The following is a 45089-nucleotide window of genomic DNA, read 5'->3' on the forward strand; positions in this document are numbered from 1 at the left end:
TTGTAATCTTGATTAGCTTGTTGTGGTTTGTTCAAGGATATAATAATCAGGAATTCCCCTTTGTGTAGTTTGCATCCTGAAATGTAACACAGCTCTCCATTAAGAGATACGATTTTATCATAATGTTTATACTGACCTACTTTCAAGTCATTAAACAACCAGAATGCTTTTGTTTGTTTGTTCTTATGAGGCAAATAGACCATAAAATTATTACGGATACGGATATGGTATCGAATTTGATTATGGTTCAAAAAACCTATCCACTTCTCTCCTACAAACTCTCTATCGGCAACTAAGGAATCAATACACTCTTTTCCAAACAATTTGATAAACCGTTCTATTAGCGCTATACGTTCCTGACTATTGGAGTTTCCTCTTTTGTCAAGCATGGTAAAGAGCAGAGGAAAAGCAACAGCTTTATAAACAATACCTAACATAAATATATTAATATTGGTTTGCCCAAATTTCCAGTTGGTACGATCAATAGTTAATTTCACTTTATCTTGTTTCGGCAATAAGTTAAAAACCAATTTAGCAATCAGATCAGCTTCTAAGCTATACTCAGCTATAAAACGTTGAATACGCCTTAAAGAGGAGCTAGCATTAGTAGTAGTATCAAAACCATTGACTAATTTATCGAAGGTTACAGATTGTACTTTGCATAAGCTAGTAATGAAAAGTGCTATTAGCTTTATCCGAGCAAGATTTATTTTTCCTTGAAAATGAGTATTAAGAACAGAAGTTAATTCACTGTTTTTAGTGACAGCATTGGTTTTCTCCATTAGGTAAATAGGTCGAATTATTCATCTAATATACTGAAAATCAATGCTTTATTCTAAAAAAACCATACTTATTTTATTGATAATCAGTTAATTATATTTTTGTTATGTACTTAGAAAAAATTCTTTTTATTTCAAAAAGCAAAGGTTTTCTGGATATATATAAAGAGATAAGTAATTTCTTTATGGCAGATTTTATTCTTTATAAGAAAATAGATGGATCAAAAACTATCATCTTTATCGTGATAAGTATGCCTTTGGTTTTTGTAGGTATCAACAAATGATTTAATTGTTTTATCAATGATGTATACAAAATATTCTCACGGTGTTTCAAAGTAATGTTTTATTTTATTTTTAAGGTTAACTTTTTTGTTGAAGAACTTCCTGTATTTATCAAACATTTTGCCCCGTTTTCTGGAAAAAAGCTTACAAGTACTATTTGTTTTCTAGAATTCATCCTGATTTATAGGAATTTATGATATGAGGTTTCAGTTTCAAATATACCTTTGAGACAAATTATTAACCTTTAAATATTATAAAAATGAAAAAATCAAAAACTGAATATCCAGAAAGTAAATTAAGCTTGAACAAGATACAGGTTTATAAAATTGAGCACTTAAAAACAATTAGAGGAGGTCTAGGAGATAATGATGAAAAAAGAAAGAGTTTTATGCCTACTTGTCCTGTATGTACGTGAGACTAAAACTGTTTTATGAATGACACTTTATTAAAAAATGAAATTATGATTTTGACCTTGATTTATTTCGGTATTGAGATTTATTAATCTTTTAGTAATTAATACTATTTATGGCTGCTGTCAAGTACTATTAATAAAAGGATTTATCAAATTCAATACAAACTAAGTAGCAAACTATTAATAAGTACTAAGACTAGATTATTCACTTTTATTATAACCCATCACGTAAAAAGTGACTATGTATATTCAGAAGTATCGAGACGAATCAAGGCTCTATTAAATATGTAAATATGAAGACAAAAAGAAAATCAAATAGTATTGAATCTATGCATTTAGATACAGATTTTTCAATCTACGAAATTAAAGATCCAGAGTTCTTAGCAGTAATTTCTGATGTGATACATTATCCAAATGATTTTAATATTTCTATAGGCGATTAATGATAACAATGCTGTGTAGTCATATAAAAATTGAAAAGTTATCATAGGTTTTTTAATCTATATAAAGATGAATTAATTAACAACTCGATCCGAAGGGTTATAAATTGATTTTAAAATTTCCATCTCATTTTTGATAGAAGTTCCTCAAACGAAATGAATTTAATTAGTAACATGCAAATTTTGTAATATGCCATATAAAATTTTACATTTTGATGATTGTCAGATGACAAAATTAGGATTTAAGCAAATAACAAGTGATTATTCCCATATAGAGTTAGCATCGAATTATAAGGGAAATAATAATGAATATATACTAAGCTCTTTAACGAATCATAATCCAGATATATTAGTTATTAATTTGGATACTATATCTAATGACATAGTATCCAATATTTTAACTCATGTAACATGTAGTTATAGAAAAATACGAACTGTATTAGTTTCTAATTCTATATCGAAACATGTTTTTGAATCTTTTTTTGCCCAAGGTGTTTTAGGGTTTTTATATTTAAATTCTAAAAAACAGGATATTATAGATTGTATAAAAAAAGTATGTAGACAGGAAACATATATAAGTAACGAATTCAGAGAAAAATTTAGAAAAGATCAGAATACGGATAATTTTATTAAAGATGGTTTTAAAATATTAACCCCAAAAGAACTTAAGGTTATAGAACTTATAATTCTAGGAAAAACTAGTAATGAAATTGCAAAAATACTGCATAACAGTAAAAGAACTATTGAGACACATAGACAACATATAGCTGAGAAATTTGATATTTTAGGTCAAGGCAGATTGACTTTGTTTTTAATAAAACGAAAGGCACTTATTATAGAGCTTCTTAATAACTATCGAGTAATAGAACAAAGTAATAAATAATTGTATTTAAACAGATAAGCTATCAGATCAAAAGTCAGAAGAAATTTTAATAATTCCCAATAACTCATAACTTTTATCAATGCACTCTTGGTCAACAAGCCTTTAAACGCAATATATACCTAGTTTTAACAAATTAATATACCTATAAAGGATTAAAAAATGTATACAATTTTCTTTTTCACTTTTCCAAAACCGACTACACTTTTATTTATTCATTATTTATCATTTTCATGATCTATATACTTATGAAGTTATATAATGTTCTGAGTTTACATATTACAGCTATGAATGTCTTGATAAGAGGCAACAAATTACTGAGAGTTTTATTAAAAAAAGAAAGTCAAATTATGGTGCCTGCAGACCTATCTCCAATTTTATTGAATAAGACAAAGAAAAATAATACTTTTCTTATTATTAGCAACCCTAGCTCTTCTAAAGGTATTAAGTTCCATCAGAAAATAAATAAATCATTAAAATCATTTTCTTGTAATGAGATTCAATTTCACCTCATTTTAACATGTAATACCGATCAAGAAGAATTATATTATTGTATAAAAACTATTATAGAATATCAAGAAAAAAGAAAGATAGAGGTATATGAAATGGTAGCTGATTTATTTAAAACAAAAGATTATTCTAAGTGGATTCAAAAATATAATTTAAATCCAAAACATCAATTCGATCAACAAGTAGAATTAATAGCAAATAATCATATACAGTTTGCAAAGGAGCATATTTCCTATATACCTTATATTCTTTTTAGAAAAAATAACTGATATAAAAGGTGTCCAAAAAAATAGTTCTCCCTATTTAAATTATTACAATTACCATATTTACAGTGCTCCACATTCGATTTCGGCATCTAATGTTTATTCACCACTGTGAAATATTGTATTAAAAAGTGTTCCCTACTACAAAACAATTGCAAAGATCAATAGTGACAATCCCCTTTGACAAAAATATACGTAGCTCACACCTAATTGGAACGTTCTATTTTAAGATTTTTAGTAGATGGGTGAAATCTTATATGATTTTTCATTTAGGGTATTAGGTTTTGAAATTAACTTAGTTAGTCAAGATTAACTAAAATAAACGTTTTTCATAATAAAAAAATGATATCAATTAATAATGTATGGAGCTAATAACAATTGAGTAAATAATACCAAATTTTACAATTCTAATGGTTTATGAATCAAAACGATTTTATTACTAAAATTAACCTTTATACAATTCAATCCTATTTGAAAATACTCAAAATAAGTATATACACTTAGAGTAAGATGTGATAGAAATTATTTCTTTGAATCAATTATTAACATAATTTTTTTTAAAATGAAAAATTCAAAATCACTTAGTTTCTACGCTTCTGAGCAAGAAAATGCAAACGTAGAATTCGCAACGGATCTAACAGCAGGAGCTTGTAGCTGTTCTTGTGGAGTAGCCCCAGAGGAGAAATCTCTTAGTTTCTACGCTTCTGAGCAAGAAAACTCAAACGTAGAATTCGCAACAGATCTAACAGCAGGAGCTTGTAGCTGTTCTTGTGGAGTAGCGCCAGAAGAGAAATCTCTTAGCTTCTATGCTTCTGAACAAGAAAACTCAAACGTAGAATTCGCAACAGACTTAACCGCCGGAGCTTGTAGCTGTTCTTGTGGAGTAGCGCCAGAAGGGAAATCTCTTTCGTTCTACGCTTCTGAACAAGAAAATTCAAACGTAGAATTCGCAACAGACTTAACCGCCGGAGCTTGTAGCTGTTCTTGTGGAGTAGCTCCAGAGGAGAAATCTCTTAGCTTCTATGCTTCTGAACAAGAAAATTCAAACGTAGAATTCGCAACAGACTTAACCGCCGGAGCTTGTAGCTGTTCTTGTGGAGTAGCTCCAGAGGAGAAATCTCTTAGCTTCTATGCTTCTGAACAAGAAAATTCAAACGTAGAATTCGCAACAGACTTAACCGCTGGAGCTTGTAGTTGTTCTTGTGGAGTAGCTCCAGAGGAGAAATCTCTTAGCTTCTATGCTTCTGAACAAGAAAATTCAAACGTAGAATTTGCAACAGACTTAACCGCTGGAGCTTGTAGTTGTTCTTGTGGAGTAGCGCCAGAAGGGAAATCTCTTTCGTTCTACGCTTCTGAGCAAGAAAACTCAAACGTAGAATTCGCAACAGACTTAACCGCTGGAGCTTGTAGCTGTTCTTGTGGAGTAGCTCCAGAGGAGAAATCTCTTAGCTTCTATGCTTCTGAACAAGAAAATTCAAACGTAGAATTCGCAACAGACTTAACCGCTGGAGCTTGTACATGTACGTGTAGTTCTAGTAGTGGAGCTAGTATCGAAAAGAAACCTCTTAGTTTTTATGTTTCTGAGCAAGAAAATTCGAACATAGAATTTGCAACAGACTTAACCGCTGGAGCTTGTAGCTGTTCTTGTGGAGTAGTGTAGCTCAGAGGAGAAACCTCTTAGCTTCTATATTTCTGAGCTAGAATCTTCAGATATATAATTTACAACAGATGTAACAGCAGAAGCTTGTACTTCTACTTGTGAAGCTAGTATAGAAGAGAATCAATCTTCTATAAAAACAAATTGTAATCAGTAAAAGTTGCGCTATCTGTCTATGAGAGGGCAGGTAACGCAACTCTACTAAAATCAATAGTAAGTTACTAAAAATAATTTAAATAAAAAAGGGACACTTATTATTTGTCTGAATTTAAAAATATGGATACACAAAATTTAATTTTACACCCTGATACAGATTGGGTTAAAATAGATGAAAATCGAATTCAACTTCGTCAACCAGATGGAACGCATATTACCTTTGATAAGCATGCTACTGATATATCAAATGCGTTAACAGCACTTCGTTCTACAGAAATGAATGATGTTTCAGTAGATGAAGATATCATGAAACAATTAAAAGAATTGTTAGATTCAAAAGGGTTATTAGTCCAAGAAGATTACTCTTCGGTTTCGCAATTTCAAAGATTGATGGATTTGCATGGAACATCTGCAGGAAAAATAGATTTAGAATCTATCCCTACTTCAATAACATTTTTAGGTGATGGAAAATTAGCCTCTTTAACTAAAGAATCACTTAAAAAGTCAAACATCAAGATTACTGATAATCAAGACAGTTCATCTCTGATTATCGCCATTAGTGATCAGGAGGATCATAAATTCTTACGCAAAGCAAATGCTACTGCAGTAAAAAAGAATCAACCAATACTATTCTTTCGTTGGGCTCAGCGAAAATTTGTAATAGGCCCCTTTGTAATACCAAAACAAACAGCCTGTCTAGAATGTGCCTATAAAAGAGAATTAGGATCTAGCCTTTTTCCAGATGAACTGAAAGCATATTCGACTGGGGATGCTAAAAATTCACCTAGTTATGAAGGAGGTCTTGTATTGGATAATATGGCATCTGCATTAATTACCAGACATATAATGACTATTCTAGATGGCAATTATGATTTAGCTGGTCCTTCAAATATCGTAAAAGTAGACCCAGTTTATCTAAACATTAAATACTCTCCTATACTACGCTTACCTCGTTGTGGAGTTTGCAATAATACGGAAGATAAACCTAAAAGAACTATTAGAGAGCAATTCTCTGCAAAGGCTTAAATTATTCTAAAAGAGCTTATTTAAGAAAAAACATCACATTATGGACAACAAATTATCTACATTATTGGATCGTACATTGGATCCTGACTATGGAATTATTAGATATATAAAGGAAATTCCTTTAATGCCAGAAGAACCGGATATTTTTATCACAATCGCAGAGTTTCAAGACCCTTTTATCGTATCACCAGGTGCAGAAAAAAGGCTATTTACAATGGAAAGACAATCTGCCGGAGCATCTTTAGATAGGATATCTTCTATTTGGTCGGCAATTGGAGAGGGAATAGAAAGGTTTGCGGGCGCAGTATATGATCCTGAAAGCATCGCTTGGGCAGCATCCAAAGATTTACATGAAGATGACTTTGTTGATCCAAATAGTTTTATTTCTTTTAGCAAAGAGCAATATGACAACCCTAATATTAGATATAAGCGTCATGACCCTAATGTAGCTATCGGCTGGACCGAAGCAGAAAGATTGACGGATCACAAGACGGTACATTTCCCTGCTTCATTAGCCTTTTTTGCGTATCAACATAGACATGAAAGTGAGTATTTATCAGATGCTTACAGTACAGGCTTAGCATGTGGTCCTACCAGAGAATGGGCAGCATGTTCTGGTTTATATGAAGCTATAGAAAGAGATGCTTATTCATTACATTGGGCAGCAGAACAATCTCCAAAAAAAATTGACCTACAGCAAGCAATCGATTGCGCAGATCCTGATTTAAAAAAAATGCTATTACAGATACAGAGTCAAGAAATTGAACTGTTCCTTTGTGATATAACCAATGATATCGATGTTCCGGTAATTTTGGTAATAGCCAAAATTCCCAACCATCCAGGAATAGCGCTTGGAGCATCTGCAAATTTATGTGTCAAAACTGCATTAAAAAAAGCAGTAGTAGAATGTTTTCATACCTTCAATTGGTGTTTGATAATGCAGCAAGAAGATAGAATACAGCAAGAAGTCAGAAAAATAAAAAAAGAAGAAATTGTAATGTTTACGGAACATGTAAGGTACTACACGCAAAATAAGAAACAAGAGCGATTTGCCGAGTTTTTCTGGAAAACTACTGAAAGATCTACTCTATTAGATGGTTTATCAGCAACATCACCTAGTGAAGCTCTAGACCACTCACAACAGTTAGAAATCCTTATCTCTAAATTAGATAAGTTTGGATACACCCCATATCTGATTGATATTACTCCAGACGATGTTGCTAGCTTAGGTTTATACGTTACCAAAGCAGTGGTACCAGGTCTTCAACCTATGTGGTGTGGTTATGGGAGAGTCCCTCTTGATAGAAGACGTTTTGAACAGTTTTTGAAATATAAGGGTAGAGATCAAAACATTCCTATAAATGAAGAAATTCATCCATTTCCATAAATTCTTTTTAAAGTAATTATTACTTCAAAGTTCAAAAAAATAATTTAAACATCCTTATTATTCATAGACGCTCATATTTTTTTCAAATAAATATCTGGCTAAATGATTAGTTGTTGTTGATGCATATTAGCAATCAGGGGAAATAATAATATATTCTAAAATAAAAAACATCTTATGGAATCTAAAACTATAAATGATTATTTGGATACTAATACATCATTAGAGAAGGCTTATAGAAAAGAAATGAAAAATATGGTAGAAATTTTTCATGAAAACACGAAGCAATCCGATGCTCTTAAACCAATGAAGGTTAAAGCAATAATAAAACATCTTTATGATGGACTTCAGTTACAGGCAGATTCATTAAATCATAAATATTATACTTTAAAATCATCATTAAAACTACCACCGGCAAATCCAATAAATAACTCCTTCCATGAGGTTTCAACTCATAGAAAATCATGCCGAAATTATAAACCAGGCTCGTTATCCGATCAAGAATTATCAGATTTACTAGCTAGTTTACGAGTTACCAGAAAAGTGAAATCTGCAATTAATGAAAAGGCAAAATTACACTTTCGAACGTATGCTTCTGCAGGAGGATTATATCCTGTAGAGATATATGTATTAAGACCTAATAAGGAGTATACAAACTGGCGAAGCTATAATTATTCTCCAAAAAAACATGAACTAGCATTGATATCTCCTACTATAGATCCAAAAGAATTATATAAGAGTGTTGATGCTAATGATTCTTTTCAAGATATAGGAGCAATTATTGTTCTTACAGGGATATTCGAGCGCAGTTTGCACAAATATGGCTCATTAGGGTATCGTTTTACACTTACAGAAGCTGGAGGGATACTACAACAACTTGGGCTAGCAGCGACAGGATTAGGCTTGGGTTCTATTATTTGGGGAGGAGCAAATGATGATAAGGTCAATCAGATGCTTCAAATAGACGGAGTAGATGAAACGATGTTGAATTGTTTTTTTGTAGGAAAAACAAGGTAGAAATATATATTTCTTTTAAATCTAATTCCTTAAGAGATATCTTATCAAAAGAGAAAAGTTTGAAAACTTAACATTCTTACTAAGGAAATTAGTACTTGAATAAATACCTCGTGTACCTGCATTGAGGAGCTTTATTAATAAAAAATTATAAAATGATGGAAACTTTAATAGAAAAAACACCAAGGCAATTATTTAAATCCCTTTTTGTGTTTGCAGCTCAAGAGTCATGGATAAAAGCAAGAGAGATTGCAGAAGAGCTAACTAATCGGGGAGCTCAAGGGTTATGGTTGAATCTGGCATTTGATTTGGCAGATGGTTTCAAAAAAATAACAAGATTATCAGACAAACTCTTTTTATTAGGGAATAATGTATTAATACCTGAAGAAATAACACTGATTGAAGAAGCACTTACTTGGGTACAAGATAAACTTCAATTACCTATACCGCTTTTGATCATTGATATTTGTCCAGATGGAACACCTCTTCATACAGTTACAGGAATCAATGGTCTTGGTTTTATTGCATCAAGTAAATCTGATATAAAAAACAAAGATCTTATGATTCATGAAATTACTCATTGTAATTTAATGTCTCGTTCTTTATTTTTAGATGAAGGGCTGGCAACTCTTTTTCAATACCAAGCACTTAATGATAAAGTACTTAAAGAAGTAAAATATTGGGATAGGCCAAGCTTATCAGCACTTGTGGAAATTGAATGGAGAAATGACCCTTATTTTTCAAGAGTGCTTCCTGCCAATAATTATAATTCAATAGATCATTCTAGTAATAGTGATTTAAGGGTACATTTTTTAGCAGCTTTTCTTATTGAAAAAATGATTCAAAAAACATCTTTAAATACCTTAGTACAGACTTTTAAAAAAATTAAACCAAAATTAAGAGAGGGTAGAGGGGCTAAGGTTTTTCAGGATATTTTTTCAATAGACTTATGGGCGCTGGATTTAGAAATCATAAAGAGCATGGAAGTTGCTATCAAACCACCTTCTAATGAAGCTACCTTAGAAGTAGCAACAAAAGCTCTTGCTGAAAATGATGAAGAGACTGCAAATCTATGGTTACCTATTGCAAGAATAAAAGCATATGAGAGTAATGATGATTTAATTGCCTTAATCAAAATATTAATTGTACTTGGTAATAGAAGAGAAAAGCCATCTGAAAGGGCACATTATAGAACTGAAGCATTAGCTGCTATGAATTGGCTCGAATCAAAAGAAACCAATGATCGGATATTAGATTTTTTCGATGCATATAAATATCTTTTTAAGATACGTAACGCTGGGCATGCTATCGAAATAGGTGCCTTATCGGCACAAGCTAGTAAAGTTTTTAAGGCATTACTTTTAAAAAACCCAGAAGACCCAGAAATTATTATCGCTAGCGCAAAAGCGCAAATACGAGCAAAGTATGATTTTATCTCCTTTTCAGATTGGAAAGAAATGCTCAAAAAGACAAAGTCTTATCCACAATTTAAGAAAGCTGTGGATATATTAAAAGCAGAACATTCAAGATTTGTAGAATAATTTTAATCCTAAAAAATCAGAAGAGATGGAAGATTTTAGCACCACTACTGTGGCTATCAACAAGGAGGAAACTAAATCATTATCAGGTAATGCTTATACAGATCCAGAAATTTTTAAGCGCGAACGTTATGGATTGTTCCGTTATTTACCAATAATGGCAACACCTGTTTGTTTGTTACCCAAAAAAGGAAACTATGTAGTTTCTGATATTGCATCAGAAAGTGTAATAGTAACAAGAAATGAAAAAGAAGAGATTCAAGCATTGGCGAATACCTGCCGTCATCGAGGGAAAAAGCTATTAGAGAATGATATCAGTCCTGTAAAACCCCAAAAAGGACTTAAATCCATTGTATGCCCCTATCATGCCTGGAAATATGATCTTGATGGTAAATTAGTAATAGCCCGTGGAGATCAGGCCAATGCATCATTTAAACACCTTTGTTTACGTAAATTACAGATACAAGAATCTGCCGGTTTAGTTTTTTATCATGCATATAATGAACAATATGAACAAGTAAAAAATTTAGAAAATATTTTAGGTACTCTTAAGCTAAATAAAGCTAAAATTAGTGTAAGAAAAACGTATCATGTAGCAGCAAATTGGAAACTCTGGACAGAAAACTTTTTAGAGTGTTGGCACTGTGCTCCCAATCATCCTGAATTAAGAGAAGTTAAAGGATTTATCGACCAATTTGAAGCAGGTAGAGAAGATTTATATGTAAATGATGCTATTAATTGGGGTATACAAGCTAAAAAGAAAGGATGGATACAACCTGTTGATGTTGATTTTCATGTGGATAGTAATTTGTTTCATTTTAACACAAATATGCCGTTAGGTGGAGACACATTGACTGCTAGTAAAGATGGTAAAAGAATGGGAGCCACATTAGGAAATGCTGATGGTCTAGAAGGAGGAGCCATATTTGGTTGTATAGGACCTTTCTTATTTTATATAGCTTATGTTGATTATGTAGTGCTTTTTACTATAAAACCAAAATCCGTAACAGAGACTGATGTTGAACTTATATGGATGACAGCTGAAGATTTTTATGCTTCAGAAGAAGAATTGACTTGGTTATGGGATACAACTATTCAGCAAGATATAAAGCTGGTAGAAGAAACCCAATCAGGTGTTTCTTCACTTCATTACATATCAGGGCCTTTTCAAGAGGATGAATATCGTACCAAAGGGTTTACTTCTTGGTGGAAACGATGGAATCAAAAGCAATAATATCATTTCTGACTTAAAATTACTCGAATAAAACACTGATGTTTTTGGTTTAGGCAAAAAAGAGCAAATTTCAGTAAGAAGTTTTTGATCAGAAATGATGCCATTAAAATTAGAAAATAAAATATTGTGAAGCTAAAGAAAAACAATAAGTACATAACCTCTATTTTATTTACTACGCTGTTGATTAATTCTTTTGATTTCGGAATCATTATTTAGATTAAGCCCCAACTCATTATGGATATAACCGGAGAAAGTCTATCAAGTACAGCAAATTGGACTGGACACCTAATGCTTGGATATGCCTCAACCAGATTTATATCTAGCCCTATGACAGCTTCATTATCTGATATTTATAAAAGAAGACCTTTATTATTAATTATGGATTTTGCTCAACACATAGAATTACTTTTTATTGCCTGGATATTTTCGGGAATTTTTGGAGCTACTTTTGCCACAACTAATCTTTGTATAGCAAATACTTCTCCCAAGGAAAAAAGAACTGTCAATTTTAGCATTATCAGTTCTGCATTCGGATTAGGTTTAATGATAGATCCTTCATTAGGAGGTTTTATTGGAGAGTATTTTGGCACAAGAGCTCCATTATTTTTTGCATCTGGAGTATCTGCAATTAATCTATTATTAGGATATATATTTTTAACGGAGACTATGGAATTCAAAATTCAAAGAAAAATATTCTGGAATAAATTAGCCCCTTTTGGGATATTAAAAAGAATAAGATTGTCTTCTATACCTATCCAATTTTTGTATGCTTTTTTCTTATTACAATTAGCATTTCATTCGCGTACAACGACTTGCACATACGATATGATAGTTAAATTTAACTGGAGTTTTTCTCGGATAGGTTGGTCATTAATGGAGGTGGGAAGAAAAAATGTACTTGTACAAGGAGAGGTAAATCGAATATTAATACCAAAAATTGGTGAACGTAAGTCTATTATATTAGAGACCTCTTTTTTTATCGGCAATTCTAGTAATTATTTCTATGATTCTTCTCTTTATAGTATTTAATAAAAAACTATCAACTATTTAGCATCTCAGGTTATTTTGAAAAGTAAAATGAATAAAGGTTTTAATCGTAGTGTAATCTTAAAAATAAAAATATGAATACTGAAAAACAAATAGTTAAAGTTACTTCTTTAAGAAATTTTGATGATATTGGTTTTGAAGCTGATTATTTTCAATCTAGTATAAAAGGAAATTATGGAATTATAATACTTGGCGGATCAGAAGGAGGAAAACCAACACATCTTGCAAATAAGATAGCTTCATTAGGATATTCTGTATTGTCATTAGCTTACTTCAATGAAGGAGAGAAAATAAATAAAGAGCTAGAAATGATCCCATTAGAGTATTTTGATGCTGCAAAAAACTGGTTCTTAAAAAGGGATGAAATAAAACAAGATGGATTACTGATTGTAGGCTGGTCTAAAGGAGCAGAACTTGCATTGGTGCTAGCGTCTTTAGACAATAGTTATAAAGGCGTTATTGGAATAGCCCCAAGTTCAGTCGTTTGGCCAGGAATTATTAGGGATTGGTCTAGACCCCCCTTGTCTAGTTGGAGTAAAGATGGAAAACCACTACCCGCTACACCATACAAGACGCAATCAAAACCTATGCAAAGAATTACTGATTTATATAAAGAATCTCTAATTGATATGACCCCTCCTATTAATCATACAATTGACTACAGCAAAATAAAAGTTCCTACACTTTTATTTAGTGGAAGTCTCGATATCATATGGCCAGCAGATATTATGGCAGAAGCTATATGTAAAGAAATAAATGAGATCAATAAGAAAAAATCATTGTGTACTCATTTCAACTACAAAAATGCCGGGCATTTATTAGATGAAAAGTATAATTTAGGAGGAACAAGAGAAAATAATAATAAGGCAAACAAAGACTCTCTCGATAAAATTAAACAATTTTTAAATTGTATAAACCAGAATTACTTGGAGATACAAAAACAAAAATTAACTAGTTAATACTAGCCTAAAAATATATTTTTTACATATAAACACCCCTACAAAAATCTTTATAAACAATAAAAAAAACAGAAAATGGATGATTTCAAAAAAAGGAAGTCGTAAAATTAAATGCTCTAGGTTTTGCCTCATACGATTTATAACTAAAAATTTCGCATATTCATCGTTTCTTTTTCCTTTCTACTTCGTTTAAAAAATAAACCGTAGCTATAGCTATGCTTGATTTTTTTGCCTTGCATAAAGAAAAAATAATTCAATGAATTTATACGAATTTTTTAATCACAAATCGTATCAATAGCATCGAAATTACCTGAAATATCTATTCATGCGCAAAAAGCAAATGGTTATCAGGGAAATTGGAACCCTTCCACAAAGATTAATTGGGATGCATTTTTAGAACAATTGACTAAAATTGCTAAAACTCAGCACAACCTACTCTGGAATCAAAAAAAATATATTGAACAGGCTCAAAAACTCTTACATCAATATAATTTTGAAGCATTTAAAAATGTTCGCGATGCTTTTGACAATTACAATGATGCCACTTCAGAAACTTCAGATTTCATAAACTTACATTATGAAATCGATTTTCAGATTTCACTTTTTCAATTAGAAAAAGGTGAATCCTTCTCCCACCACGATCACCCATCTATGAGTGGGATTACAAATGTTATATCAGGAGAGCTACAAATTAAAAATTATAACTTAGTAAGTCAGTTAAATAAATCTAGAAAAGTCATTTTACAAGGCGAGAAAAAAACTATCCGTAAATGTACAATTCAAGAAGTTAGTGATAAGATTTTAGCCCCGAATAGTTTTAGTAGCTTGACTACTACTAAAAGAAACATTCATTCTGTAATATCCAATGATTTTACTCAATTAGTTGATATTTTTACTCCAGCTTATAACTCTGCGACTAGACCTATTAATTATAATGTAGATGAAAGTGGTTTCTATCAAAACAAAAAAGGACTCTTTGTTGCCGAATATGAAGACTTTACTCTAATAGATTAAAAACATTTACTTTAAGTAGTTCATAAATGTGTCTCTTGTAATTTCTTTTGCTCCCAGGCTCGCCAGATGATCTGTATACACCTGACAATCTATTAACCGCACTTCTTTCTCTTTTAAAAAAGAGACCAGTTTGATAAAACCAAATTTAGAGGCATTACTTACTTTAGAAAACATACTTTCCCCACAAAATATTTTTTTATCCTCTAACCAAATACCATATAACCCTCCTACTAGTTGTGAATCTTGCCATACTTCTACAGAAATGGCATAACCCATTTTATGAAGTTCTATATAAGCTTTCTGCATATCTGGAGTTATCCAGGTACCTTGCTGATCACTTCGACTTATGGTAGCACAGCTTTTAATCACATTCTTAAAATTAGTATTAAATGTAATATCAAAAATATCTTTCTTAATTAGCTGACGCATACTTTTACTTATTTTGAGCTCATCAGGGAAAAGAACCATTCTTGGATCTGGACTAAACCACAAAACAGGCTGATTTTCATCATACCAAGGAAAAATCCCGCTATGATATGCAGCGAGCAATCTGGAAGTAGACAAATCTCCTCCTAATGCCAACAATCCATCTTCATTAGCAAAAGATACGGGAGGGAACTTTATGGAATTATTAAGAATATACAAGCTAAAAAACTAAATGTTTCTACAACGTTAAATATCAATTAGTTGTTTGAATTGATCAAAAAAATCGTAATATTTGTTGGAACCTTTTAAGATAAATTTTGTTCATCATTGCTTTTTTGAGTTTTATTAAAAGGTTAATCTAAAACCACAATATGAAAAGTCCGATACATGTGTATCGGACTTTTTGCTATTATATTATATTATGAGATGACTTAAAATGGTAAGTCATCGTGATCTTCTTCTTTAAGATCTGTAGCTGGTTCAAAAGCATCTGCAGGTGGCACTGGACTTGGCCCAGAAGGAGCTGCAGCCTGAAGGTTTTCTATTCTCCATCCCTGGATAGAATTAAAATATTTTGTCTCTCCTTGAGGGTTTACCCACTCGCGACCTCTTAAATTAATACTAATTTTCACATCCTGACCTACCTGAAAGCTGTTTAATAAATCACATTTATCTTGAACAAACTCTACCATTATGTGCTGCGGATACTGTTCTTCTGTGGTTACTACTATCTCACGTTTTCTAAAACCATTGTTCCCAAAAGTTTGTGTCTCACCGACCATCTTTACTTTACCTTGTACTTCCATCTTAATTTATTATTGTATTGCTGCTAAAATATACCACGCAGTATTTACATCATCCATTTCTAAATACTGTTGTGCAAATTTATGAATTTCTATTAGGTTAGCCCCCTGAATCTTACTCATAATATCACTATTGTTATTAACAAATGTTATGACAGCACTCTTTTCAGGGATTCCTTCTACATTCGCTAGTTTCGCTAGATCATTTCCTGTAAACACCTTACTATTCTTTATAACTTCTGGCAAAGCGTCAAAACCCATACCTATAGAAATCAAAGGCTTAGAAACTTCAAACATCCCTTTATTAGCTCTTGTATACCAGTTACCACCCATACGCGCAACCTGATCTATTTTATACGGATCAATGTTTCCATTTGCATCCAATACCTCTTTTTTGATATGCATCAAAAGTACTTCGCAAATAATAAGATTACCTGCTCCACCCTCTGTTCCCAAAGGAACTATTTCATTCACTTTGCACTCAAACTGTACTGGTGCTTCTCCTACTCTAAACGGTTTTATTTTTTCAGAATCCACCATAGTTAATCCAGATTTCTCAAACTCATTGATCCCTTTAGGGTATTCTGTACTTGACAATGACATTTGCTGTACTATGGTGTGATTTACAATATTAATCACCACTTCTCTGATTGCCATTGTATTCTCTAAGGTGTGCTTTGTTGTATTATCTCTTACCCTTCTGGCTGGAGAAAAGATAAGAATTGGTGGATTTGCACTAAACACATTAAAAAAACTAAAAGGTGAAAGGTTAGGAATTCCTTCGCTATCTATTGTGCTTGCAAAAGCTATAGGTCTGGGACCAATAGCACCAAGCATCATTCCATGTAATTCTTTTATGGAAACTTGTGTTGGATCAATACGAATCATAAATAAATTATGTATATAAACAAAGATAATTAAAGTTTTGATCTCAGACTTAATCTTATTTGGTGTCTTTTCTTAACTATTAATTAAACAATAAAATTATTTTAAAACGTTTATATTTAAGATTCGTTAACACTCCTTTTGTATGAATTTTTCTGACGAGCGTCATCTATCAAGTTATTTTATCATTTTTGCGGTTCTGGTTATCACAGGCCTCGTATTATGGAACACTTCTTTATTTCTTCAACGATTAAAAAAGGATGAAACTACCAAAATGCAGGTCTGGGCACAATCGTATAAAGCCTTAAATAGTATACAAGAAGACCACTATCTAGACCTATCCAATCTAATCAATCAAACCAACAGTACAATTCCTATTATTATAACCGATGGCGAAGGAAACCTATTGAGAGATGATAAAAATGAAATAATCCGAGATGGCAAAATAAAAAATTTACCTGATAATTTATCAGAAGAAGAACTTCTGGAGTACTTAGAGGAAATGAAATCAGAGAATCAACCCATCGTATTAGACTTAAAAACCAGTATTCAATATGTCTATTTTGGGAATTCATCTATTCTTAATAAACTACGATACTACCCAATTGCCATTGCCTTGATTCTTTTTCTTTTGATTGGTGTTATCTACTTCTTTTTTACTACATCTAAAGCTAGTGAACAGAATAAATTATGGGCTGGAATGGCAAAAGAAACTGCGCACCAGATAGGAACCCCATTATCTTCATTAGTAGGTTGGAATGAAATATTGAAAGGAGAACATGTAAATCCTGAGTACATTGTAGAAATAGAAAAAGACATTTCCAGATTAAAAGTAATAACAGAACGATTTTCTAAAATAGGATCCATTCCTAACTTAGAAGAAGTAGACATTGTAGCAGAGACAAGAGAAGCATATACTTATCTTCAATCCAGGAGTTCTAAGTTGATTAACTTTTCTCTAGACCTACCCGAAAAACCTATTTCAGTGGATCTAAACTCTCAGCTTTATAGCTGGACCATAGAAAACCTAGTTAAAAATGCGATTGATGCTATGCGTGGTAAAGGTGGTCTAAGTGTTTCTCTTACAGATGACACTAAACGAGTATTTATAAAAATTAAAGATACTGGAAAAGGAATCCCAAAAAGTAAATTTACCAAAATTTTTGACCCTGGATATACATCTAAAACTCGTGGCTGGGGACTTGGACTTTCTCTTGCCAAAAGAATTATTGAAGAGTATCATTCCGGAAAAATTAAAGTACTTAAATCCGATATGGGCAAAGGTACTATATTTCAGATTACACTACGTAAATCTGATGCCTCCTCATAACATAAGTAACCGTAAAACGTTATACATATTCTAAACTCAACAAAGTGAAAACCGAATATATCGTTCTAAAAGAAACAATTCTTAATAATAATTGTCCTGAGTGCTATGCTACAGAAAGTCTTCTACTTTCTTTTAAACAAGAGAAGGTATTTTCCAGACTCGTTATTAAAACGAAAAAGACAATTGTAGAACAAATGGATTGTAAACAGTGTGAAACTACCATTTTTCCGGGAAGATGGACTGATGATATCGAGCGGGTATATGAGTATCACAAAAAAACACTGCAACCTAAACCAAGTTCTACAAGATTTACAAATACTACTTATCTACTATTATTGTTGTTTTTCCTATTATGTCTTTCTCTATCTATATACCTATATCGCTCTGACTTTCTTTAGAAATCATATACTTTTATATACCATTTCAGGATTTAAAACCGCCCAGTATAATTTGCTTTTTATTTGAGCATTTCAGAACCTGAAATGGTATTACATATATTGCTTCATAATTTCTCTTAATGTATCAGAAATCAAAAAGGTTTTATCTTCGTTAAAATCAAAACAAACTGCTACATCCTGACCTTCTCCACAGAGAGTACCTGAATCATTGTATAATTTATGTGATAACCCAAAGCTAGAATTTTTAATAAATGCTACTTTGGTTTTGATCAAAACATTTCCTGGAAAAAACAAAGGATGTTTAAAATCACATTTAGTAGAGACCAACATAGGCCCTTTTTTCTTTTCAGAATATAAGTTTGATAATCCAGAAACCTCCCAAAACTGAACACGTGCACTCTGCATATATTTCATGAAATTTACATTATTCACATGCTGGTAGGTATCCATTTCACTCCAATCAATTCTGAGCCTTAAGGATAATTTAAAATCTGAAGAGTCCATTCTTATAAATTAGACTGAATTCTAGCCGCTATCGATTCAAATTCACCCGGAGACATAGATACTTTATGCTCAAATGTAATTTCTTTCATGTCATTTAATGGGATCAAGTGCACGTGAACATGAGGAACTTCTAGTCCTACAACAGCAATTCCTACTCGCTTACAGCTAATAGTTTTCTCAAGAGCCTTTGCAATTTTACGAGAAAATCGCATAAGTTCTATATACTCCGATTCCTTGAGATCGAATAACTTATCTTCTTCTTTTTTAGGAATACATAGTGTATGTCCTATCGCATTAGGATTAATATCCAAAAATGCATAGAAATTATCATCCTCAGCGATTTTATAAGAGGGTATCTCGCCTTTTATGATTTTAGTGAACAGGGTAGACATTCATTAAAATTTTTATTGGTTTATATATGTGAAATATAGGGTATTTATTGAGAATTAAAAACCATAAAAAAGCCTTTCTTTTAAAAATTAAAAAAAATTACATAACCTGTTTAATACTACTATTCTCTTGTGATTTCTACAACATCAAACTTCATAACCCCATTAGGCACCTGAATTTCTGCTACTTCTCCTATACTCTTACCTAAAAGACCTTTGCCTATAGGAGAGTCTACAGATATTTTTCCTGTTTTTAGATCCGCTTCACTCTGTGCTACCAACTTATACGTCATTTGCGCTCCATTCGTCTGATTTTTAATCTTTACAGTAGAATGTATCAAAGCCTTTGAAGTGTCTAATTGAGATTCATCAATTAGTCGTGCACTGGATAATGTTTCTTCTAGCTTAGAAATTCTCATTTCTAATAATCCTTGTGCTTCTTTTGCTGCGTCATACTCAGCATTTTCACTCAAATCTCCTTTATCACGGGCTTCTGCTATTGCCTGAGATGCCTTTGGTCTTTCTATATCTTTGAGATTACTCAACTCATCTCTTAATTTTTTTAGCCCTTCTGCACTGTAATAAGATACTTTGCTCATAACTTCATCGTTTATATAAATACAAAAAATCCCACGGGTATGGGACTTTAACTCTAAAACAAATATACTAAAAAAAAATGCCTAATCACATTTTTACTTAATTTGGCTTGCTAAAAATTTTGTCTAAATATATTTATATATTGTAATGCATAAAATATGAAAATGAAAAAGTTTATATACACCCTGCTTATTATAGTATTCTCACTCTCATGCAGTAGTGATGATACTAGAACAGATAATCCTTTCTTACCCAATGTCCAGGTTAATTTTCAGATTAACCTCAACCTGCCTCAATATACTGCCCTTAAGTTTCCTGGAGGTGTTTTTGTTGATCAAACGGACGGCAGAGGAATAAAAGGAGTTATTATATATAACGCTAATAATGAACAGTTTTTTGCTTATGAGTTAAGTGATCCTAATGTAGAAGCCAGTCGTTCTTGCTCTGCTCTAAAAGTAAATGGAACCAGAGCATCGTCTAACTGTGGAAATGACAATCAATATGAAATTTCATCATTTGGTCAACAAATAAGTGGCGAAGGGAATTTTCCGCTATTAGCATACAGAGCTGTCAAACAAGGAAATACCATATCCATCACTAATTAATATGAAGAAAATCCATTTTTAAGATTAAATAAATCCAGATCCTTTCTATATTCTGAAATAATCTCTATTGCTTTTTTGCTTCGCAGTCCAGATTGGCAACAAACAACAATTGGCTTCTTATTATTTAATTCTGAAGTTCTATGGATCAACATTTCTAAAGGAATGTGAGTTCCTCCTATATTAAAATCATTAAATTCTTTTAAAGATCTAACATCTAAAATGTGATAATTATCTTTGTTCTCTTTTAGATCTACTCCTGAGATTTCCTGTAATTTTATAGAGTGTACTCCACAGAAAAACTCATAATCTTCTTCGAGCTCATAGATCTCGATATCCTGATTTTTTTTGAAACTCAAGATTTGTTGTTGCAATGTCAATGCATCAAAATAAAGAAGTTTTCCTTTTAAGACTTCCCCAACACCTGTAATTATCTTTATCACTTCATTTGCTTGTAAGCTACCAATAATCCCTGGCAATACTCCCAAAACTCCAATATCAGAGCAATTAGGAACTGCTCCGGATTTGGGAGGCACAGGAAATAAACAGCGGTATGTAGGTCCCTGGTTATAATTAAAAACAGAAACTTGCCCCTGAAATTTAAATATAGACCCAAATACTAAAGGTTTATCTGCTATTATACAAGCATCATTGACCAGATATCGTGTGGGAAAATTATCACTCCCATCGACAATAATATCATATCCTGAAAAGAGATCCAATGCATTATCTACCTCCAATTTTTCCTCAAATACTTTAAAAAAAACAAATGGATTTAATCTGGACAATCTTTCTGATGCTACTGCCGCTTTTGATCTTCCTATATCATCTACAGTATACAAAATCTGGCGTTGCAGATTCGTTTGATCTACCTCATCATCATCAACAATTCCTATGGTTCCGACACCTACTGCAGTAAGGTACTGAAGTATAGGACACCCTAATCCACCAGCTCCAATCACTAAAACCTTGGCTGATTTAAGTTTCTCCTGCCCTTCAATCCCTATTTCTTCCAGAAGAATGTGGCGACTATATTGTATATTTTCTTCGCTTGTAAGCATAACGGTTTTTTAAAAATAGTATTTCTTTCTTATTGCCAGTTATGAGCCCAATCTTTCCAAACCACCTCTAACCCCTTGTTTTTAAGCATCTCTACTACCTCTTCTGTAGAACGCTCATCTGATATTTCGAATTGCTCCAGAGATTGAGGCTCTACTACATATCCGCCAGGATTAGTTTTGGATTCTGCACTGATGGAGGTAATACCAAGATTCACTATATTTTCTCTGAACACTTCACTTTCTCTAGTAGACATAGACAATTCTACATCTTCATCTAATAATCTAAAAGCACAAATAAGTTGTACTAAATCTGTATCAGTCATTGCCACTTTTGGTTCCAATCCACCGCTATGCGGTCTTAGCCGGGGAAATGATATAGAATACTTTGTTTTCCAGTATGTTTTCTGTAAATACTCTAGATGTAGTGCTGTAAAAAAACTATCTGCACGCCAATCCTCTAGCCCAAATAAAGCGCCTAATCCTATTTTATGAATCCCTGCTCTACCTAAACGATCTGGTGTTTCTAATCGATATTCAAAATTAGACTTTCTTCCTTTAGGGTGATGCTTTTTATATTCTTCTCTATGATATGTTTCCTGATATACCAATACAGCATACAAGCCATTATCAATTAACAACTCATACTCAGACTGATCCATAGGCTGGACTTCTATGGTAATATTAGCAAATTGGGATTGTATGAGTCTGATTGCATTATTAATATAAGCTACTCCAACGGTCTTATTAGCCTCTCCCGTTACTAATAATATGTGATCATATCCTTTTGATTTTAGAAACGCCGCCTCTCTTAAGATCTCTTTATCTGTCAGAGTTCTTCTTGCAATTTTATTGGTCATACTAAACCCGCAATAGGTACAGATATTCTGGCACTCATTACTTAAGTACATCGGAGCATACATTTGGATTGTATTTCCGAAACGTTTCTTTGTGATCTGATAACTCAACTGCGCCATTTGTTCTAAATATGGAGTAGCTGCCGGAGAAATTAATGCTTTAAAATCTTCTAAACTTCTTTTCTCACTATCCAATGCCCTCTGCACATCATCCTTCGTTTTAGAAAGAATCTCTGAAAGTGTTTGATCCCAGTTGTAGGTATCGAATGTGTTTTTGAATGTTTTCATTATTTATAATAGCATTTAGCGATTAGCTTTTTTTGATGTCTCGCGAATTCAATATTTTTCTTATTCTGGAAAATTCTTTATCACTTCAACATATTAACAAGACAAATTGATGTGCTTTTTTTTCAAACTTCATAATTTCTAAAACTCTCAATTCACCATAATTTCCAATTTAATAAAATTAGCAATAGACTAATATCCTGAATAGTTCATTACTATATGTTAACTGCTTTTTGAAAGAAAGCTAGTTAACGGACTACTGGCTTCTGCATGTTGTTTAACAGGTGCTAACTTAGCATTATGCGCTATGCGACCAGCTTCTACGGCCATCTTAAAAGCTTTTGCCATAGCCACTGGTTTCTGTGAAACTGCAATAGCAGTATTTACGAGTACTGCATCTGCTCCAATCTCCATAGCATATGCCGCATGTGATGGACTTCCTATTCCTGCATCAACAATAACAGGCACATTACTTTGATCTATAATAATTTCTAAGAACTCTAAGGTTTTTAATCCTTTATTGCTGCCTATGGGTGCTCCTAATGGCATGACACATTGTACACCTACTTCTTCTAATCGTTTACATAAAACCGGATCTGCATGAATATATGGCATTACTACAAAACCTTGTTTAATCAGCTCTTCAGCAGCTTTTAGTGTTTCTATAGGATCCGGTAATAAATATTTTGGATCCGGATGAATCTCCAATTTTACCCAATTAGTTTCTAATGCCTCTCTTGCTAACTGAGCAGCAAAAATCGCTTCTTTGGCATCTCGCACTCCCGAAGTATTTGGTAATAAATTAATTCTTTTATGTTTTAAATGCGTCAATATATCATCATCATCATTATTCACATCCACTCGCTTAAGTGCCACAGTAATCAATTCACTTTCTGAAGCCAATAAGGCTTCTCTCATCAAATCAGATGAGCTGAACTTTCCTGTTCCGGTAAATAATCGTGAAGAAAATTCTTTATCTCCTATTTTAAGTGTATCCATTGTATAGTAACCTTTAATATCATAGCACTAAGCTATTTGTTTTTTTATATATGCTATTCTTTCTTCTAAATCTATCTGATCTGTTAACATTCCAGAAACAGCAATGCTATTAGCTCCTGCTTCAAAAATATCAGATATATCCTCTAATCTAATCCCACCAATTGCCACTATGGGTACTTCTGACTTAGCATTTTTTAGCGCTGTAGTTATCTGTCGATATCCTTCAGCACCTAATAAAGGGCTTAGTTTTTCTTTTGTTGTGGTGTATCTAAAAGGACCTAGCCCTATATAATCTACTCCATCCTTTATATGACTTATACAATCGTCTAAGGTATTTGCTGTACCACCAATAATAAAATTATCTCCCAGAATTTCTCTGGCTTCTTTTGGATTCATATCATTTAGCCCCAAGTGAACTCCATCTGCCTGTGAAGCTTTTGCAATACCGACATTATCATTAATAACCATAATAGCACCGTATTGATCACAAATTTCTCTACATTTTATAGCCGTATTCAAACTTGTAGCCATATCTACATCTTTGAGACGTAATTGTATCCATCTCCCTCCAGCCTCACATACTTCACCTATATGTTGCAAATGTTCTTGTGGAGAGTTCCCTTGAGAGATATATTGTAAATTTTCTTTTGTCATTCTTCTTATTTTATACCCTGTGATATCCTAATAGAGCGGTATTAGAACTCAATACTTTTTCTGTATACCGTTTGCCTCTAAAACATGATTTTAATAAAGGAAAGCCCAAAGCCAATTGTGCTGTTATGGCTGAAGAAAGTATACAACCGCTGCCATGTTTTTCGGATATATTCTTCCTCTTGGGGTTTAGCACAAATCGTTTTCCTTTGATTGTAAATAACTCATCTTTTCCTATATTTTCCTTTCGATGTCCTCCTTTTAGAAATAGATTTGTTTTAGTACTTATATAAGCAATGGTTTCATCGATACTCATATCAGGATATAGCTTTTCTATTTCCGGATAATTGGGTGTTATTAAGTATATTTTATCTAAAACCTGCTCTAAAAAAGTTTCGGATTTCGGATTTTGCACTTTTTTATCTTGTGATGCTTGATGAAACTCATAGGCTGAGCTCGACCTTAATACAGGATCCAAAATAATCTTTACTTTATTATTTTTATCCAGTAAAAAATCAATGATCTGATTTAATAGTTTCCAATTTTGTACAATGCCAATTTTTATATATTCAATTTCAAACTTTTTAAAAAGTACTGAAATTTGATTTTTTATAATTTCGATATCTATCCAATAACAAGCTACAAATTCTGTATCATTCTGAATTGTATTAGCAGTACAAACTGACAAACCATAACACTTTAAAGCTTCAAAAGTTTTAATATCAGCAACTAATCCAGCTCCTCCTGACGGATCAAAACCTGCAATTGTTAGTATATATGGATGATTTTTCATTAGCTAAATAATTCTGCAATACTTTCTTTGGATAAGGATTTCACAAAACTCTCATCTGTCTGAATGATATCATTAGAGAGTTGTTTTTTATTTTGTTGATGTGTTATAATTTTTTCTTCGATTGTTCCTTTGCATATCATTTTATACGCCATTACATTTTTTGTCTGACCGATTCTATAACATCTATCAATTGCTTGTGCCTCTACCGCAGGATTCCACCAGGGATCTACAAGGTATACATAATCTGCTGCCGTAAGATTTAGCCCAGTTCCACCAGCTTTGAGACTAATCAAAAACACTCTGATTTGATCATTATTCTGAAAATTCTCTACTTTTTCTTGTCTATTCTTTGTTTTCCCGTCCAAATATTCATATTGGATTCCTTCTGTGCGCAATGCAGTTTTTATTAAATCAAGCATTTTTACAAACTGGGAGAATATCAATACTTTATGCGCTCCTGTTTTTTCGGTAACATGGCGTAATAATTCTTTAATCTTAATAGCATCTGCGGTGTATTCTTCATCACCGTTCAATAATTGTGGGGCATCACAAATTTGTCGTAGCTTGGTCAACCCTTCCAGTACATACATTTTTGACTTACCTACTCCTCCTTCATCAATTTTGTTCAGTACAAAGTTTCGATATTTATTTCTATAGGCATCATATAATTTTTGCTGAGATTCTTCCATTGTACAATACAACACCTGTTCTGTTTTTTCTGGCAATTCTGTAGCCACTTGTTCCTTGGTACGCCTGAGTAAAAAAGGATCAATCAATTGCTTTAGTTCCTGTGCGATATTTTTATCTTTGTTTTTGTCTATTGGGATTGAAAACATTTTTTTAAAATGTGACATATTTCCTAAAAGCCCTGGGTTTGCAAAGGTCATTTGTGCATACAGATCAAATGTATTATTCTCTATTGGTGTACCTGTAAGCACTAATTTATTATCTGATTTCAATAGTTTTATTGCCTTAAATCGCTGGGAAGTTGGGTTTTTAATTGCTTGCGATTCATCTAAAACTATATAATTAAAGGTATATTTTTTCAGATACTCAATATCTCTCATTACAATACCATAGGTAGTAAGTACAATATCTGTATTTTTGAAAGCCGCAATGTCTTTTTTTCTATCCCCTCCAGTTAACACAAAAACTTTTAAGGAAGGGCAGAATTTTCTGACTTCCTCCTGCCAGTTAAAAATCAAAGAGGTTGGTACTACAACCAAGTGAGCATTTTTTGGTTTTTTCTTCTCTTTTAAGTGTTTAAAAAAAGTAATTACCTGTAAGGTTTTACCTAAGCCCATATCATCCGCCAGACATCCGCCAAAATTATATTCGTCCAGAAAGTTTAGCCAATTAAGTCCTTCTTTCTGATAATCTCTCAGCGTTGTTTTTATTCCTTTTGGTTTTGCTACTTTTGAAATTTCCTGAAAAGAAGACAGTTGTTTTTTAATTTCTCTATGTTTCTGTAAAATCGGAATATCTTCATTCAATTCATCATATAAGCTATCAATCACCGACAATTGATATTTAGATAGCCTTATCCCATCCTTTTTGACCTCCCCAACTCTAAATAAATGACTATATTTCTGGATCCATTCTTCTGGCAAAATTCCTATACTACCATCACTAAGCTCTACATACTTACTTTTATTTATTACTGATTTTTGTATTTCTTTTAAAGAAACTTCTGTATCACCAAAAGCCACTTTTATATGCGCATCAAACCAATCAATATCTGATTTTATTTGGATAGAAAAAGAGGGCTTATGATGGCTATATTTCATGTCAGAGAGTTTCTCGTACCCGAATATTTGAACATCTTCTTTTTTCAGCATATCAAAAGCGTCCAAAAACCATCCATCTTTTATAAATTCTTTGGGTGAGAGATGAAAAAATGACTGCCTCTGTAGCAAGAATCCAGGATGCAACCCTTTTAAAGTCTCCCGAAATTCTGTTTCGTATTCTTCATTTCTTTTTAATCTAATTATTTTTCCATCAGATAGCTCATCTACGTAGGAATCGTTAAGTATTTCTACCAATGTCCCTTCATAATCTACCATAGGTTTTAATAAAATAAACCCATTAATTTCTGATAAAAACAATTGTTTTCTTAGTTTTTTTGCAGGAATCGTTTTCATTTCTTTGTTGAGGTGGTTAATTTCTACAGGAAATTTTGTGGATAACGGTTGTATAAAACGATTATAATAGGATTCGAACTCTGTTTTAGGAATTCTGAGTTCGGGATTATCCTTAAATGTTTTAATACTTCTGGAAGATCCTATAGATTCGTTTAGGTAGTACACCCCATCTTTAATCACAAAAGGAAATTTATATTCCATTTTGACTTTTGCTAAATCATAAGTAACCTCTGCTATGGTTATATAACTTTTAAAAATGTAATGCAATTTCTCTTCTTTTACCTTAAAAGACAATGAAGCACTCTCTACTTCCATTCTTTTGATATGGTTAAGGTGATGTTTAGAAATTTTTCTATCTCGTGACTTACTGTAATACTTCAGCTCATATAAAATAGCATCTTTAAAATCCGGTATAATTCTTCTTAATCTAGCAATACTATGCTTTGCAGTATCTAGATCTGATATTCCTATTCTGCTAGAGACTGCCTCATACGATTCTTGAAGCAATTCTTGTAGCAGGTCATATGTTTCACCAGCGTATCGATCCTTATTAAATATTAGTGTTTCCGGGGTTATTTCTGTAATTTTTGTAGTCAGCTCTGATCTGTCTTTTTTTAGATTCCCTTCCATAGGAATTATAAACAAAGGCATTCGTTCACTATTCTTATTAAAATGAAACCCTATTGCAATACCTTTTTCCTTCTGATTTTGATCTGCTACTAGTCCTGAGGGGATTTCATCATTTTTTGCAATCTCCCCTGTTATTAAATCTTCAACAATACCATCAAGACCTTGTTGGTACTGATTCAATTTTAGAGTTCCCTGATGGATCGGGACGGCAACTAGTTTTTTATTATAATATTCAAAATTAAAATATTCTTTATAAATTTCATCCTCTATAGAAAAACCATACTCTCTTAATTCTCTCGATTTAATCTCTCTTGTCTCTTGTTCTGATAAAAAAGCTTGTGGCATGTGATCAAATATGTGATTTAATACTAATACCTGATGCATACATAGGTATTGATTCGTTGCATTGCAATCACATTGTAGCGAAAGTGTTCCTTCCTTTTTATGAATCAGTATGCTATTCCTAAAGTTTCTACGGGTATTTGTAACCAAAAATTCAAAAAAGTCTACTTCTAATTTCTCATTTTTGATTTTATACTCATAACTCACATATGCTTGATTAATAACTCGCTCTGTAGTATGTAACTTTATCCAATCCAAGGTGCAATCTTTCTGAGCAGAAAAAGGAACTCTGATTGCATCGCTTCCTGAATATTTTACTTCTTCGATTTTTTTAACCGTTTTTTTTACATTCTTAATATCCACGTACTCATCAATCTCATTAGCTACAGCCACTTGATGTTTACAAACTGTACCCCAATCAAAAGGGCAGGTACAAGTACTAGATATTTCTCCAGATTGCAACCCATGAAAATGAATGATGTATCGATTTCTACTACTCCCTTTTACATTCACTTTTACAGAATTATAATCCTCAGAAAAATTACGATCAATAATATCAATAGTATTCCCTCTGGAACGAATAGTAGGAGTAGTATTGTTGTATATATATATTTTTAACCGAGAATTTTTCATATCTAAATCAATTGCTATTTTCTATCATCTGATCATTCACTTCCTTTATTTTTATAAAACTCTGTATTGGATTTTCGGTATTCCAGACACCTCCAAGAATGCCTACTCCTTTGAACCCTAATGCATAGGTTTCTGCCAACGTACTTTCATTAATTCCTCCCATTCCTATGATTGTAGCATCAAGGTCTTGAACATTGAACCCTTTTCCTTCATATCCTTTTTTAGAAATAGATCCAAAAACAGGACTTAGCAATACATATTCAAAATCAGTAGTACACGCTTTAATATCTTCTTTAGAATGAAAAGAACTACTTACAGAAAATCCTTTATTGCTATATATTTGCATGGTTACGTCCAGAGCATCTTCCAGATCTAATCGTGCCTGCTCCTGAAGATGAATCCCGCGCAATTGATATTCTGTAGTTAATTCAGGAAATTGATGTGTCATAATACGACTATGATATTTTACATGAATCTGATCCAATAATGCACGATATCCATCAATGGTATATGTAGGTTTACGTAGATGTAATATTTCTAATCCTGCATCAAACAAAGCATTGATTTGTATTGCTTCATTATCCAATGGTTTTTCTGAAGTAAGTACTATGATCATATTTTTGAGTATCGAATATCAGGAAGTGAGTATTGGTATCTGGTTTTAGTAAAACCAGATACCTCAAAACTGCTATTTACAAATATACTTCGCTTCCTTTTTCTTTAAATTCCTTTGCTTTTTCCTGCATACCTTCTTCTAAGGCTTTCTGATCATCAATTTCTTTCTGAGCAGCATAGTCTCTTACTTCCTGAGAAATCTTCATGGAACAGAATTTTGGTCCACACATACTACAGAAATGTGCAACTTTTGCTCCATCTGCTGGTAGCGTTTCATCGTGATATTCTCTTGCTCTTTCCGGATCCAATGCCAGATTAAACTGATCTTCCCAACGAAACTCAAAACGTGCCTTACTCAGTGCATCATCTCTGTGTTGCGCTCCGGGATGCCCTTTTGCAAGATCTGCAGCATGTGCAGCGAGTTTATATGTAATAACTCCAACACGTACATCTTCTTTGTTAGGCAGTCCTAAATGTTCTTTTGGCGTTACGTAACATAACATTGCAGTACCATACCAACCAATCATAGCCGCCCCAATCCCTGAAGTAATATGATCATACCCAGGAGCAATATCCGTTGTCAAAGGACCTAATGTATAGAAAGGTGCTTCACCACAAACTTCTAATTGCTTGTCCATATTTTGCTTAATCATATGCATAGGTACATGCCCGGGGCCTTCTATAAAGGTTTGTACATCGTGTTTCCATGCAATTTTTGTAAGCTCGCCTAATGTTTCTAATTCTGCAAATTGTGCTTCATCATTAGCATCAGCAATAGAACCAGGGCGCAATCCATCTCCTAATGAAAATGCTACATCGTAGGATTTCATGATCTCACAAATATCTTCAAAATGCGTATATAAAAAACTTTCTTTATGATGTGCTAAACACCATTTTGCCATAATAGATCCTCCACGAGAAACAATTCCTGTAACTCTTTTTGCCGTCATTGGCACATACGCTAAACGTACCCCGGCATGAATCGTGAAATAGTCTACTCCTTGTTCTGCCTGCTCAATAAGTGTATCTCTAAATATCTCCCAGGTAAGATCTTCTGCTTTACCATTTACTTTTTCTAATGCCTGATAAATTGGTACGGTACCAATTGGTACTGGAGAATTACGTACAATCCACTCTCGGGTCTCATGAATATTCTGCCCTGTAGAGAGATCCATAATATTATCTGCTCCCCAACGACACGCCCATACTGCTTTCTCTACTTCTTCTTCTATAGAAGATGTGGTTGCAGAATTACCTATATTTGCATTAATTTTTACTAAGAAATTACGCCCCAGAATCATAGGTTCTGCTTCTGGATGATTTATATTAGAGGGAATTACAGCTCTTCCTCTTGCCACTTCTTCTCTTACAAATTCTGCAGTAATCTTTTGGGGTATACTTGCCCCAAAATCTTGTCCTGGATGTTGCGCTGCAATGCGAGTTGCTTCCTCTATTTTTTGATTTTCCCGAATAGCCACATATTCCATTTCTGGAGTAATGATGCCTTGTTTAGCATAATACATTTGTGAAACATTCTTTCCTGCTTTTGCTCTTTTTGGGTTACGTAAATGACCAAATCTTAAGTGATCTAAGCTTGCATCATTTAATCGTTCATTACAATATTCTGATGTAAAACCATCCAATTCTTCCACATCACCACGATCCAGAACCCATTGCTCACGAATACGCTCTATTCCTTCCTGTACATTAATCTTCTTATTAGGATCTGTGTAAGGACCACTGGTATCATACACAATAACAGATTCATTCGATGTCTTTTTACGTGTCATAGAATCAACTGTATCACTCAACTCAATCTCACGCATTGCCACACTTATTTGTGGATGTATATTTCCTTTTACGTAAATTTTATTAGAACTAGGAAAAGGCGTTGTTGTAATTTTTCCTTCTTGTGGTGCTGTATCTTTTTTCTTCATAATTGTGTATTTTGAGCTTTTAGTTCTATACATTAAATTTTTATCACGGGAACTCTAAGATCTACCCTCCTTGAGTTGCCTGTATTATAGTAATATGATCATTGTTATGAATCTGGGTCTGACCCCATTTTCCTTTAACAATAATTTCGTTATTTATAGCAATAGCAATTCCGTCTGCTGATAGATTTAGTTGCTCCAATAATGCTTTTAAGGTGCTATTATCTACAATAGATTTTGTTTGATTATTGACGTTTACGGTCATACAATGCTTTGTTTAACAATCCATAAACTTTAGAAGATGAAGGTTTTACCAAAAAAACAAAAGAAATGTCTACAGGCGTCATCTCTTTAACTTTTCCCTTCGTCGGTATGAGCCGCATCAGGTTCAAAGGGTATTTCTCAGACTTCAATTACACTTAAAGACACCCCTAAAGTTTGATTTGCAAATATATCAAAAATATAAATGCTCATTATCAATCCATTGATATAAATATGTTTTGGGGAATAGAAAGAGGAAAAACAGTAACAAAACAATTCATCTTTAAATTTATAGTTATCTTTAAAAGATAAATAAGATTTTTTTTATTTTGATGAAAAAGACAAAAGGCTCTATAACTTTTAAAATATTTGCTGGATACACACTCGCTATTGTACTGGTATTAATTGCTTTCTGGGTTATTTACTCTCAATTAAATAACTACACAGAAATAGCAAAAGTAAAAAGTGATAATAATGAAAAACTTTTTCTGGTTGGTGAAGCCATAACTGGATTATATGAAGCAGAAAGTTTAACAAGAAATATTATACAGACCTCTAATACGGAAAAATTTAAAAATTATAAGTCAAAAATTGATTCTATTATAAAAACTATCGATCGGGTCAGTAAAATGTCTCTTGACTCGTTACAAGAAAAAAAAATCGATAGTATTAAAGTTTTAATTGATAGTAAAAATGAAAACTTTGAGAAACTTATTGCTATTTATGAGCAAAGCAAAGAAAAAGGGTTGCAGGAAAATGTAATGGATCAATTAAAAAAGAATGAAAATTTTGGTAATTATACTAATTATGATAAGCGATTCAGAAAATACAATCCGCAAAAGAAAAAAGCCATTATTGCCTGGTTAGAATATACCAGAAAGGACAATGAAGAGCGATTAACAAATCAAACCATAGATTCTATTGCCAGATCTATTTACCAGGCACTTTCTGATGCCGAAGAAAAAGAACGACGATATGAAAGACAAATAAAAAGCAGAGAAAACAAATTATTAAAAAATGATCAAATCATCACCAGACAATTACGTGATTTGATGGCATCAATAGAAGATAATGAAAGAAAAAAATATTTTCTAAAAGTTGATAAATCAAATGCCATTTTAGATAAAACGTTTAACTTTATCAGTATAGTTACTGCTATTAGTTTGATAATTGCAATCATCTTTTTGTTTTTAATCACTCGTGACGTATCAAAAAGCCAAAAATATCGTAATGAATTAGAAGCTGAAAAAATTTACAAAGAGTCTCTATTAAAGACCCGAGAATCTCTAATTAATACTGTTACTCATGATTTACGATCACCTTTAAACACTGTGATTGGATATTCTGATTTACTCGAAAAAACCGGCTTAAACAATAAGCAAAAACACTACTTAGGTCACCTAAAGAAATCCTCTGATTACATCCTCCATTTAGTAAATGACTTACTGGATTTATCTAAGCTGGAAGCAGGAAGGATGGTTATTGAAGAATTGCCTTTTTCTCCTAAAAAACTTATTGAAAATACGGTCTCAAGTGTAATCCCTGTAGATGACAAGAAAAAATTAAATATTCGTATCATATCACAAGAAATTTTAAAAAAACAATTTCTGGGAGACCCTTTCAGAATCAAACAGATTCTTACTAATCTTGTAAATAATGCGTATAAATTTACGGATGAAGGATCTATAACAATAGAGAGTAAAATAACAGAAAACGGTCTCGCAGAGAAAGAACTTACAATATCTGTAAAAGATACAGGAATCGGAATCACAAAAGAACAACAACAGTATATTTTTGAGGAATTTTCTCAGGGAGATGACACTACCGAAAAAAAATACGGCGGATTTGGCTTAGGACTTGCAATTACTAAAAAAATAATTAAACTTCTAAATGGTAACATAACCTTGGAAAGTAAACACGACATGGGTAGTAATTTTACCTTTTGTATTCCTATCAAATTAGCTAAATCACAAGTTTTTGAAGAAGAAAGTGAATCTAAAGAAATTAAACATCTATCTAACAAAAAAGTACTGATTGTCGATGATGATCCTAGCCAGTTAGATCTAACCAGCGAAGTTGCTTCTTTAGCTGGTTTAACCTATGACATCAGTAAAAATGGCATAGAAGCACTTACTTATTTATACGAAAATGAGTATGATCTTATTTTAACAGATATACAGATGCCCAAAATGGATGGTTTTGAGCTTTTAAAGAATATTCAAGACAACCCCAGTATTAATCATATCCCAATAATTGCACTATCAGGTAGAACTGATACATCTGCTAAAGAATATAAAGAAGCTGGATTTTCAGGAAGTCTCCGCAAACCCTATGCTCCCAATGCTTTGGTAGATCTCATAGCCAGCACACTAAAAATTGATACTGAAGATGTAAATTATAATAGTAATCTCCCTAATAAAAGTGATAATTCCACCTATTCATTAAATGACCTTATGCTTTTTGCACATGGAGATTCTGAATCGCTTTATGCTATTTTAGATACATTTTATGAAAGTACCATTGAGAATATCGAAGAACTAAAAACCACAGTGGATACCAATGATTATGACCAAATCAAAAAGTTGGCACATAAAATGTTACCCATGTTCAAACAAATCAAAGCAACAGAAATTGTTCCTATTTTAGAAAAATTAGAACATCAGGATAGATATAATGTCACTACCAGCGAGGTTTTGGAATTAACAAAAAAAGCTATCTCTAAAATTCAGGATTTAATTAATCAACTTAAAGTCGAAAATTAAAGGCTAATATCGTACTGCTTCAATTTATTATAAAGCGTCTTTCTATCAATAGATAACATTCTGGCAGCTTTCGCTTTATTTCCATTTGCTTTTTCTAGTGCATCTAAAATCAATTCCAGCTCATTTTGATTTTTAAACAGCCCATATGTCTGCTTTGTATTATGCGAAGCATATGCTATGTCATTGGGCAAAACTTCCATAGTAATCATATCGCTTTGAGAAAGAAGAACGGATCTTTTTACAATATTTTTTAGCTCCCTTAAGTTTCCTGGCCAATCATATTTTTTAAAAGTCTCTAAAACTTCATCAGCAAATCCAACCACGTGTTTATCTAATTCTATATTTGATTCTTCAAGAAAATGACTAGCAAATAACATCAGATCTTCAACTCTATCTTTTAGCGGTGGTACTTTTATAGAAAATTCATTTAATCTATGATATAAATCTTCTCTAAATTCTCCTTCTTTAACGGCATTGCTAAGATCTTCATTAGTAGCTGCGATAACTCTGATATCTACTTCTATTTCGGTATTACTCCCAACAGGCTTGATTTTTCGCTCTTGTAACGCCCTCAATAACTGAACTTGTAATTCATAACTAAGATTACCTATTTCGTCTAAAAATAAAGTCCCTCCATTTGCCGCTTCAAAATGTCCTACTTTATCATTAACTGCTCCAGTAAATGATCCTTTGATATGACCAAAAAACTCACTAGAGGCAATTTCCTTAGGAATGGCACCGCAATCCACAGCAACAAAAGGTTTGTCTGCTCTTTTACTTATTTTATGTATACTACTCGCCACATACTCTTTACCTGTCCCGCTATCACCAATAACCAAAACAGACATGCGGGTAGGTGCCACAAGTGCAACATATTCGTTTAACTTTTTAGAAGCATCACTTACTCCTTTAACAAAGGATTGGTTTGAATCATTAAGGACCTTATCAGAAGTAGGAGGTTTGGTCTTTTTTACTGAAGGTTTGGTATCAATTTTTAATGCCTTCTCAATAGTTTGTAATATGGTATCTGGATTAAATGGTTTAGAAACATAATCAAAAGCACCTTGCTTTATAGCATTTACAGCCATGTTGACTTCTGCATACCCTGTCATAACAATAACCTGGGTTTCAGAATTTTTAGATTGAATATCATCCAGTAATGTAATACCATCCCTATCAGGTAATCTTACATCCGTAAGCACAATATCGAAGGTACTTTCCTGAATTTGTAAAACAGCTTCATGTCCTGAAAACGCAGTGGATACATCGTACTCTTTTTTTTGTAAAAAAGTTTTGAGCATTGTACAAAAAGCCACATCATCCTCAACTATGAGTATTTTAGACATACATATATCATTTAATTCTAAACTTATTAGATAAAATTAATCATTAAAAAACATTTAACTAATAAATGTATCCAAAGAAACATAAAAAATAAAAAAGAGACCCTTGGGATTGGGTCTCTTTTTAGCACTAAACAACTTTATATCGTTTCTTGGTTGCAAAACGATATCCTTTTCTACCCCTAGATTTAAGATTTGTCGTCTGGCTTAATCCATTCGCCATTAGCGCTTGCAAATACAACTTTTGTGTAGTTATCTTTGTTTTTTAATACAATTTTATAAGTATTATCCTTAGAAATATAAGCTCTATAAATACGTAAGTTTTCATAATCTTTTGCGGCTGCTTCCTGAATCGATATTGGTAATTCTACAATTTCAATCTCTGTATACTCTTGCAGCTCATACTCATAATCCATAAAATCCCATCCATCATTCTCAGCCAAATCCTCCTGTGCCAATACTCCCTGTGCCGAAATAATACTAACTACTATAGCAATAATCATGTGTGAATTTTTCATTGGTTCATAAATTGTAAAAACTTGTTTTACATTTATAGATATAGGAATAATTGTTCCAAAAAATAAAACATCTGAAATTCAACATAAAAACCTATGAAACAGATATTTACATTTAATTAACAAAATAAACAAAAATGTGGAAAACTGTAGAATACACACAAATGTGTAGAATTTCTACACACTTTATTGTCCGAATAATCAAAATAAAGGTTTTTTCCTATTAGATTTTTTTAATGTTTGCCTTTTTTTAGTATCCAATCTTTTTTTAATGGACGCTTTGGTCGGTTTAGAAGTCTTTCTAATTTTAGGAGTATGTAAACTCCCTTTTAATAGTTTTAAAAATCTTTTGATAACAAGCTCCTTATTTTTGTGCTGACTTCTAGTATCTCCACATTGTAAAATTAAAATTCCAGATTTATTAATTCTCGAAGAAAGTTTGCTATTAATTTTTAATTTTTCTTCTTCTGTTATTCCTTCTGATTTTGTAACGTTAAAACTAAGTTCAATCTTAGAAGACACTTTATTTACATGCTGACCTCCAGCTCCTGAGCTACGAATAGCTTTAAATTTTAACTCTTTTACAATACTTTCAGTTTTCACGAAAACAATTTTACCTGATGTGCTGATTTCAGTAAATCACTTACTGTTTTTACCGGATTAAAAGTAGTTAACGGAACTTCTACAAATACACTTATCCAATTTGCCATGGCTCCATTCCATAAACCAGGTAACTCGAGAGCTTTTACAGAATTTCCATTTATGGTTTTTTCAGTGATAAAACCAGCATCAGGATCAACAAAATTTTGCAGATTAAATTTATTCCCTTTATAATCTTTCACACCGCAAACCAAATCTACTGGATTAAAATGTGTTGCACTATTTAAGATATCGTGCTGTATCTTATCATCACTATTAATTTGTGGTGTTTCTATAATCTGCAAAACAACTCTTCCGTTTTCTTTTTTTATCCAAAAAGGACCTCCTCCAGGTTCTCCTTCATTAATTACCATTCCACAAATACGAATTGGACGATTCAAAGATTCTTTTAAAAATTGAATCTTATATTTTTCTGCAAATTTATCAAAATCCAAAGGTAATCTGACATTGAGTTGCTGCACCAAAAACTTCTTAATATCTTTCAGCTCTGCTTCAGAAGGAGTTTTCTTGTCTATAGAATTTAATATCCTAAACACTTCATCCTGAATTTCAATTAATTTTCCTGCCAGTATTTTTTTATAACCTGATACTTCATCCTGATACTTTCTTACGACAACATTATCAATATTTTTAATATAAATAATATTGGCATCCAGATCATTTAAATTCTCAATAAGAGCTCCGTGACCTCCTGGTCTAAACAATAGATCTCCCTCTTCTGTCCTGTAAGGTTCATTGTTCTGAGTAACAGCAATCGTATCTGTTTCAGGCTTCTGAAAAGAATATGTAATCAAAAAATTAGTGTTCGTTTTTTCTTCAACTTTTTTCTTTATTCTTTCGAATTCATCCTCAAATGCATCCAGATGTTCTTTGGAGATCGTGAAATGTAATTTAGAATCTCCATTTGCGTTCTTATTATATCCAGCTGCTTCATATAAATGCTCTTCGAATGAAGTAGAAATACTATCCGCATATTTATGAAAAGGTAATAATCCTTTTGGATACGCTCCAAAATTCAATCCCTTTTCTTTTAGCATCATTTCGACAAATATATACAATTGTCTCCCTTCTGATAGAGACTCAAAATTAGGGTAAGAACTTTTCACCTTTTCCATCACAATATCATAAAAAGGAAACTTTTCTAAACCTATTAGAAAAAGGCGAATAGCATTTGCTTTTTCATGATTTGTATACGAGTTTAAACTCTCTTTTTCATATTCATAATTATCCAAAAACCGAAACAAGTCTTTAAACATTCGGGTAGCTGCACCAGAAGCAGGAACAAATTTTACAGTTTCCAGACTTGATGATCTTGATTCATATAACTTAGTAAGTTCTGTTTGATAATGATCCGTAAATTTTAGAATACCATTATCAAGACTGGCAGCACTTCTTAATACTACAAACGGAATTTCATTTTTAAATATCTCTATCTGAGATAATACTTTTTTTACCGTTAGCCCTTTAGACTTGATTAACTTAATATCTTTATCTGTAATATTCACTTCGTTACTCTATTATTTAGTCAATGTTATTATAGATCTTTTTGGAAAATGATTTCTCTATTTTTAAAGGGGAATTTTGATACTTTCTTTTTTAAGGATTGGTAAGATAAGTCAAATGAAACAAAACTTAAACTTTTTCTATATGAAATTTTAAATACTTCACGACATTAAAATCATGTAGCTACTATTCTACTATATATGGTAATGCATAGACACATGTAAATCCTTCAAATTCAATAAAAGTAATGTCATAATGGCTTATATCCTCCTTATAATGGATACTTCCGACAGTAAATGGCATCCCTACATCAAAGGCCATAATATGAATATGCTGTTCAAAACTCAAACCTGCTTTTGCATATAATTTATACAAAGATTCTTTTGCTCCCCAAATGATCGTTAGCAATCTTGTTTTATTATCTTTTTCCTGATCTACAAAATCTTTCTCTGAGTTTACGAATTTATGGGCAATCCTATGAATTTTTTCACGTTGCTTTTCGATATCAATCCCTACAGGCTTATCACTAATTATGATTCCTGAAAATTCAAATGAATGTGTAATTGAGATGTGTTTATCATCTTTTAGATACGGTTTCCCGAAATCATCATAAAACAGATCAAAATCAGTATATCCTGATATTGCTAGTAAATGACGAATACTCATAAAACCTCTTTTATGAATATCTGATTTCATTTTATCTACCCGATTTTGACAATCCGGTGTTAATTGAATTCCTTCACACAATAACTCATATGACTCTTCAATCTTCCAAATCAACAAGTTAGTACTTTCATCTATTGTTATAGTTTTGTAAAGAGGCATTTAGATTATTAAAGTTATTATGTACCTTTGCAAACTGAAATTAAGGAAGAAAAAAACCTTGATTTTCAATAAGCGAATTTAGAATAATTTAGTGCGAAATACTAATCATATAGTATTCTATATAAATATAAATCAGATATTATGAGTACAAAAACAGTACCTTATGTTCCTTACAAAGTAAAAGATATTTCTCTAGCTGCCTGGGGGAGAAAAGAAATTGAATTGGCCGAAGCCGAAATGCCAGGTCTTATGTCTCTTCGCGAAGAATACAAAGAAGAACAACCTCTCAAAGGTGCTCGTATCGCTGGTTGTCTTCATATGACTATACAAACAGCCGTTTTAATAGAAACGCTACAGGCTTTGGGAGCAGAGGTCACCTGGAGTTCTTGTAATATATTTTCTACTCAGGATCAGGCGGCAGCCGCAATAGCTGATGCCGGAATACCGGTATACGCCTGGAAAGGAATGAATGAAGAGGAATTTGATTGGTGTATTGAGCAAACTTTATTTTTTGGAGAAGATCGCAAACCCTTAAATATGATCCTTGATGATGGAGGAGATCTTACAAATATGGTATTAGACAAGTTTCCCGAACTAGTAGGCGACATAAAAGGGCTTTCTGAAGAAACCACTACGGGGGTACATCGATTATATGAGAGAATGAAGAATGGTACTTTACCTATGCCTGCAATTAATGTTAATGACTCTGTTACCAAGTCAAAATTTGATAACAAATATGGATGCCGTGAAAGCGCCGTGGATGCAATCCGAAGAGCAACAGACACAATGCTGGCCGGAAAAAGAGTTATTGTTTGTGGATATGGTGATGTAGGAAAAGGGACTGCCGCTTCTTTTAGAGGAGCTGGATCTATAGTAACAGTTACCGAAATTGACCCAATCTGCGCATTACAAGCGGCTATGGATGGTTTTGAAGTAAAAAAATTGGAAACCGTTATCGAAAATGCAGATATTTTAATTACCACAACAGGAAATAAAGATATAGTACAAGGCAAACATTTTAAAGCGCTAAAAGACAAAGCTATCGTATGCAATATAGGTCATTTCGATAATGAAATTGATATGGCATGGTTAAATGGCAACTATGGCGATACCAAAGATGAAATAAAACCTCAGGTGGATAAATACACCATTGATGGAAAAGATATTATCATTCTGGCAGAAGGTCGTTTGGTAAACCTTGGTTGTGCAACCGGACACCCAAGTTTTGTAATGAGTAATTCATTTACAAATCAGACATTGGCTCAGATTGAGCTTTGGAATAATTCTGAAAACTATAAAAATGAAGTATACATGCTACCTAAACATCTTGATGAAAAAGTAGCTAAATTACATCTATCCCGACTTGGTGTTGAATTAGAAACCCTAAGACCTGATCAGGCAGAATATATTGGTGTAGCAGTAGAAGGACCATTCAAACCAGAATATTACAGGTACTAAATAAAAGCCTGACTTTTTAAAAAAAGGTTGCTATCTTAATTTCATAAGGTAGCAACCTTTTTTATTCATACCATTTAAAAAATGCTTACAACAGTTATAGAATAGGTTTTTGTACTTGAACTCATTTTGAGTAATACTTTGATCTACAAAATTTACATTTTGCACGCTAATTTTGTTGGTTTTTTTAACCGTATGGCTATGCTGAAAAAAACCTAATTCATTATAGTACAAAAGCTAAACTTTTCGGTTGAAAACCACTACGTAAGATGAGTTCCTTAATATAGCAACGTAAATGTTAAAAATGCCAATTTTTTCTTCAAACAAAAGAGTCAAATCTCGTTTAAAGTACTGCTTTGTAAACAACTATTATATTCACTAAGCCCTTAAAGTTTTCTTAACCTTAAAAAAGTAGCAAAACAACTTTGGGATCAGCCCGTTTTTTGACTATCTCAGATATTAAACAAAAAACAATATAAACATGAAAACTCAACTAATCTGCGCAGCAGCAATAGCAATTACCACATTCTCTTGTACCAAAGAAGAAAACACAGAAATTCCATCTTTAAGAAACTCAGAAAGTGTATCACTCTCTATTCTTGAAAAGGAAGCACTTTTTCAAAATGGTATTAATGTAGCCTTATCGAATACTATCGAAATTAATAAAATTGACGAAATAACAGGCAAATCTATTACTGGCTACTATAATACTCCCCATTTTTAAGACAGCTACTTAAATTGTAAATTTAATGCTGTACATATGAAAAAATCGAGAAGAAAATTTAGTTCTGCATTCAAGGCAAAGGTATATCATAAAAAGGAAACTTTTCTAAACCTATTAGAAAAAGGCGAATAGCATTTGCTTTTTCATGATTTGTATACGAGTTTAAACTCTCTTTTTCATATTCATAATTATCCAAAAACCGAAACAAGTCTTTAAACATTCGGGTAGCTGCACCAGAAGCAGGAACAAATTTTACAGTTTCCAGACTTGATGATCTTGATTCATATAACTTAGTAAGTTCTGTTTGATAATGATCCGTAAATTTTAGAATACCATTATCAAGACTGGCAGCACTTCTTAATACTACAAACGGAATTTCATTTTTAAATATCTCTATCTGAGATAATACTTTTTTTACCGTTAGCCCTTTAGACTTGATTAACTTAATATCTTTATCTGTAATATTCACTTCGTTACTCTATTATTTAGTCAATGTTATTATAGATCTTTTTGGAAAATGATTTCTCTATTTTTAAAGGGGAATTTTGATACTTTCTTTTTTAAGGATTGGTAAGATAAGTCAAATGAAACAAAACTTAAACTTTTTCTATATGAAATTTTAAATACTTCACGACATTAAAATCATGTAGCTACTATTCTACTATATATGGTAATGCATAGACACATGTAAATCCTTCAAATTCAATAAAAGTAATGTCATAATGGCTTATATCCTCCTTATAATGGATACTTCCGACAGTAAATGGCATCCCTACATCAAAGGCCATAATATGAATATGCTGTTCAAAACTCAAACCTGCTTTTGCATATAATTTATACAAAGATTCTTTTGCTCCCCAAATGATCGTTAGCAATCTTGTTTTATTATCTTTTTCCTGATCTACAAAATCTTTCTCTGAGTTTACGAATTTATGGGCAATCCTATGAATTTTTTCACGTTGCTTTTCGATATCAATCCCTACAGGCTTATCACTAATTATGATTCCTGAAAATTCAAATGAATGTGTAATTGAGATGTGTTTATCATCTTTTAGATACGGTTTCCCGAAATCATCATAAAACAGATCAAAATCAGTATATCCTGATATTGCTAGTAAATGACGAATACTCATAAAACCTCTTTTATGAATATCTGATTTCATTTTATCTACCCGATTTTGACAATCCGGTGTTAATTGAATTCCTTCACACAATAACTCATATGACTCTTCAATCTTCCAAATCAACAAGTTAGTACTTTCATCTATTGTTATAGTTTTGTAAAGAGGCATTTAGATTATTAAAGTTATTATGTACCTTTGCAAACTGAAATTAAGGAAGAAAAAAACCTTGATTTTCAATAAGCGAATTTAGAATAATTTAGTGCGAAATACTAATCATATAGTATTCTATATAAATATAAATCAGATATTATGAGTACAAAAACAGTACCTTATGTTCCTTACAAAGTAAAAGATATTTCTCTAGCTGCCTGGGGGAGAAAAGAAATTGAATTGGCCGAAGCCGAAATGCCAGGTCTTATGTCTCTTCGCGAAGAATACAAAGAAGAACAACCTCTCAAAGGTGCTCGTATCGCTGGTTGTCTTCATATGACTATACAAACAGCCGTTTTAATAGAAACGCTACAGGCTTTGGGAGCAGAGGTCACCTGGAGTTCTTGTAATATATTTTCTACTCAGGATCAGGCGGCAGCCGCAATAGCTGATGCCGGAATACCGGTATACGCCTGGAAAGGAATGAATGAAGAGGAATTTGATTGGTGTATTGAGCAAACTTTATTTTTTGGAGAAGATCGCAAACCCTTAAATATGATCCTTGATGATGGAGGAGATCTTACAAATATGGTATTAGACAAGTTTCCCGAACTAGTAGGCGACATAAAAGGGCTTTCTGAAGAAACCACTACGGGGGTACATCGATTATATGAGAGAATGAAGAATGGTACTTTACCTATGCCTGCAATTAATGTTAATGACTCTGTTACCAAGTCAAAATTTGATAACAAATATGGATGCCGTGAAAGCGCCGTGGATGCAATCCGAAGAGCAACAGACACAATGCTGGCCGGAAAAAGAGTTATTGTTTGTGGATATGGTGATGTAGGAAAAGGGACTGCCGCTTCTTTTAGAGGAGCTGGATCTATAGTAACAGTTACCGAAATTGACCCAATCTGCGCATTACAAGCGGCTATGGATGGTTTTGAAGTAAAAAAATTGGAAACCGTTATCGAAAATGCAGATATTTTAATTACCACAACAGGAAATAAAGATATAGTACAAGGCAAACATTTTAAAGCGCTAAAAGACAAAGCTATCGTATGCAATATAGGTCATTTCGATAATGAAATTGATATGGCATGGTTAAATGGCAACTATGGCGATACCAAAGATGAAATAAAACCTCAGGTGGATAAATACACCATTGATGGAAAAGATATTATCATTCTGGCAGAAGGTCGTTTGGTAAACCTTGGTTGTGCAACCGGACACCCAAGTTTTGTAATGAGTAATTCATTTACAAATCAGACATTGGCTCAGATTGAGCTTTGGAATAATTCTGAAAACTATAAAAATGAAGTATACATGCTACCTAAACATCTTGATGAAAAAGTAGCTAAATTACATCTATCCCGACTTGGTGTTGAATTAGAAACCCTAAGACCTGATCAGGCAGAATATATTGGTGTAGCAGTAGAAGGACCATTCAAACCAGAATATTACAGGTACTAAATAAAAGCCTGACTTTTTAAAAAAAGGTTGCTATCTTAATTTCATAAGGTAGCAACCTTTTTTATTCATACCATTTAAAAAATGCTTACAACAGTTATAGAATAGGTTTTTGTACTTGAACTCATTTTGAGTAATACTTTGATCTACAAAATTTACATTTTGCACGCTAATTTTGTTGGTTTTTTTAACCGTATGGCTATGCTGAAAAAAACCTAATTCATTATAGTACAAAAGCTAAACTTTTCGGTTGAAAACCACTACGTAAGATGAGTTCCTTAATATAGCAACGTAAATGTTAAAAATGCCAATTTTTTCTTCAAACAAAAGAGTCAAATCTCGTTTAAAGTACTGCTTTGTAAACAACTATTATATTCACTAAGCCCTTAAAGTTTTCTTAACCTTAAAAAAGTAGCAAAACAACTTTGGGATCAGCCCGTTTTTTGACTATCTCAGATATTAAACAAAAAACAATATAAACATGAAAACTCAACTAATCTGCGCAGCAGCAATAGCAATTACCACATTCTCTTGTACCAAAGAAGAAAACACAGAAATTCCATCTTTAAGAAACTCAGAAAGTGTATCACTCTCTATTCTTGAAAAGGAAGCACTTTTTCAAAATGGTATTAATGTAGCCTTATCGAATACTATCGAAATTAATAAAATTGACGAAATAACAGGCAAATCTATTACTGGCTACTATAATACTCCCCATTTTTAAGACAGCTACTTAAATTGTAAATTTAATGCTGTACATATGAAAAAATCGAGAAGAAAATTTAGTTCTGCATTCAAGGCAAAGGTTGCTTTGGAGGCTATCAAAG

General features: G+C 32.5%; 43 protein-coding genes and 1 riboswitch. Of the genes, 20 read left to right on the forward strand and 23 right to left on the reverse strand.

From position 1 onward, the window contains the following. Positions 1-782: IS4 family transposase (locus F0000_RS19455; protein ID WP_149626395.1), on the reverse strand; the 782-nt coding region annotated here is incomplete at its 3' end. A gap of 984 nt (positions 783-1766) precedes the next feature. Here F0000_RS19455 and F0000_RS27860 point away from each other — a divergent pair. The 12 genes from F0000_RS27860 (at position 1767) to F0000_RS19510 (ending at position 14595) form a co-directional block, all read left to right on the forward strand. Further along, positions 1767-1916, forward strand: coding sequence for a hypothetical protein (locus F0000_RS27860; protein WP_188112192.1), 150 nt, complete (start codon positions 1767-1769; stop codon positions 1914-1916). A gap of 187 nt (positions 1917-2103) precedes the next feature. Further along, positions 2104-2796: a LuxR C-terminal-related transcriptional regulator gene (locus tag F0000_RS19460; protein ID WP_149626396.1), complete on the forward strand. Its 693-nt coding sequence runs from the start codon at positions 2104-2106 to the stop codon at positions 2794-2796. 245 nt (positions 2797-3041) lie between these two features. Further along, the gene (locus tag F0000_RS19465; protein WP_149626397.1) at positions 3042-3572 is read left to right on the forward strand and encodes a hypothetical protein; all 531 of its coding nucleotides are present in this window, start codon (positions 3042-3044) and stop codon (positions 3570-3572) included. Positions 3573-4128: 556 nt separating this feature from the next. Further along, positions 4129-5226 (forward strand): hypothetical protein, encoded by a 1098-nt coding sequence (locus F0000_RS19470; RefSeq protein ID WP_149626398.1) that lies wholly within the window; start codon positions 4129-4131, stop codon positions 5224-5226. A 273-nt stretch (positions 5227-5499) separates the two neighbouring features. Further along, positions 5500-6405 carry a TOMM precursor leader peptide-binding protein gene (locus F0000_RS19475; protein WP_149626399.1) on the forward strand — a complete coding sequence of 302 codons (906 nt, stop codon included), beginning with the start codon at positions 5500-5502 and terminating at the stop codon, positions 6403-6405. 40 nt (positions 6406-6445) lie between these two features. Next, entirely contained in the window at positions 6446-7792 is a 1347-nt protein-coding gene (locus tag F0000_RS19480; protein ID WP_149626400.1) for a YcaO-like family protein, read from the forward strand. 174 nt (positions 7793-7966) lie between these two features. Next, positions 7967-8806, forward strand: a complete 840-nt coding sequence (locus F0000_RS19485) for a SagB/ThcOx family dehydrogenase (protein ID WP_149626401.1) — start codon at positions 7967-7969, stop codon at positions 8804-8806. A gap of 155 nt (positions 8807-8961) precedes the next feature. Further along, the gene (locus F0000_RS19490) at positions 8962-10344 is read left to right on the forward strand and encodes a hypothetical protein (RefSeq protein ID WP_149626402.1); all 1383 of its coding nucleotides are present in this window, start codon (positions 8962-8964) and stop codon (positions 10342-10344) included. A gap of 25 nt (positions 10345-10369) precedes the next feature. Next, positions 10370-11575, forward strand: a complete 1206-nt coding sequence (locus F0000_RS19495; protein WP_149626403.1) for an aromatic ring-hydroxylating dioxygenase subunit alpha — start codon at positions 10370-10372, stop codon at positions 11573-11575. Between the two features lie 234 nt (positions 11576-11809). After that, the gene (locus tag F0000_RS19500; RefSeq protein WP_149626404.1) at positions 11810-12604 is read left to right on the forward strand and encodes an MFS transporter; all 795 of its coding nucleotides are present in this window, start codon (positions 11810-11812) and stop codon (positions 12602-12604) included. Between the two features lie 92 nt (positions 12605-12696). Further along, positions 12697-13581 carry an acyl-CoA thioester hydrolase/BAAT C-terminal domain-containing protein gene (locus F0000_RS19505; RefSeq protein WP_149626405.1) on the forward strand — a complete coding sequence of 295 codons (885 nt, stop codon included), beginning with the start codon at positions 12697-12699 and terminating at the stop codon, positions 13579-13581. 402 nt (positions 13582-13983) lie between these two features. After that, on the forward strand, positions 13984-14595 hold the full coding sequence (locus tag F0000_RS19510; protein ID WP_188112194.1) for a hypothetical protein: 612 nt from the start codon (positions 13984-13986) through the stop codon (positions 14593-14595). Between the two features lie 6 nt (positions 14596-14601). Here F0000_RS19510 and aat read toward each other — a convergent pair whose 3' ends face one another. The 3 genes from aat to F0000_RS19525 all read right to left on the reverse strand — a co-directional run bounded on the left by aat (position 14602) and on the right by F0000_RS19525 (position 16712). Next, positions 14602-15240, reverse strand: a complete 639-nt coding sequence (aat, locus tag F0000_RS19515; RefSeq protein ID WP_149626407.1) for a leucyl/phenylalanyl-tRNA--protein transferase — start codon at positions 15238-15240, stop codon at positions 14602-14604. 212 nt (positions 15241-15452) lie between these two features. Next, complete coding sequence (locus F0000_RS19520) at positions 15453-15827, reverse strand: DUF3127 domain-containing protein (RefSeq protein ID WP_149626408.1); 375 nt, start codon at positions 15825-15827, stop codon at positions 15453-15455. Positions 15828-15836: 9 nt separating this feature from the next. Further along, on the reverse strand, positions 15837-16712 hold the full coding sequence (locus tag F0000_RS19525; RefSeq protein WP_149626409.1) for a flavin reductase family protein: 876 nt from the start codon (positions 16710-16712) through the stop codon (positions 15837-15839). Positions 16713-16854: 142 nt separating this feature from the next. On the opposite strand from F0000_RS19525, the gene F0000_RS19530 reads away from it, so the two are divergent. Next, positions 16855-18039, forward strand: a complete 1185-nt coding sequence (locus F0000_RS19530) for a HAMP domain-containing sensor histidine kinase (protein WP_149626410.1) — start codon at positions 16855-16857, stop codon at positions 18037-18039. Between the two features lie 44 nt (positions 18040-18083). Beyond that, positions 18084-18437, forward strand: coding sequence for a hypothetical protein (locus F0000_RS19535; protein ID WP_149626411.1), 354 nt, complete (start codon positions 18084-18086; stop codon positions 18435-18437). Between the two features lie 90 nt (positions 18438-18527). On the opposite strand, the gene F0000_RS19540 is transcribed toward F0000_RS19535, so the two are convergent. From F0000_RS19540 to greA, 3 genes are all read right to left on the reverse strand, one after another. Continuing rightward, a complete protein-coding gene (locus tag F0000_RS19540) occupies positions 18528-18941 on the reverse strand; it encodes a thioesterase family protein (RefSeq protein WP_149626412.1) in 414 nt (137 codons plus the stop codon). 2 nt (positions 18942-18943) lie between these two features. Continuing rightward, complete coding sequence (locus F0000_RS19545; protein WP_149626413.1) at positions 18944-19333, reverse strand: HIT family protein; 390 nt, start codon at positions 19331-19333, stop codon at positions 18944-18946. A 119-nt stretch (positions 19334-19452) separates the two neighbouring features. After that, a complete protein-coding gene (gene greA / locus F0000_RS19550) occupies positions 19453-19929 on the reverse strand; it encodes a transcription elongation factor GreA (protein ID WP_149626414.1) in 477 nt (158 codons plus the stop codon). A gap of 162 nt (positions 19930-20091) precedes the next feature. On the opposite strand from greA, the gene F0000_RS19555 reads away from it, so the two are divergent. Next, positions 20092-20532: a hypothetical protein gene (locus F0000_RS19555; protein WP_149626415.1), complete on the forward strand. Its 441-nt coding sequence runs from the start codon at positions 20092-20094 to the stop codon at positions 20530-20532. On the opposite strand, the gene moeB is transcribed toward F0000_RS19555, so the two are convergent. From moeB to thiS, 9 genes are all read right to left on the reverse strand, one after another. Beyond that, complete coding sequence (gene moeB, locus F0000_RS19560) at positions 20529-21590, reverse strand: HesA/MoeB/ThiF family protein (protein WP_149626416.1); 1062 nt, start codon at positions 21588-21590, stop codon at positions 20529-20531. The genes F0000_RS19555 and moeB overlap by 4 nt on opposite strands. A 29-nt stretch (positions 21591-21619) precedes the next feature. Next, positions 21620-22732, reverse strand: coding sequence for a 2-iminoacetate synthase ThiH (gene thiH, locus F0000_RS19565; RefSeq protein WP_149626417.1), 1113 nt, complete (start codon positions 22730-22732; stop codon positions 21620-21622). Between the two features lie 219 nt (positions 22733-22951). Further along, positions 22952-23728 (reverse strand): thiazole synthase, encoded by a 777-nt coding sequence (locus tag F0000_RS19570; protein WP_149626418.1) that lies wholly within the window; start codon positions 23726-23728, stop codon positions 22952-22954. Positions 23729-23755: 27 nt separating this feature from the next. Beyond that, positions 23756-24382, reverse strand: a complete 627-nt coding sequence (locus tag F0000_RS19575) for a thiamine phosphate synthase (RefSeq protein WP_149626419.1) — start codon at positions 24380-24382, stop codon at positions 23756-23758. Between the two features lie 10 nt (positions 24383-24392). Beyond that, entirely contained in the window at positions 24393-25172 is a 780-nt protein-coding gene (locus tag F0000_RS19580) for a hydroxymethylpyrimidine/phosphomethylpyrimidine kinase (protein WP_149626420.1), read from the reverse strand. Beyond that, positions 25172-28918, reverse strand: coding sequence for a DEAD/DEAH box helicase (locus F0000_RS19585; protein WP_149626421.1), 3747 nt, complete (start codon positions 28916-28918; stop codon positions 25172-25174). The genes F0000_RS19580 and F0000_RS19585 overlap by 1 nt, the downstream gene beginning before the upstream one ends. 7 nt (positions 28919-28925) lie before the next feature. Further along, entirely contained in the window at positions 28926-29534 is a 609-nt protein-coding gene (locus F0000_RS19590; protein ID WP_149626422.1) for a thiamine phosphate synthase, read from the reverse strand. 76 nt (positions 29535-29610) lie between these two features. Then, the gene (thiC, locus tag F0000_RS19595) at positions 29611-31470 is read right to left on the reverse strand and encodes a phosphomethylpyrimidine synthase ThiC (RefSeq protein WP_149626423.1); all 1860 of its coding nucleotides are present in this window, start codon (positions 31468-31470) and stop codon (positions 29611-29613) included. Positions 31471-31531: 61 nt separating this feature from the next. Then, positions 31532-31732 (reverse strand): sulfur carrier protein ThiS, encoded by a 201-nt coding sequence (gene thiS / locus F0000_RS19600; RefSeq protein WP_149626424.1) that lies wholly within the window; start codon positions 31730-31732, stop codon positions 31532-31534. Positions 31733-31809: 77 nt separating this feature from the next. Then, a riboswitch (TPP riboswitch) is annotated at positions 31810-31910 on the reverse strand. A gap of 150 nt (positions 31911-32060) precedes the next feature. On the opposite strand from thiS, the gene F0000_RS19605 reads away from it, so the two are divergent. Further along, positions 32061-34490: an ATP-binding protein gene (locus F0000_RS19605; RefSeq protein ID WP_149626425.1), complete on the forward strand. Its 2430-nt coding sequence runs from the start codon at positions 32061-32063 to the stop codon at positions 34488-34490. Here the strand turns inward: F0000_RS19605 and F0000_RS19610 are convergent. The 5 genes from F0000_RS19610 to F0000_RS19630 form a co-directional block, all read right to left on the reverse strand. Continuing rightward, positions 34487-35836, reverse strand: a complete 1350-nt coding sequence (locus F0000_RS19610) for a sigma-54 dependent transcriptional regulator (RefSeq protein WP_149626426.1) — start codon at positions 35834-35836, stop codon at positions 34487-34489. The two genes, F0000_RS19605 and F0000_RS19610, sit on opposite strands and share 4 nt — an antisense overlap. A gap of 185 nt (positions 35837-36021) precedes the next feature. Beyond that, entirely contained in the window at positions 36022-36351 is a 330-nt protein-coding gene (locus tag F0000_RS19615; RefSeq protein WP_149626427.1) for a hypothetical protein, read from the reverse strand. 198 nt (positions 36352-36549) lie between these two features. Beyond that, entirely contained in the window at positions 36550-36951 is a 402-nt protein-coding gene (arfB, locus tag F0000_RS19620) for an alternative ribosome rescue aminoacyl-tRNA hydrolase ArfB (protein WP_149626428.1), read from the reverse strand. Continuing rightward, positions 36948-38513 carry a DUF4301 family protein gene (locus F0000_RS19625; RefSeq protein WP_149626429.1) on the reverse strand — a complete coding sequence of 522 codons (1566 nt, stop codon included), beginning with the start codon at positions 38511-38513 and terminating at the stop codon, positions 36948-36950. The genes arfB and F0000_RS19625 overlap by 4 nt, the downstream gene beginning before the upstream one ends. A 184-nt stretch (positions 38514-38697) precedes the next feature. Further along, positions 38698-39336, reverse strand: a complete 639-nt coding sequence (locus F0000_RS19630; RefSeq protein WP_149626430.1) for a 4'-phosphopantetheinyl transferase superfamily protein — start codon at positions 39334-39336, stop codon at positions 38698-38700. A 141-nt stretch (positions 39337-39477) separates the two neighbouring features. Here F0000_RS19630 and ahcY (F0000_RS19635) point away from each other — a divergent pair, with 141 nt between their 5' ends. Further along, positions 39478-40794: an adenosylhomocysteinase gene (gene ahcY, locus F0000_RS19635; protein WP_149626431.1), complete on the forward strand. Its 1317-nt coding sequence runs from the start codon at positions 39478-39480 to the stop codon at positions 40792-40794. 478 nt (positions 40795-41272) lie between these two features. Beyond that, on the forward strand, positions 41273-41515 hold the full coding sequence (locus F0000_RS19640; protein WP_149626432.1) for a hypothetical protein: 243 nt from the start codon (positions 41273-41275) through the stop codon (positions 41513-41515). A 70-nt stretch (positions 41516-41585) separates the two neighbouring features. Here F0000_RS19640 and F0000_RS19645 read toward each other — a convergent pair whose 3' ends face one another. Together F0000_RS19645 and F0000_RS19650 are read right to left on the reverse strand one after the other, a co-directional pair. Beyond that, the gene (locus F0000_RS19645) at positions 41586-41984 is read right to left on the reverse strand and encodes a DUF4301 family protein (RefSeq protein WP_149626433.1); all 399 of its coding nucleotides are present in this window, start codon (positions 41982-41984) and stop codon (positions 41586-41588) included. A 184-nt stretch (positions 41985-42168) separates the two neighbouring features. After that, positions 42169-42807 (reverse strand): 4'-phosphopantetheinyl transferase superfamily protein, encoded by a 639-nt coding sequence (locus F0000_RS19650; RefSeq protein ID WP_149626430.1) that lies wholly within the window; start codon positions 42805-42807, stop codon positions 42169-42171. 141 nt (positions 42808-42948) lie between these two features. On the opposite strand from F0000_RS19650, the gene ahcY (F0000_RS19655) reads away from it, so the two are divergent. Both ahcY (F0000_RS19655) and F0000_RS19660 read left to right on the forward strand, forming a co-directional pair. Next, entirely contained in the window at positions 42949-44265 is a 1317-nt protein-coding gene (gene ahcY, locus F0000_RS19655) for an adenosylhomocysteinase (protein ID WP_149626431.1), read from the forward strand. 478 nt (positions 44266-44743) lie between these two features. Next, positions 44744-44986: a hypothetical protein gene (locus tag F0000_RS19660; RefSeq protein WP_149626432.1), complete on the forward strand. Its 243-nt coding sequence runs from the start codon at positions 44744-44746 to the stop codon at positions 44984-44986. Positions 44987-45089: the final 103 nt, after the last annotated feature.

This window comes from Aquimarina sp. RZ0 (genome assembly GCF_008370685.1).
Lineage (GTDB): Bacteria > Bacteroidota > Bacteroidia > Flavobacteriales > Flavobacteriaceae > Aquimarina.

What these genes read in the sequence shown, in the direction of transcription:
- F0000_RS27860 (WP_188112192.1), top strand. Translation starts at nt 1,767, where the DNA reads ATGAAGACAAAAAGAAAATCAAATAGTATTGAATCTATGCATTTAGAT.
- F0000_RS19460 (WP_149626396.1), top strand. Translation starts at nt 2,104, where the DNA reads ATGCCATATAAAATTTTACATTTTGATGATTGTCAGATGACAAAATTA.
- F0000_RS19465 (WP_149626397.1), top strand. Translation starts at nt 3,042, where the DNA reads ATGAAGTTATATAATGTTCTGAGTTTACATATTACAGCTATGAATGTC.
- F0000_RS19470 (WP_149626398.1), top strand. Translation starts at nt 4,129, where the DNA reads ATGAAAAATTCAAAATCACTTAGTTTCTACGCTTCTGAGCAAGAAAAT.
- F0000_RS19475 (WP_149626399.1), top strand. Translation starts at nt 5,500, where the DNA reads ATGGATACACAAAATTTAATTTTACACCCTGATACAGATTGGGTTAAA.
- F0000_RS19480 (WP_149626400.1), top strand. Translation starts at nt 6,446, where the DNA reads ATGGACAACAAATTATCTACATTATTGGATCGTACATTGGATCCTGAC.
- F0000_RS19485 (WP_149626401.1), top strand. Translation starts at nt 7,967, where the DNA reads ATGGAATCTAAAACTATAAATGATTATTTGGATACTAATACATCATTA.
- F0000_RS19490 (WP_149626402.1), top strand. Translation starts at nt 8,962, where the DNA reads ATGGAAACTTTAATAGAAAAAACACCAAGGCAATTATTTAAATCCCTT.
- F0000_RS19495 (WP_149626403.1), top strand. Translation starts at nt 10,370, where the DNA reads ATGGAAGATTTTAGCACCACTACTGTGGCTATCAACAAGGAGGAAACT.
- F0000_RS19500 (WP_149626404.1), top strand. Translation starts at nt 11,810, where the DNA reads ATGGATATAACCGGAGAAAGTCTATCAAGTACAGCAAATTGGACTGGA.
- F0000_RS19505 (WP_149626405.1), top strand. Translation starts at nt 12,697, where the DNA reads ATGAATACTGAAAAACAAATAGTTAAAGTTACTTCTTTAAGAAATTTT.
- F0000_RS19520 (WP_149626408.1), bottom strand. Translation starts at nt 15,827, where the DNA reads ATGGAAGTACAAGGTAAAGTAAAGATGGTCGGTGAGACACAAACTTTT.
- F0000_RS19525 (WP_149626409.1), bottom strand. Translation starts at nt 16,712, where the DNA reads ATGATTCGTATTGATCCAACACAAGTTTCCATAAAAGAATTACATGGA.
- F0000_RS19530 (WP_149626410.1), top strand. Translation starts at nt 16,855, where the DNA reads ATGAATTTTTCTGACGAGCGTCATCTATCAAGTTATTTTATCATTTTT.
- F0000_RS19540 (WP_149626412.1), bottom strand. Translation starts at nt 18,941, where the DNA reads ATGGACTCTTCAGATTTTAAATTATCCTTAAGGCTCAGAATTGATTGG.
- F0000_RS19545 (WP_149626413.1), bottom strand. Translation starts at nt 19,333, where the DNA reads ATGTCTACCCTGTTCACTAAAATCATAAAAGGCGAGATACCCTCTTAT.
- greA (WP_149626414.1), bottom strand. Translation starts at nt 19,929, where the DNA reads ATGAGCAAAGTATCTTATTACAGTGCAGAAGGGCTAAAAAAATTAAGA.
- F0000_RS19555 (WP_149626415.1), top strand. Translation starts at nt 20,092, where the DNA reads ATGAAAAAGTTTATATACACCCTGCTTATTATAGTATTCTCACTCTCA.
- moeB (WP_149626416.1), bottom strand. Translation starts at nt 21,590, where the DNA reads ATGCTTACAAGCGAAGAAAATATACAATATAGTCGCCACATTCTTCTG.
- thiH (WP_149626417.1), bottom strand. Translation starts at nt 22,732, where the DNA reads ATGAAAACATTCAAAAACACATTCGATACCTACAACTGGGATCAAACA.
- F0000_RS19570 (WP_149626418.1), bottom strand. Translation starts at nt 23,728, where the DNA reads ATGGATACACTTAAAATAGGAGATAAAGAATTTTCTTCACGATTATTT.
- F0000_RS19575 (WP_149626419.1), bottom strand. Translation starts at nt 24,382, where the DNA reads ATGACAAAAGAAAATTTACAATATATCTCTCAAGGGAACTCTCCACAA.
- F0000_RS19580 (WP_149626420.1), bottom strand. Translation starts at nt 25,172, where the DNA reads ATGAAAAATCATCCATATATACTAACAATTGCAGGTTTTGATCCGTCA.
- F0000_RS19585 (WP_149626421.1), bottom strand. Translation starts at nt 28,918, where the DNA reads ATGAAAAATTCTCGGTTAAAAATATATATATACAACAATACTACTCCT.
- F0000_RS19590 (WP_149626422.1), bottom strand. Translation starts at nt 29,534, where the DNA reads ATGATCATAGTACTTACTTCAGAAAAACCATTGGATAATGAAGCAATA.
- thiC (WP_149626423.1), bottom strand. Translation starts at nt 31,470, where the DNA reads ATGAAGAAAAAAGATACAGCACCACAAGAAGGAAAAATTACAACAACG.
- thiS (WP_149626424.1), bottom strand. Translation starts at nt 31,732, where the DNA reads ATGACCGTAAACGTCAATAATCAAACAAAATCTATTGTAGATAATAGC.
- F0000_RS19605 (WP_149626425.1), top strand. Translation starts at nt 32,061, where the DNA reads ATGAAAAAGACAAAAGGCTCTATAACTTTTAAAATATTTGCTGGATAC.
- F0000_RS19610 (WP_149626426.1), bottom strand. Translation starts at nt 35,836, where the DNA reads ATGTCTAAAATACTCATAGTTGAGGATGATGTGGCTTTTTGTACAATG.
- F0000_RS19615 (WP_149626427.1), bottom strand. Translation starts at nt 36,351, where the DNA reads ATGAAAAATTCACACATGATTATTGCTATAGTAGTTAGTATTATTTCG.
- F0000_RS19630 (WP_149626430.1), bottom strand. Translation starts at nt 39,336, where the DNA reads ATGCCTCTTTACAAAACTATAACAATAGATGAAAGTACTAACTTGTTG.
- ahcY (WP_149626431.1), top strand. Translation starts at nt 39,478, where the DNA reads ATGAGTACAAAAACAGTACCTTATGTTCCTTACAAAGTAAAAGATATT.
- F0000_RS19640 (WP_149626432.1), top strand. Translation starts at nt 41,273, where the DNA reads ATGAAAACTCAACTAATCTGCGCAGCAGCAATAGCAATTACCACATTC.
- F0000_RS19650 (WP_149626430.1), bottom strand. Translation starts at nt 42,807, where the DNA reads ATGCCTCTTTACAAAACTATAACAATAGATGAAAGTACTAACTTGTTG.
- ahcY (WP_149626431.1), top strand. Translation starts at nt 42,949, where the DNA reads ATGAGTACAAAAACAGTACCTTATGTTCCTTACAAAGTAAAAGATATT.
- F0000_RS19660 (WP_149626432.1), top strand. Translation starts at nt 44,744, where the DNA reads ATGAAAACTCAACTAATCTGCGCAGCAGCAATAGCAATTACCACATTC.